48 protein-coding genes and 1 pseudogene (2 of these 49 running past the window's edge) are annotated in these 57,671 nt (G+C 60.1%); 35 read left to right on the forward strand and 14 right to left on the reverse strand.

Going from position 1 to position 57,671, the window contains the following annotated elements:
- The 7 genes from AC1DDS_RS03765 to AC1DDS_RS03795 all read left to right on the forward strand — a co-directional run.
- Nucleotides 1–138 carry the 3' end of a monovalent cation/H+ antiporter subunit D gene (locus tag AC1DDS_RS03765; protein ID WP_477477640.1) on the forward strand. 1,503 nt of this gene lie to the left of the window's left edge, so the window shows 138 of its 1,641 coding nt (coding positions 1,504–1,641); its start codon lies off the left edge, out of view; its stop codon occupies nucleotides 136–138.
- Nucleotides 135–617 carry a Na+/H+ antiporter subunit E gene (locus tag AC1DDS_RS03770; protein ID WP_477477641.1) on the forward strand — a complete coding sequence of 161 codons (483 nt, stop codon included), beginning with the start codon at nucleotides 135–137 and terminating at the stop codon, nucleotides 615–617. The genes AC1DDS_RS03765 and AC1DDS_RS03770 overlap by 4 nt, the downstream gene beginning before the upstream one ends.
- Complete coding sequence (locus AC1DDS_RS03775) at nucleotides 614–895, forward strand: K+/H+ antiporter subunit F (RefSeq protein ID WP_477477642.1); 282 nt, start codon at nucleotides 614–616, stop codon at nucleotides 893–895. The genes AC1DDS_RS03770 and AC1DDS_RS03775 overlap by 4 nt, the downstream gene beginning before the upstream one ends.
- Nucleotides 892–1,278 carry a monovalent cation/H(+) antiporter subunit G gene (gene mnhG / locus AC1DDS_RS03780; RefSeq protein ID WP_477477643.1) on the forward strand — a complete coding sequence of 129 codons (387 nt, stop codon included), beginning with the start codon at nucleotides 892–894 and terminating at the stop codon, nucleotides 1,276–1,278. The genes AC1DDS_RS03775 and mnhG overlap by 4 nt, the downstream gene beginning before the upstream one ends.
- A 258-nt stretch (nucleotides 1,279–1,536) precedes the next feature.
- Nucleotides 1,537–4,098, forward strand: a complete 2,562-nt coding sequence (locus tag AC1DDS_RS03785; protein WP_477477644.1) for a GcvT family protein — start codon at nucleotides 1,537–1,539, stop codon at nucleotides 4,096–4,098.
- Nucleotides 4,099–4,252: 154 nt separating this feature from the next.
- Nucleotides 4,253–4,462, forward strand: coding sequence for a M81 family metallopeptidase (locus AC1DDS_RS03790; RefSeq protein WP_477477758.1), 210 nt, complete (start codon nucleotides 4,253–4,255; stop codon nucleotides 4,460–4,462).
- Between the two features lie 15 nt (nucleotides 4,463–4,477).
- Entirely contained in the window at nucleotides 4,478–5,716 is a 1,239-nt protein-coding gene (locus AC1DDS_RS03795; RefSeq protein ID WP_477477759.1) for an NAD(P)/FAD-dependent oxidoreductase, read from the forward strand.
- 189 nt (nucleotides 5,717–5,905) lie between these two features.
- Here AC1DDS_RS03795 and ggt read toward each other — a convergent pair whose 3' ends face one another.
- On the reverse strand, nucleotides 5,906–7,492 hold the full coding sequence (ggt, locus tag AC1DDS_RS03800; RefSeq protein WP_477477645.1) for a gamma-glutamyltransferase: 1,587 nt from the start codon (nucleotides 7,490–7,492) through the stop codon (nucleotides 5,906–5,908).
- 429 nt (nucleotides 7,493–7,921) lie between these two features.
- Between ggt and AC1DDS_RS03805 the strand changes: the two genes are divergently transcribed.
- Nucleotides 7,922–8,413, forward strand: a complete 492-nt coding sequence (locus AC1DDS_RS03805) for an ion channel (protein WP_477477646.1) — start codon at nucleotides 7,922–7,924, stop codon at nucleotides 8,411–8,413.
- A 209-nt stretch (nucleotides 8,414–8,622) separates the two neighbouring features.
- Here AC1DDS_RS03805 and AC1DDS_RS03810 read toward each other — a convergent pair whose 3' ends face one another.
- The 8 genes and pseudogenes from AC1DDS_RS03810 to AC1DDS_RS03845 form a co-directional block, all read right to left on the reverse strand.
- Nucleotides 8,623–9,504, reverse strand: a complete 882-nt coding sequence (locus AC1DDS_RS03810) for a hypothetical protein (RefSeq protein WP_477477647.1) — start codon at nucleotides 9,502–9,504, stop codon at nucleotides 8,623–8,625.
- 362 nt (nucleotides 9,505–9,866) lie between these two features.
- The gene (locus AC1DDS_RS03815) at nucleotides 9,867–10,682 is read right to left on the reverse strand and encodes a hypothetical protein (protein ID WP_477477648.1); all 816 of its coding nucleotides are present in this window, start codon (nucleotides 10,680–10,682) and stop codon (nucleotides 9,867–9,869) included.
- 591 nt (nucleotides 10,683–11,273) lie between these two features.
- The gene (locus AC1DDS_RS03820; protein WP_477477649.1) at nucleotides 11,274–11,921 is read right to left on the reverse strand and encodes a dihydroxyacetone kinase family protein; all 648 of its coding nucleotides are present in this window, start codon (nucleotides 11,919–11,921) and stop codon (nucleotides 11,274–11,276) included.
- A 4-nt stretch (nucleotides 11,922–11,925) separates the two neighbouring features.
- Nucleotides 11,926–12,927, reverse strand: coding sequence for a dihydroxyacetone kinase subunit DhaK (locus tag AC1DDS_RS03825; RefSeq protein ID WP_477477650.1), 1,002 nt, complete (start codon nucleotides 12,925–12,927; stop codon nucleotides 11,926–11,928).
- A gap of 22 nt (nucleotides 12,928–12,949) precedes the next feature.
- The gene (locus tag AC1DDS_RS03830; protein ID WP_477477651.1) at nucleotides 12,950–13,981 is read right to left on the reverse strand and encodes an ABC transporter permease; all 1,032 of its coding nucleotides are present in this window, start codon (nucleotides 13,979–13,981) and stop codon (nucleotides 12,950–12,952) included.
- Nucleotides 13,978–15,546 carry a sugar ABC transporter ATP-binding protein gene (locus AC1DDS_RS03835; RefSeq protein ID WP_477477652.1) on the reverse strand — a complete coding sequence of 523 codons (1,569 nt, stop codon included), beginning with the start codon at nucleotides 15,544–15,546 and terminating at the stop codon, nucleotides 13,978–13,980. The genes AC1DDS_RS03830 and AC1DDS_RS03835 overlap by 4 nt, the downstream gene beginning before the upstream one ends.
- A gap of 75 nt (nucleotides 15,547–15,621) precedes the next feature.
- Nucleotides 15,622–16,631, reverse strand: a pseudogene (locus AC1DDS_RS03840) (substrate-binding domain-containing protein).
- Between the two features lie 29 nt (nucleotides 16,632–16,660).
- Nucleotides 16,661–17,683, reverse strand: a complete 1,023-nt coding sequence (locus tag AC1DDS_RS03845) for an ABC transporter permease (RefSeq protein ID WP_477477653.1) — start codon at nucleotides 17,681–17,683, stop codon at nucleotides 16,661–16,663.
- Nucleotides 17,684–17,880: 197 nt separating this feature from the next.
- Here AC1DDS_RS03845 and AC1DDS_RS03850 point away from each other — a divergent pair, with 197 nt between their 5' ends.
- The 16 genes from AC1DDS_RS03850 to asnB all read left to right on the forward strand — a co-directional run bounded on the left by AC1DDS_RS03850 (nucleotide 17,881) and on the right by asnB (nucleotide 35,248).
- Nucleotides 17,881–18,963 carry a LacI family DNA-binding transcriptional regulator gene (locus AC1DDS_RS03850; RefSeq protein ID WP_477477654.1) on the forward strand — a complete coding sequence of 361 codons (1,083 nt, stop codon included), beginning with the start codon at nucleotides 17,881–17,883 and terminating at the stop codon, nucleotides 18,961–18,963.
- A 108-nt stretch (nucleotides 18,964–19,071) separates the two neighbouring features.
- Nucleotides 19,072–20,133 (forward strand): aldo/keto reductase, encoded by a 1,062-nt coding sequence (locus AC1DDS_RS03855; RefSeq protein ID WP_477477655.1) that lies wholly within the window; start codon nucleotides 19,072–19,074, stop codon nucleotides 20,131–20,133.
- A 240-nt stretch (nucleotides 20,134–20,373) separates the two neighbouring features.
- Nucleotides 20,374–21,573, forward strand: a complete 1,200-nt coding sequence (locus AC1DDS_RS03860) for an ABC transporter substrate-binding protein (RefSeq protein WP_477477656.1) — start codon at nucleotides 20,374–20,376, stop codon at nucleotides 21,571–21,573.
- Between the two features lie 111 nt (nucleotides 21,574–21,684).
- The gene (locus AC1DDS_RS03865) at nucleotides 21,685–22,551 is read left to right on the forward strand and encodes a branched-chain amino acid ABC transporter permease (protein ID WP_477477657.1); all 867 of its coding nucleotides are present in this window, start codon (nucleotides 21,685–21,687) and stop codon (nucleotides 22,549–22,551) included.
- Nucleotides 22,552–22,555: 4 nt separating this feature from the next.
- Nucleotides 22,556–23,545: a branched-chain amino acid ABC transporter permease gene (locus AC1DDS_RS03870; RefSeq protein ID WP_477477658.1), complete on the forward strand. Its 990-nt coding sequence runs from the start codon at nucleotides 22,556–22,558 to the stop codon at nucleotides 23,543–23,545.
- Nucleotides 23,545–24,324: an ABC transporter ATP-binding protein gene (locus AC1DDS_RS03875; RefSeq protein WP_477477659.1), complete on the forward strand. Its 780-nt coding sequence runs from the start codon at nucleotides 23,545–23,547 to the stop codon at nucleotides 24,322–24,324. Before AC1DDS_RS03870 ends, AC1DDS_RS03875 begins: the two co-directional genes overlap by 1 nt.
- Before the next feature lie 3 nt (nucleotides 24,325–24,327).
- Nucleotides 24,328–25,050, forward strand: a complete 723-nt coding sequence (locus AC1DDS_RS03880) for an ABC transporter ATP-binding protein (protein ID WP_477477660.1) — start codon at nucleotides 24,328–24,330, stop codon at nucleotides 25,048–25,050.
- A 10-nt stretch (nucleotides 25,051–25,060) separates the two neighbouring features.
- Complete coding sequence (locus AC1DDS_RS03885) at nucleotides 25,061–25,795, forward strand: aspartate/glutamate racemase family protein (protein WP_477477661.1); 735 nt, start codon at nucleotides 25,061–25,063, stop codon at nucleotides 25,793–25,795.
- 147 nt (nucleotides 25,796–25,942) lie between these two features.
- The gene (locus AC1DDS_RS03890; protein ID WP_477477760.1) at nucleotides 25,943–26,647 is read left to right on the forward strand and encodes a GntR family transcriptional regulator; all 705 of its coding nucleotides are present in this window, start codon (nucleotides 25,943–25,945) and stop codon (nucleotides 26,645–26,647) included.
- Nucleotides 26,648–27,270: 623 nt separating this feature from the next.
- Nucleotides 27,271–27,990 carry a nucleotidyltransferase family protein gene (locus AC1DDS_RS03895; RefSeq protein WP_477477662.1) on the forward strand — a complete coding sequence of 240 codons (720 nt, stop codon included), beginning with the start codon at nucleotides 27,271–27,273 and terminating at the stop codon, nucleotides 27,988–27,990.
- Between the two features lie 72 nt (nucleotides 27,991–28,062).
- Nucleotides 28,063–29,199, forward strand: coding sequence for a DegT/DnrJ/EryC1/StrS family aminotransferase (locus tag AC1DDS_RS03900; RefSeq protein WP_477477663.1), 1,137 nt, complete (start codon nucleotides 28,063–28,065; stop codon nucleotides 29,197–29,199).
- Nucleotides 29,196–29,885 (forward strand): sugar transferase, encoded by a 690-nt coding sequence (locus AC1DDS_RS03905; protein ID WP_477477664.1) that lies wholly within the window; start codon nucleotides 29,196–29,198, stop codon nucleotides 29,883–29,885. The genes AC1DDS_RS03900 and AC1DDS_RS03905 overlap by 4 nt, the downstream gene beginning before the upstream one ends.
- 51 nt (nucleotides 29,886–29,936) lie before the next feature.
- The gene (locus AC1DDS_RS03910; protein ID WP_477477665.1) at nucleotides 29,937–30,944 is read left to right on the forward strand and encodes an SDR family NAD(P)-dependent oxidoreductase; all 1,008 of its coding nucleotides are present in this window, start codon (nucleotides 29,937–29,939) and stop codon (nucleotides 30,942–30,944) included.
- Between the two features lie 221 nt (nucleotides 30,945–31,165).
- The gene (locus tag AC1DDS_RS03915) at nucleotides 31,166–32,362 is read left to right on the forward strand and encodes a carboxylate--amine ligase (RefSeq protein WP_477477666.1); all 1,197 of its coding nucleotides are present in this window, start codon (nucleotides 31,166–31,168) and stop codon (nucleotides 32,360–32,362) included.
- A gap of 2 nt (nucleotides 32,363–32,364) precedes the next feature.
- The gene (locus AC1DDS_RS03920; protein ID WP_477477667.1) at nucleotides 32,365–33,180 is read left to right on the forward strand and encodes a metallophosphoesterase family protein; all 816 of its coding nucleotides are present in this window, start codon (nucleotides 32,365–32,367) and stop codon (nucleotides 33,178–33,180) included.
- Between the two features lie 139 nt (nucleotides 33,181–33,319).
- Nucleotides 33,320–35,248, forward strand: a complete 1,929-nt coding sequence (gene asnB / locus AC1DDS_RS03925) for an asparagine synthase (glutamine-hydrolyzing) (protein WP_477477668.1) — start codon at nucleotides 33,320–33,322, stop codon at nucleotides 35,246–35,248.
- Nucleotides 35,249–35,364: 116 nt separating this feature from the next.
- On the opposite strand, the gene AC1DDS_RS03930 is transcribed toward asnB, so the two are convergent.
- Nucleotides 35,365–36,750: a phenylacetate--CoA ligase family protein gene (locus AC1DDS_RS03930; protein WP_477477669.1), complete on the reverse strand. Its 1,386-nt coding sequence runs from the start codon at nucleotides 36,748–36,750 to the stop codon at nucleotides 35,365–35,367.
- Nucleotides 36,743–38,299 (reverse strand): lipopolysaccharide biosynthesis protein, encoded by a 1,557-nt coding sequence (locus AC1DDS_RS03935; protein WP_477477670.1) that lies wholly within the window; start codon nucleotides 38,297–38,299, stop codon nucleotides 36,743–36,745. The genes AC1DDS_RS03930 and AC1DDS_RS03935 overlap by 8 nt, the downstream gene beginning before the upstream one ends.
- A 273-nt stretch (nucleotides 38,300–38,572) precedes the next feature.
- Here AC1DDS_RS03935 and AC1DDS_RS03940 point away from each other — a divergent pair, with 273 nt between their 5' ends.
- The 3 genes from AC1DDS_RS03940 (at nucleotide 38,573) to AC1DDS_RS03950 (ending at nucleotide 43,333) form a co-directional block, all read left to right on the forward strand.
- Nucleotides 38,573–40,717, forward strand: a complete 2,145-nt coding sequence (locus AC1DDS_RS03940; RefSeq protein WP_477477671.1) for a GumC family protein — start codon at nucleotides 38,573–38,575, stop codon at nucleotides 40,715–40,717.
- Between the two features lie 76 nt (nucleotides 40,718–40,793).
- A complete protein-coding gene (locus AC1DDS_RS03945) occupies nucleotides 40,794–41,936 on the forward strand; it encodes a glycosyltransferase family 4 protein (protein ID WP_477477672.1) in 1,143 nt (380 codons plus the stop codon).
- A 29-nt stretch (nucleotides 41,937–41,965) separates the two neighbouring features.
- Entirely contained in the window at nucleotides 41,966–43,333 is a 1,368-nt protein-coding gene (locus AC1DDS_RS03950; protein WP_477477673.1) for an O-antigen ligase family protein, read from the forward strand.
- 160 nt (nucleotides 43,334–43,493) lie between these two features.
- Here the strand turns inward: AC1DDS_RS03950 and AC1DDS_RS03955 are convergent, their stop codons facing one another.
- Together AC1DDS_RS03955 and AC1DDS_RS03960 are read right to left on the reverse strand one after the other, a co-directional pair.
- Nucleotides 43,494–44,510, reverse strand: a complete 1,017-nt coding sequence (locus tag AC1DDS_RS03955; RefSeq protein WP_477477765.1) for a hypothetical protein — start codon at nucleotides 44,508–44,510, stop codon at nucleotides 43,494–43,496.
- Complete coding sequence (locus AC1DDS_RS03960; RefSeq protein ID WP_477477674.1) at nucleotides 44,485–45,960, reverse strand: MBOAT family O-acyltransferase; 1,476 nt, start codon at nucleotides 45,958–45,960, stop codon at nucleotides 44,485–44,487. Before AC1DDS_RS03960 ends, AC1DDS_RS03955 begins: the two co-directional genes overlap by 26 nt.
- Before the next feature lie 661 nt (nucleotides 45,961–46,621).
- On the opposite strand from AC1DDS_RS03960, the gene AC1DDS_RS03965 reads away from it, so the two are divergent.
- The 8 genes from AC1DDS_RS03965 (at nucleotide 46,622) to AC1DDS_RS04000 (ending at nucleotide 57,296) form a co-directional block, all read left to right on the forward strand.
- Nucleotides 46,622–47,251: a helix-turn-helix transcriptional regulator gene (locus tag AC1DDS_RS03965; RefSeq protein WP_477477675.1), complete on the forward strand. Its 630-nt coding sequence runs from the start codon at nucleotides 46,622–46,624 to the stop codon at nucleotides 47,249–47,251.
- Nucleotides 47,252–47,414: 163 nt separating this feature from the next.
- Nucleotides 47,415–48,434, forward strand: a complete 1,020-nt coding sequence (locus AC1DDS_RS03970) for a GNAT family N-acetyltransferase (protein WP_477477676.1) — start codon at nucleotides 47,415–47,417, stop codon at nucleotides 48,432–48,434.
- Nucleotides 48,435–48,516: 82 nt separating this feature from the next.
- Complete coding sequence (locus tag AC1DDS_RS03975) at nucleotides 48,517–49,446, forward strand: hypothetical protein (protein WP_477477677.1); 930 nt, start codon at nucleotides 48,517–48,519, stop codon at nucleotides 49,444–49,446.
- A gap of 722 nt (nucleotides 49,447–50,168) precedes the next feature.
- Nucleotides 50,169–51,395, forward strand: a complete 1,227-nt coding sequence (locus tag AC1DDS_RS03980) for a polysaccharide biosynthesis/export family protein (protein ID WP_477477678.1) — start codon at nucleotides 50,169–50,171, stop codon at nucleotides 51,393–51,395.
- A gap of 126 nt (nucleotides 51,396–51,521) precedes the next feature.
- Nucleotides 51,522–52,679, forward strand: a complete 1,158-nt coding sequence (locus AC1DDS_RS03985; RefSeq protein ID WP_477477679.1) for a glycosyltransferase family 4 protein — start codon at nucleotides 51,522–51,524, stop codon at nucleotides 52,677–52,679.
- Nucleotides 52,657–53,832: a glycosyltransferase gene (locus tag AC1DDS_RS03990; RefSeq protein ID WP_477477680.1), complete on the forward strand. Its 1,176-nt coding sequence runs from the start codon at nucleotides 52,657–52,659 to the stop codon at nucleotides 53,830–53,832. Before AC1DDS_RS03985 ends, AC1DDS_RS03990 begins: the two co-directional genes overlap by 23 nt.
- The gene (locus AC1DDS_RS03995; protein ID WP_477477681.1) at nucleotides 53,804–56,536 is read left to right on the forward strand and encodes a glycosyltransferase; all 2,733 of its coding nucleotides are present in this window, start codon (nucleotides 53,804–53,806) and stop codon (nucleotides 56,534–56,536) included. The genes AC1DDS_RS03990 and AC1DDS_RS03995 overlap by 29 nt, the downstream gene beginning before the upstream one ends.
- A gap of 37 nt (nucleotides 56,537–56,573) precedes the next feature.
- A complete protein-coding gene (locus AC1DDS_RS04000; RefSeq protein ID WP_477477682.1) occupies nucleotides 56,574–57,296 on the forward strand; it encodes a class I SAM-dependent methyltransferase in 723 nt (240 codons plus the stop codon).
- 140 nt (nucleotides 57,297–57,436) lie between these two features.
- On the opposite strand, the gene AC1DDS_RS04005 is transcribed toward AC1DDS_RS04000, so the two are convergent.
- Nucleotides 57,437–57,671 carry the final stretch of a right-handed parallel beta-helix repeat-containing protein gene (locus AC1DDS_RS04005; protein ID WP_477477683.1) on the reverse strand. 1,415 nt of this gene lie beyond the right edge of the window, so the window shows 235 of its 1,650 coding nt (coding positions 1,416–1,650); the start codon falls outside the window, past its right edge — the gene reads right to left on this strand; the stop codon is at nucleotides 57,437–57,439.

The raw sequence follows: 57,671 nt of genomic DNA on the forward strand, positions 1-57,671 counted from the left end.
CTCCTTACCGTCCAGGCCGGGCCGGCCATGCGCTACATGGACGCGACCGCGCGCGCACTGAGCGCACCGCACCAGTACATCGACGCCGTGACCAATGCCCGCCAGGCTGGGCCCGCCAGCGCAGAGGTGCAGCAATGAGCGTTCTGCCCTACCCGCTGCTGGCCCTGTCGCTGCTGTTGATGTGGCTCATCCTCAACAGCTTCTCGGTCGGCCATCTCCTCCTCGGCAGCGCCATTGCGATCTTTGCCTCCTGGTCGATGGCGGCGCTGCGGCCGAACAAGCCACGCATCCGCCGATGGGACCTTCTCGCACGGCTGCTTGCAATCGTGCTCTACGACATCATCCTATCGAACATTGCCGTTGTCTGGCTCATTCTCACCGGCCGGAGGCCCGGGCACCACTCCGCCTTCCTGGCGGTCCCCCTCGATCTGAAGGACCCGACCGGGCTGGCGCTGCTTTCGGTGATCGTGACGAGCACGCCGGGCACCGCCTGGATCGAATACAACTCGGCCGAGGGAACGCTGCTGATGCACATTCTCGACGTCATGGACGAAACGGAATGGATCGATATCGTCAAGAACCGTTATGAAAGGTTGCTGAGGGAGATTTTCGAATGAGCGCAACGATCCTCTACTGGTCGCTGACGGCCGCTCAGGTGATGCTCTCGATCGCCATGGCGCTGGCCCTGCTGCGGATGGTTTTCGGGCCGCGGGCGCAAGATCGGGTGCTCGGCCTCGACGCGCTCTATCTCAATTCGATGCTCCTGCTGCTGGTCTTCGGGATCGGCAGCGGGCGGACGATCTACTTCGAAGCGGCGCTGATCATCGGCCTGCTCGGCTTCGTCTCGACGGTCGCACTGGCGAAGTTCCTGATGCGCGGTGAGGTGATCGAATGAGCCATGCCGCCGACTTGCCGCTGTGGGCGGCCATCGTCGTTTCGGCCTTTCTGCTGCTCGGCGCGGGGCTGGCGCTGATCGGCATGATCGGCTTCACCCGGCTGCCCACCTTCTACCAGCGCCTGCATGCGCCGACGCTCGGCACGAGTTGGGGAACGGGTGGGGTGGTGATGGCCTCGATGATCTACTTCTCCGTCATCGACGGCCGGCCGGTCTTCCACGAGATCCTGATCGGTATTTTCGTGACGGTCACGACACCGGTCACACTGATGCTGCTCGCCCAGGCCGCACTGCATCGCGACCGCGCGGAGGGCGATCCGGACGTTCCCTCGGTCACCGCCACCGTCTCCGCGCAAGACGACGAGCAGCGGTTGGAACAATAGTGCTTGAGGCGGCCGATTGAGCCGCCACTTGGGCCGCATCTTCGCTGCCGGCCAGGCGACGCGCCATTCTACCTCGGAGTGCTTTTCTCGGGACCGCGGCAGCCGAATGCGCGATGTGCGTGTGCATGCGGGTCTTTGCCCGCCCCGATGCAAATGTCGCACTGGTCGTGCAGCAGGATGATTATGTCGTAGACAGGCTTTAGTGACGCTGATGCACGAATTAATATCCCGGCCGAATTCCAACTAGGGTGGCAATCAATGGCAGGGTTTCCGAACAAGGCGAAAGTCGTAATCGTCGGGCTGGGTGGCATCGTCGGCGCGTCGATCGCCCATCATCTGATCGAGCGGGGCTGGGACGACATCGTCGGCATCGACAAGTCGGGCATTCCGACCGACATCGGCTCGACGGCACATGCCTCCGACTTCTGTTACACGACCAGCCATGACTACCTGTCGGTCTGGACCACGCAGTACTCGGTCGATTTCTTCGAAAAGATGGGCCATTACGCCCGTATCGGCGGCCTGGAAGTGGCCCGCACCGGCGACGATGCCTGGATGGAAGAGATCAAGCGCAAACTGACCTCGGCCAAGGCCTTCGGTACCCGCGCCCACTATGTCTCGCCGGCCGAGATCAAGAAGCTGTTCCCGCTGATCGAGGAAGACCAGGTGCAGGGCGGCTTGTTCGACCCCGACGCCGGCCTTGTCATTCCGCGTTCGCAGACGGTTGCCGGCAAGCTGGTCGACGCTGCCGAAAAGACCGGCAAGCTGCAGGGCTTCGCCAACACGCCCGCCCAATCGCTCATCGTCGAGAATGGCCGCATCAAGGGCGTCGTCACGCACCGCGGCACGATCATGGCCGACCACGTCGTCGTCTGCGCCGGCATCTGGGGCCGACTGATCGCCGAAATGGTCGGCGAAGACCTGCCGGTCATGCCGGTCGACCACCCGCTGACCTTCTTCGGCCCGTACAACGAATTCGAGGGCACCGGCAAGGAGATCGGCTATCCACTGCTGCGCGACCAGGGCAACTCCGCCTATATGCGCGACACTGGCGACCCGAAGACGACCGAAGGCGGCCAGATCGAGTGGGGCTACTACGAGACCAGCAATCCGCGCCTCTGCCACCCGCGCGACATTCTCGAAAAGCACGAGGCACGTCTTTCGCCCTCGCAGCGCGACCTGGACATGGAACAGATCCTCGAGCCGCTCGAAAAGGCCATCGAACTGACGCCGATCCTCGGCGAGCTCGGCTACAATGAAGGCCACTCGTTCAACGGCCTCTTGCAGGTCTCCGCCGCCGGCGGCGCGTCCTGCGGCGAGAGCCAGAAGGTGCGCGGCCTCTGGTACTGCATTGCCATCTGGGTCAAGGACGGTCCCGGCTACGGCAAGCTGATCGCTGACTGGATGACGGACGGCCGCACCGAGATCGACCACAACGGCATCGATTACGCCCGTTTTTACCCGCACCAGTTGGAAGAGAAATACATCGAGGGCCGCTGCACCGAGTCCGCCCAGAAGATCTACTTTCCCGCCGTGCACCCGCGCGAACCCTTCGCCAACGGCCGCAACGTTAAGCGCTCGCCCTTCTATGAGCGTGAGGTCGAGCTTGGCGGCTACTTCATGGAACTCGGCGGCTGGGAGCGTGCGCACGGCTACAAAGCCAACGAGCATCTCCTGGAAAAGTACGGCGACCGCGTTCCAGTACGCGAGAACGAGTGGGACAACCGCCACTTCTGGCGCGTCTCCAACGCCGAGCACCTGGCGATGAGCGAGGATTGCGGCATCGTCAACCTCTCGCATTTCCACATGGTCGACATCGAAGGTCCGGACCATGTCGAGCTTCTCGAATGGCTTTGCGCAGCCAAGGTCGGCGGCGACAGCAACATCGGCAAGGGCATCTACACCCACTTCCTCGACGACGAGGGGATGGTGCGCGCCGACTTCACGGTCTTCCGCATGGCCGACCGTGGCCGCCTCGTGAACGGCGCCGATGCCGGCCCGCGCGACCTCCACTACATGCGCCGCATCGCGCAGGATCGCGGCCTCGACGTCACCATCACCGACACCTCGGAAAAATTCATCACCATCGGCATCTGGGGCCCGAACGCCCGGGAAAACCTGAAGAAGGTGGTTGCGGACCCTGATGGACTCGACATCGAGAACTTCGCCTTCGCCGCGATCAAGCCGATCGAGATCGCCGGCAAGTCCGTCACCGCCTTCCGCATCTCCTATGTCGGCGAGCAGGGCTGGGAACTGCACATGAAGTACGAGGACGGCCTTGCCGTCTGGGACGCGCTGCGCTCCACAGGCGTCATGGCGGTCGGCGTCGAGACCTATGCCAACTCGCGCCGCATGGAAAAGAGCCTGCGTCTCCAGAACGCCGACCTTCTCACCCAGTACAACCTCATCGAGGCCGACCTTGCCCGTCCGAAGGTCAAGGAGGCCGACTTCCGCGGCAAGGCCAAGCATCTGGAGTACAAGGCGCGCGAACACCAGCCCGCCATGCTCTGCACGCTGGTCATGACGGAGAACACCGACAAGAACGGCGTCAAGCGCTACCCGCTCGGCAAYCTGCCGGTCATGGACCCGGAAACCGGCGAGGTGCTGATCGACGAGCTCGGCCGCCGCTCCTACACGACCTCCATCGCCTTCGGCCCGACCATCGGAAAGAACATCGCGCTTGCCTACCTGCCGCACGCCTATTGCCAGGAAGGCCGCAAGCTCAACATCCAGTACTTCACCGAGACCTACCCGGTCGAGGTCGTCGGCATCGGCTACAAGCCGCTGTACGATCCCGAGAACCTGAAGCCGCGTACCTGATCCCAGGTTCTTTGAACGTGTACCGTCAAAGGCGGGCCTGCTTGAATCCAAGCAGGCCCGCCTTTGCTTTTTCCGGGAACCACGCTGCGCGAGCGCCTGGATGAAACGGAAGGAATGTGAAATTTCGGGAATTCTGCTCGGCCTGCACGGCGCGATGGTGACCGAATTCTGCGAAGACAGCGAGGGCGAACTGCTTGCTAGGTTGCGCGACGCCGCCGGTTATGAGACCCCCATTGCGATAACTCTCGATCTATCATCGTGTCGTACAAAACCTATCCGCATATGCATATGCGCGAGCGCGGCGGGCAAGCTGGAGATATCCTGCAGCTGTCTCGGCGCATCCGGCTTTTCGGCTAATTGTTAGGAATCGATTTTGACCATTGATAATGACGTCGCAGTTCTCGGCGCTGGCATCGTCGGCGTGTCCACGGCCCTGCATCTGCAGGCCAAGGGGCGGTCCGTGCTTCTGGTCGACCGCCGCGACCCCGGCGAGGAAACCAGCTACGGCAATGCAGGGCTTATCGAGCGCGCCAGCGTCGTGCCATATGCTTTCCCACGCAATCTCCTGACCGTTCTACGTTTCGCCCTGAACCAGTCGGCGGATGTCCGCTACCACTGGCGGCATCTGCCTCGCATCGCCCCGTGGCTGTTCCAATATTGGCGCCACTCTTCGCCCGGACGTCTGGCCGAAGCAGCCCGCGACATGCTCCCGCTCATCGAGCTTTGCGTCAGCGAGCACATGCGCATGCTGCAGGATGCGGACGCCACTCACCTTGCCCGTCAAAATGGATGGCTGGAAATCTGCCGCACTCCGAAGGATCTGGCGAATTCGATAAAGACGGCCGAAAGCCTGCTGAAATATGGGTTAAGCTATGACGTGCTGGAAACCCAGCAGCTGCTCGAACTGGAGCCCTCGGTCAACGCGTCCACTTTCGGGGCGATCCATTGGCGCGATCCCGTCACTGTGTCCAGCCCGGGCGCGGTGACCAAGGCTTACGCCGAGTTGTTCCTGCGGCGGGGCGGAAAATTTGTCCATGCTGATGCACGAGATTTGAAGCACGTCGACGGGCACTGGAACCTGCCATCGGTGGCCGGCAACATCCGGGTGAAAGAAGTCGTTGTCGCACTTGGGGCGTGGTCGACGGATGTGATCCAGCCGCTGGGCTATCGCATTCCTCTTGCCGTGAAGCGCGGATACCACATGCATTTCTCCCCAGCCGATGGGGTTTCCCTAAGACGACCGGTCTTGAGCGAATATGGAGGTTTCGTCCTGTCGCCAATGCTCGATGGCGTTCGTCTGACAACGGGTATCGAACTGGCCCCACGTGATTCCGCGCCAACACCAATTCAGCTGGACAGGGCGGAGACGATCGCCCGGGAACTGTTTCCACTCGGCAAGCGCGTGGAGCAAGAGGCCTGGATGGGGGTACGTCCGTGCCTGCCGGATATGAAACCGGTGATTGGGCGTGCCGGGAGGCACCCCGGACTTTGGTTCAATTTTGGTCACGCACACCACGGATTTACCCTTGGCCCGGTGAGTGGTCGTTTGTTAGCGGAGCAGATGACCGGAGAAAAACCCATTGCGGACCCCTCACCCTATCGCGCAGATCGCTTTTGATTCAAATCGCGCTTGACTGCACGGCATCTCTTTCCGGCCTGTGGCTTGACCTCGAGATTTTCTGACTCATCGAGGAGCGCGGCGAGAGTAGATCGCCTTCTCCCAGGCGGTAGGCTCGAGTTCGGTGAACTGGACGTCGAAGCCCAGCTCGGCCATCATCGCGTGATGAGCTCGCCATAGTCCTCGAACCTAAAATCCCAGCGCACACCCGTCCTTGCGCGGATCGGACGCGCCGGTAAGCGTGCCGCTTTCCCAATCGATGACGACCACCTGCCCGCCACCCAGCGGTTCGGGCGCTCCGGTGACGGAATGCCCAAGAGCCTCAAGCCCTGAGAGAACCTCCGCCGCAACGCCGCTCTCGGCTTCAATCACCCCGTCGCGATAGAACACCCGAGGCGCGTCCAATGCCTCCTGGGGATCCATGCCGAAATCCAGCATGTTGGTGAGGACGTGCGCATGACCGAATGGCTGGTATGCGCCGCCCATGACGCCGAAGGGCATGACCGCGCGACCATCTTTCACCGCCATTCCCGGCATGATCGTGTGCATCGGTCTTTTCCGGGGCGCAATGACGTTTGGATGACCCTGATCGAGCCTGAAGCTGCTGCCGCGGTTCTGGAGAACGACCCCGGAGCGCGGGCCTACGATTCCGCTTCCGAACGAATGAAACGTCGAATTGATGAACGAGACGGCGTTTCGCTCGCTATCGACAATCGAGATGTAGACCGTGTCGCTGTTCGGCAAGGCGACATCGCGCAGATCGGACATCGGGCGGTCGCGCTTGATCGCGGTCGAGAGCGCACGCGCATAGTCTCGAGACAACAGTCGATCGACGGGCACATCCACCTGCTCCGGATCGCCGATGTACCGGTCTCGATCGCGATAGGCGAGCCTGCCCGCCTCGACCTCCAGATGCAGTCGCTCAACACCGCATGGATCGAGCCCCTTCAGATCAAATTCCGAAAGGATATTGAGCATCAGCAGTGCCGTCAGGCCCTGATTGTTGGGCGGCATCTGGTATATGTCATGGCCGCGGTAGGAAATGCTCACAGGCTGGACATACTCGCCGGCGGTAGCGGCAAAATCATCGCGTGTGTGGAGACCGCCGAGCGCTTGGAGGCGGCCGACAAGATCCTCGGCGACAGCGCCTTCGTAAAAGCCCGCCCTGCCCCGCGCTGCAATCGTTCGCAGCGTCGCCGCCAATTCGGGCTGAAAGTGCACGGCACCCGCCTGCAAAGGAGCGCCATCCTTCAAAAACAGACGGGCGGCGTACTCATCCCCGGTCAATGTGCCGAGCGCATCATTCCAGTCGAGTGCGACCCGATCGTGGATCACATAGCCGCGCTCCGCATAGCGGATGGCAGGCTGCAGGACTTCATCCAGACTTTTGCGACCGTGGTCCTCGATCAGGCGGCACCACGCATCGATCGCGCCCGGAATGGTCACCGAATGCGGCCCATGGGTGGGTATCTCCGCAAAGCCCCTTTCGAGATACCACTCCAAGGTGGCAGCCGCCGGCGAACGGCCGGAGCCGTTGAAGGCAAGCACGTTGCCCTCGCCCTTCGGCGCATAGAGGACAAAGCAATCGCCGCCGATGCCTGTCGATTGCGGCTCGACCACCGCCTGGACAGCGGCGGCGCAAACGGCGGCATCCATCGCGTTGCCACCGGCACGAAGCATTTCGACGGCCGCGAGCGTTGACAGCGGATGCGAGGTCGCCGCCATTGCTTCCATTGTGCGAACGGGAGAACGACCAGGGAGCTGGAAATTGCGCATGGCTTCAAGGACTCGTTGGAAGGAGAGAGCGCGATCCCGTCACGGGCCACCGACTGGCAGACCCGCGGGAGCGACATGTTTGCATCGGTTACCTGATTGGTTCGATACGCGGCGGACGTTCAGGGTCGTTGGATGGTCGCCACGCGAAAACCCACCTTGGCTTGTCTCTCATGTCCTTGCCTCCCCCTCGTGACATGGCGAACTCGGCTGCGACGCTATCAAAGGGGCACACGACTGACAACGATGCCCCTCATGGCTCCGTTGCTTTACTTTCTTGAGTTCGCTGCGCTGTTGGTGGAGCGTCGCTGGCCAAGGCCTATGTGCACGTTAGGCGGCCACATGAGACGCAGGCAACATACCCATCGATCTGGAGACAGGCTCCGGCACATGCGATATCGTTTCCGCACTGTGGCCGAAGGGATTCAGACGATGGACGAACTCTCAGCTCCCCATCCGCTTTTGGAAATCATCCTGGGCACGCTAACGATGATCGTCGTAATCTTCGTCCATGGCGCAGGCATCCGAACGATAAATAGACGCTTCAACAGAGCCTGGATCCACGTAACTGGGACAACTCCATTATGGCGACTGGACATGTTGCTCGCTGCCAACATAGGATTACTCGCAGCTCTGCATTTCGCGGAAACATTGCTCTGGGCAACGCCGCTGGTGTTTCTGGGAATAGTTCCATCTCTCCGTGACGCCTACTATTTCGTACTTGAGAGCTACACCACCCTTGGCGACGACGCGGTCACATTACCCGATGAATGGAGACTAATTGGACCGATCATCGCCATGTCGGGACTCTTTACGTTTGGTTGGACGGTGAGCGTCCTGGTGAGCATCATGACCGCCTTCGGCAAAGCAGACAGAGAGAGGGCCGAGCAACAAAAAGGTTTGGTCTCTGCCGATAACGAATAAGCAGGATTAATGTCCGAGTTAGCGGGATAAGGGCAAAAGAAGAGTGCCGCCCACCGTCTCCTGTTTTCTACTGATCTGTCGGAACCGCTATCGATTCGATTGACCAAGCGGCGATAACCAACCATGCGCCCGTTCTTCGGGCGTGGCCGCAACTGCGTCCAAGGCATGGCGCAACTGCGGTCGCCAGCGGCCGACTTGTGCCCTGCCGCTCAACGCTCCGGAAACAGGAATGTCCACTGCGCGCGGATTTGCCACTTCGCGCCATCGAGGTCGGGCGTTACGGCATTATAATAGGCGGATATTTGCGCGTTGACCGGTTGATCGCCGATCTTGAAGACGCGCCCGATGCCGCCCCCGACAGGAACGGTCCAGCGATTGTCGCCATCGGCTTCCCAGTCGGCGGTTATGACGGGGGCCGTCGTCAGGTACCAACCCTTGTCAAGGTTGTAGTTGAGAAACGGCTCGAAGGTCATGGCATTGACATCGGAACGGTCGTCGTCGCCAGCAAAGGACCAGAGGTTCAGCGCCAAGAAGCCAGTCGTTATATTCAGCGGCTTGACTGACAAGAAGGTGACAAATGCCGGGCCAGCAGACCACTTCCCCGTGCCGAGAACATCGCTTGTGGCGGTTGGGATTTGAAAGACTGGGCCTGCGCCCCAGACTAGGCCGACATCCGGGGCCAATTCTATTGGCTTGCTAGGTGAGAAGAAGATTTCCGGGGTAAGGTCCCCCAAGCCGAACACATCACGCCCGAAATCACGGCCGGAAGTCTGAACGAGTTCTTCTAACTCAGGCCCAGATAGGAAGGGCTCTTGATAGACGACTGGAAGGATTGGACGGATAATCAGGTTCCAATCGTCATTTAGGTGAACCGGGAACACAGGCTGAATGTTGAGGACGTTCTGCGTGTTGCCGGTGTCGCCAATGTCGAGGTTCGTGTTGTTTTGAAAGGGTACACTAATGAGGGATGCGATCGGGTTTTGCGCGGCCTCCCGCAAGGCGTCGCCTTCCTGGGCATGCGCTTCCGGTATCAAAATCAAGAATGCTGAAAGTAGACTTGGAAGATGGAAGAACGGCACCTGGCATTTCATCGGCCTTGCCCTCATTCTGAGTCTCTAAAATTCAAGCTATTCGCCGAGCGCCATCCCCACAACGATCGCGCGATTGCCGCGACGCATTATTCTGTGGTGTTGCGGATGGGCAACTACGGACTCATTGCCATCGACTACGCGAATTGGAAGCGTTCTGCGCGCGCCATTCCGCGGTTCCGGGAAGGAAACCGACACGCCAAAATGGGCGGCGCGGCATGGCGCGAATGACCGGCGTCGACATAACTGACAACACATGTCCGAAGACCAAGGGACTATTTTGCCATCGCAAATCACTTCATCCGGAAGTGAATCGCGAAACCCTACTCAACGGAATCCCGTCGGTTCAATCAAAACGCCCGACGTTAGTAGCATGGTGGATAGGGGTAGTATCCACACGGCCCGTAGCCGGTATAGTAGGAGTCATCGTAGCGGTTGCCGTAGCGATAAGGCGCCGTGGCTGCTGCCCCGATAGCGACTCCGGTCGCGACGCCCGCGCCGGCATACCAGGCGCCATGATAGTTCGGAGCATGCCAGTAATTGACATGGACGTCATTAACGTGGACGTCGCCCATGCGATCGCCTCCGGCAAACTCGCCGCGTCCGCCGCCAAAGCCGCCGCCACCAAAGTCCCGTCCACCTCCGCCGAAGCCGCCCCCGCCGAAGCCACCAAAACCACCACGGTCAATGAACAGAGCCGCCGGCCCACTCCCACCGGACAGACTTCCTTCAAGGACGGCCACCTCAAACGTCAGGTTGCCGCCTTCAAGCTTGGGATTCATGATCGTCACCACAGCATCTTCGACCTTCGACCCATCGCCACCAAGGATGGAAATGGTGGCATTGGGCGGATCGACGGCGAAACTGCCCTTGCCTTTGTCCCATTGCATGATGAACTGCTCAGTCGTGACGTGACCGGCCGCACGAACTGGACGATCGGCAAAGACGATCGAGTTCATTGAAACACCGGTCATGGTGAGCGTGGTTCCCTCCAGCTTTGCGCCTGCGGAATTAAGGACGAAAAGGGATGGAACCGGCCCGGTCGGCGTTACCTGGCCAATCGTTTTCGCAAGTGGAACGTGCGGCTTGATAGTGGCGTCCTGCGCTAATGTCGCGTCGGCGACCAGATATGGGCTCGCGGCAAGGAACGAGGAAAGAAAGACGGCAGTTCTGGGAATCATGGCTACCTCCTGCGTTCTGGGTCATTGGAAGTCCGAACGTGCGGGCGAAACTGCTCGCTTGGTCGGCGAATGGACGCCACCAGCGCTTTTCATGCTGAACGACGACCATCTGTCCTTGTTGGCTTCGTCGTAAAGTTCCAGTGTGAAGGGTGCCGGCCGAGGCCTCGGACAATCCGGTGGGCCTGTTCTCGGTCTGCATCGGCGTTGAACACGAACGCGGTGCGTCAGGGATGATCGCCCGCGCCGACACATTCTAGCATTTGAGTATCAACAACAGAATTGCCGAAGGCGATGATCGGTTTTTTTCAATCATCGGTAATTGGCAGGCCTCAGCCGCCGCAGGCAATTGTGAGAGTGACGAGCCCACTCCCGAGCAAGACCATGCACAAGGCCGTCAGCCAGGGCCGAAAGTCTGCCTGCCTTCCGAAGGCGTAGCCAAGGACCGGCTTTGCCGATGTCGTTGGTTGCGGGGGCCTGATGCCGCGGAGACTATTAAATTCCACTTGGTTCTCCATGCATCTTTTGGATGCAATCGGTTCTGTGGAGTTTGTCTATAGACCCCGCGGACAGAGCGATCCGTATAGATTATTTCTATCGGCTTGCCACGAATTCCGCCATGCGACGGATCAGGAAGTAGCCGACTGTTGCACCCGCATCCTGCAGGCCAACGGTCTTCTCCTGGAACGCAGCCGCCTTGCCGTGCTGCGCAAGCATCGACTTGGTGGCTTCCAGCGCCTGTTCCGCAGCATCCGCCGTAGCGTTCAACGCGTCAGAGAGCAATGCGCCGGCCGCAGCCTGCGCTTCCAGCGTCGTTGCGATCGGGTCGAGCACGTCGAGCAGGGTCTTGTCACCGACCTTGGCCTTGCCACGCTCGGCTACACCATCGCGATAGGCACGCCAGAAGGCGGCCATGTCGGCGGTATCCAGCGCTTCCTTGCCCTCGACGACCTTGCTCGCCCGCAGGAAGCCGGTCGCCGTCAGGGTGCCCATGGTGGAGGGCGCGGTGCGTGCCATCGTTGCCCCGGCGGTGCGCAGCAGCTTGGCGATGCCAGCCCCCTCGCCTTCCGCTTCGAGCGCCTCGGCGGCAGCGGCGAAGGACTTGTTCATGGTGATGCCGAGATCGCTGTCGCCCACCTTGCCGTCGAGCGCGATTAGGAACTCGCGCTGTTCGGTAAAAAGGTCCTTCCAACTCTTGAAAAGGTCGATCAGGCCGGCGGCGTTCAATGTCTGCATGGTCATGCCATCACCCTGCGACGTGCTGGAAGAACGGCGTGTTGGCCGGGGCGGCGATGAGGCGATCCAGCTCCTCGTCGAGGTGGAGGATCGAGATCGAGGCGCCGGCCATTTCCATCGAGGTGGCGAACTCGCCGACCCAGACATGCTTGGCGGTGACGCCGCGCGTTTCGAGGAGCTGCGAAACGCGGCGGAAGAGGATGTAGAGTTCTTCCAGCGGCGTGCCGCCGAGGCCGTTCATCAGAACGGCGACATTGTCGCCCTGCTTGTAGTCCGTTTCCGCAAAGATGCGCTCCATCATCTCGTCGACGACGGCATCGGCCGGCGCCAGCTTCTTGCGGCTGATGCCGGGCTCGCCGTGGATGCCCATGCCGATCTCCATCTCGTCCTCGCCGATCGAGAAGGTGGCGTGGCCGATTTCCGGAACGACGCAGCTCGAAAGGGCCACGCCCATGGTGCGGGTGCGCAGACGCGCCTTGTCAGCGAGACGCGTGACCTCTTCGAGCGAAAGGCCTTCGGCAGCGGCAGCGCCGGCGGCCTTGTAGATGAAGAAGATGCCGGCAACGCCGCGGCGTTTGTGCTCCTCGCCGACGACCGACGAGGCGACATCGTCATTGCCGACGACCTGCTTGACCGCGATGCCGTCGAGATCGGCAAGTTCCGCTGCCATGTCGAAGTTGATGATATCGCCGCTATAGTTGCCGTAGATGTAGAGGACGCCGGCGCCCTGATCGATGTGCTTGGTCACCTGGTACATCTGTTCGGCACTGGGCGACTGGAAGACGCCGCCGACCGCGGCACCGTCGAGCATGCCGTCACCGACGAAGCCGAGGAAGGTCGGCAGGTGGCCCGAGCCGCCGCCGGTGGCGATGCCGACTTTGCCGGGCTTGGTCTTGGCGGTGACGAGGCAGCGCAGGTCGCCTGCCGCATAGGTGACGGCGGGATGCGCCTTGTAGATGCCTTCCAGCATCTCGTCGACGAAGTTGACGGGATCGTTCAGGAACTTCTTCATGGGTTTCCTCCGGGAATGGGGGTTATTTCTTACGCTGGCGCGTGACGAAGAAAGCGGCGGCCAGCAGGATGAAGCTGCCGACGACGAGCCGCTGCCAGGTGCTGGGAATGCCGACCATGACGAGCACGCTGTTGAGGACGACGATCAGGAGCACGCCGAGAAGGGTGCCGAGAACCGTGCCCGTGCCGCCGGTGATGCGTGCGCCGCCGAGCACGACGGCGGCGATCACGTTGATCTCGGTGCCGACGAGATCGAAGGGGTTAGCCTGGCGGTTGGCGCAGACATGGATGATGCCGGCAAGGCCCGCGAGCGCGCCCGCATAGCCGAACAGGAAGACGTGCACGGTGCGCAGGCTGTAGCCGAGGCGGCTTGCGATATCGGCATTACCGCCGACCGCGAAGATGGCACGCCCCATCAGGGTGCGGTTGAGGATCCACCACGTCACGCCCGCAGCAATCGGCAGGACGAGGAAATAGAACGGCAGGGTGATGAGCGCGCCGTTTGCGGACTCGAGCTGGACGAGCGGCATCCGGCCGAAGGCACCCATTTGCGGCGGCAGTGACATGATCCAGACCGTGCCGATGAACGAGAGCAGGAAGCCACGGAACAAATACTGCGTGCCGATCGTCACGATCAGCGACGGCACCTTGAGGTGATGGACGAGCAGACCGTTGATGATGCCGAGCCCCGCACCGCCGAGCGTCGCCATCAGGATGACGACGGCGATCGGCAGCCCGGGCAGGTAGTTCTGCACCAGCACGGTCATCGAATACATGGTGAACGCCGCGATCGCCGTGAAGGACACGTCGATGCCGCCTGCCGCCAGGATGATGAAGACGCCAAGCGCGAAAAGGCCCATGACCACGCTCGCACGGCCGATGTCGATGAGGGTCGATGGCTGCAGGAAGGCGGGGTTGACGATCGCAACGATTACGCAGATCGCAACCAGCAACGCGAAGGTGATGGTCTCCGGACGACGCCGCACAAGTTCGCCGAAGCTGAAGGAGCGCGACGGAGCGGCGCCATGAAGTTCATCGATCCCAGAAGCACTCATTGCACAGTCTCCGTCGTGGCCGTCAGCATCGCCTTATAAAGCTGGTCTTCGGTTGCCTGCTCCGCATCCATTTCGGCGACCACGCGGCCGTTGTTCATGACGAGGATCCGGTCCGCGTTCTGCAGCAGTTCGGGCAGGTCGTCGCTGACGATGACGAGACCCATGCCCGCTTCGGCAAGCGCCTGGATGACGCGGTAGATCGTGTCCTTGGACCCGACGTCGACGCCGACGGTCGGGCCGTGCAGCACGAGCAGTTTCGGCGCGATGCTCAGCCAGCGGCCGATCAGCACACGCTGCTGGTTGCCACCGGAGAGTGCGCCGACCGGCAGGTCGAGGTCCTTGGTGTTAAGACGCATCTCCTCGGAGAGGCGGGCAGCGATCTTGCGCCCCTCCTCCCGGTCGACGACGCCAAACGAGTTGGCGAGGCGCGATACAACTAGCGCGATCTCGTTTTCGAAGATCGACTTGTCGAGGAAGAGACCCTCGGCGAGCCGGTCCTCCGGCACGTAGCCGATGCCTTGGGCGATCGCCTCGGCGGGCGAGCGCACGGAAACGGTCTTGCCGTCGAGCGTCACCACGCCACTGGTCGCGGGGGCGACGCCGGTCAATGCCATGGCGAGTTCGTTGCGGCCCGAGTCTGCAAGCCCGGTGATGCCGAGAATTTCGCCCTTCTTCACCGAAAAGCTCATCTCCCGCACGCCATCGGCGACGAGGCGGTCGACCTTGAGAAGTTCGGCGTCGGACGGCTTGCCCGTGCGATAGCGCTGCGCGTCGATGGACCGGCCGGTCATCAATTCGGCCAGCTCTTTCTTGCTGTAGTTCTCGATCGGTCCCTGGGCGACGCACTGGCCGTCGCGGAAGACGACCGCATGGCCGCCGATGCGGTAGCATTCGTCCAGCTTGTGCGTGACGAAGAGAACGGCGACGTTTTCGGAGCGCAGGCGCTCGACGACGCGAATGAGATTGTCCACCTCGCGACGCGTCAGCGACGTGGTCGGCTCGTCCATGATGACGAGCTTGGCGCGGGTCGCGATCGCCCGCGCGATGGCGACGAGCTGGCGGGAGGCGAGCGGCAGGTCGGAAACGATCGTGTTGAGGAAGGCGCGGTCGGTCGGCAGGCCTGCAGCGGCAAGCGCCCTTTCAGCCGTTTCCTTCAGCCGCTTGCGATCGAAGAGACGCGCAAGGCGGCCATTGGCGTTCACCAACTGCTCGTTCAGGGCGACATTCTCGGCAACCGTGAGATTGGGAAGCAGCGACAGGTCCTGGTAGACGGTCTCGATGCCGGCGGCCAGCGACTGGATCGGCGTCAGCGACGAAAAAGTCTTGCCGCCGAGAACGATTTCTCCGGACGACGGCGCGTGCGCGCCCGACATGATCTTGATGACCGTGCTCTTGCCGCAGCCGTTCTCACCGAGCAGGTGATAGGCCTCGCCCGGCTGGAGCGTCAGGTCGATGCCCCGGAGAGCGTGAACGCCGCCGAACCATTTCTGGATGTTTCTGAGTTCAAGGAGCGCCGCCGAATGCTGCGCGCGATCTGCTTGTGCCGCCACGGAAATTGTCCTCATGCTGACCGGCGCGTCGACACGCCGGACGGTTCCGGCCGGAAGGCAAGCCTCCCGGCCGGCTGACGGTTCGTCGAATTAGAACATGTGTTCCTTGTAGGTCGCCTTGTCGGCGAGAACCATGCCATTGCCGAGGATCAGCAGGCCCTTGCCGGGGCCTGCTTGACCGAGACCTTGCTGTAGCCTTCGACGCCGAGGTCCATGCCGTCGGTGACTTCTTTCTTCTCCAGCAGCAGCTTGGCGACGGCGTTCATCGCCATGCCGGCCTTCTGCGGATCCCAGAAGCCGATCGCCGTGATGGCGCCGGATTCGAGAAGATCGGCGGACGGGTTCGGAAGGCCGGTGCCGACCAGGCATACCTTGCCGCTCAGGCCCGCTTCGTCGATCGCGCGACCAACGCCGAGAACGTCGTTGCCGGCGGAGGTCTGGAAGCCCTTCAGATCAGGGTGCTTGCGCAGGATTTCCTTGGCCTTTTCGTAGGTGCCGTTGGCATCGTCGAAGGATTCGTTGTTCGGATCGACGAGTTCCATGCCGGCATACTTCTTGGCGTTCTCCTCGCCTGCACCAACCCACTGCATGTGCGTACGGCTGCCGAGCGAGCCGACGAAGGTCGTCCACTTGCCTTCCTTGCCCATGCACTCGGCCAGGCGCTCGTTCAGCGCCGAACCGTAATCGGCGTTATCGAAGGCCTCGACGTCGGCGTGCGTGTTCGCCTGGTTGTCGGCTTCATGGGTTACGACGACGATGCCGCGATCCATGGCGCGCTGGAACGTGCCTTCGAGAACGGCCGGATCCATCGGCACGACGGCGAGCGCGTTAACGCCCTTGGCGACGAGGTCGTTGACAATCTGCAGCTGCTGGGCCGAATCCGCGGTCGCCGGGCCGCTCTGGCTGGCAACGACGTCCGGATTGGCTTCCTGGTAGGCGACGACGCCGGTGTTCATGCGGTCGAACCACGGAATGCCGCTGATCTTCACCACGGTGGCGATGACCGGCTTTTCCTGGGCAACCAGCGTGCCGATGGAACCGACGAGCGCGACGGCCGCAACCGTGGTTCCCGCCAGCAACTTCTTCGAAAACGACTTCATGTTTACCTCCACGAATCTTCCCTCTTATTTCACTTCGGCGTTTGAGGGACAGGCGCCGAAGGGGTTTGCGAGCGGCGACCCGGATTCAGGAAGCCAGCGATGTCGTAGCGGCCGACGGCCAGGAAGGTGAGCAACAGCAGCCCCCAGGCAAAGTCGCGTACGAAATTGGAAAGCCCGCCGAAATTGAGCAGGCTCGACATGAGCTGCAGCGCGATCGCGCTGAGCACGACGCAGATGACGCGCCCGTAGCCGCCCTCCGGCTTCACGCCGGCCATCACGGCGATGAGGATGGCGATAAGCAGGTAGGAGCTGCCATAGTCGAACTTCACGTTGACGTTGCGCGCCGCGATGATGACGCCGGCAAGCCCCGACAGCATGCCAGAAATCGCATAGGTGGCGACGATCACGCCGTTCTTCGGAAAGCCAGCATAGACCGCCGCCTTGGGATTGGTGCCCATCAGCATCAGCCACAGGCCGTAAGGCGTGAACTTCAAGAGGGCGGCGATCACGCCGGCGACGATCACGAAGAGCAGAAAGCTGATCGGCACCTCGGCTAGCATGTCGTTGCCGATGCTGGAGAGCAGCGCCGGGCTGCCGACCATCACCGCCTTGCCGCCGGAAACCACGACCGCAAGCCCCATGAAGGCCATCTGCGTGCCGAGCGTGCAGAGGATCGGCGTGATATTGAGCCGCGAAATTAGCAAGCCATTGATCACCCCGCCGGCAAGTCCGATCAGGAGCGCGCCGGCGATGAAAGCGAGGCTGAAGGCTGTTCCGCTATCCGTCGCCGACAGGAAGGATGACACGATGACGGCGGACAGAACGCCGGAGAGATTGGCAAGGGCAATGCCCGACAGATCGATGCCGCCATTGCCGGCGCACATGGCGAGCATGACGCCGATCGCCAGAAGGCCGATTTCCGGCACCTGGCTCGCCATGGACTGGAGATTGAAGATGGAAAGGAAGGAGCCGCCGGAAATCATCGCACCCGCGACCAGCAAAAGGCCGTTTATGACAGCCAGCATCGCCAGCTGCCCCCCGGTTTTTCGCATGATCTCCTCCCGACTGTTTACTAAATAAAGCTTCACTTCACTAAAACGCTAGCAAAGGAAATTTCCTCTGGCAAGCCTCGTTTTCGCACTGGACCGGTTGCGCAGAGCGACAAATTCGCCTAGGTCTCGCAAAAATTCATAAAATCGTTTAGTAAACTTATTCGCACCTGCAGCAAAAGTGGGACTGTCGCCTCCACATGAAAAAACCGGAAAAACTGACCATCAGGGACATCGCGTTCGCCGCCGGCGTGTCGCCGGCCACGGTTTCGCTCGTGTTGAATGGCAAGGGAGAAATTTCCGGCGTGACCCGGGCGCGGGTGCTGGAAGCGGTGGCAAGCCTGAACTATGTCCCGCGGACGACGCGGAGCACGCCCCCCGGCGAGACGCTGCGCTTCCTCAAGATTGCCAAGCACGGCCACACCGTCAATCGCGACCACAGCGTCTTTGTCTCCGACTACATCGACGGCATGTCCGCGGAGGCGACGCGGCGCAATTACACGCTCGAAGTGGTAAGCTTCGAGGGGCAGCCGATCAGCGCTGTCGCAGAATCGCTTGCCGGCGCCCCGATTTCCGGAGTGATCGCGCTCGGCACCGAGCTGACGGAAGCCGATATCCGGTTGATCCAGGGCCTCGGCCTGCCGACCGTGTTCATCGATACGTTCTACGACGTCCTCGACGCCAATTTCGTCGACATGAACAACGAGGATGCCGTCTACAAGGTGTTGTCGCGCTTTCAGAAGCAGGGCTTCCAGCGCATCGGTTTCGTGGCCTCCCATGTCGACACGACCAACTTCCGCCTGCGCCGCGACGCTTTCTTCAAGAACATGGAGCGCTTGGGCCTGCAGGTGAATGCGGCCGATGTGCTGTCGGTGGAATCGACCTATGATGGCGCCTATCTCGACACGCGCGCTCTGCTGTCCACCGGTCTCGACCTCGCGGAATGCTATTTCTGCACGAATGACGTCATCGCCTACGGCTTCATCCGGGCGCTTCGGGAGCACGGCGTCTCGATTCCGGACGACGTCTCGATCATCGGCTTCGACAACTTGCCGCAGAGCGCCACCATGGAGCCGGGCCTGACGACGATCGACGTGTCCAAGCGCAAGATCGGTTATCTCGCCGTAACGGTTCTCGACGACCTGATTACCGCCAGCGAACCGCAGCCGCCCGTCAAGATCCTGGTCGGCGCCGACCTGATCCTGCGGACGAGCCACGAACGCGTCGCCGCTGGCCCGACACGGGAAAGGTCCGCGAAGAGCTTGCCGCATCCCGCGGAATAGCAACGGGCGGCAAGCGTTGCCGTTGCCCCCGCCGAAGATTGGGGCTCGCCGGATGTGAGCCAACTGATGATCGCCGACTCGGTCGGCGTTTCCCGGAGGAGCATGCATATGGAATACAGGACACTCGGCCGCTCGGGCCTCAAGGTTTCGGCCATCGCCATGGGTACGTTCTCGTTCGGTGGTGTCGGCGCCTTCGGGCGGGTGGCGAACCAGGGCGTCGAGGACGCACGTCGCCTGATCGATTGCTGCCTCGATGGCGGCGTCAACCTCTTCGACACCGCGAACATGTACTCGCTCGGCCGCTCGGAGGAGATCCTCGGCGAGGCGCTCGGCGACAAGCGCAACCAGGTGCTCATCTCTTCGAAGGCGCGCATGCGCATCGGCGACGGCCCGAACGACGAGGGCGTGTCGCGCTATCACCTCATTCGCGAATGCGAGCTCAGCCTGAAACGGCTGCGCAGGGATCACATCGACATTTACTTCATGCACGAATGGGACGGTGTAACGCCGGTCGAGGAAATGCTGGCGGCTCTCGACACGCTGCGGCAGCAAGGAAAAATCCGCTATTTCGGCTGCTCGAACTATTCCGGCTGGCACATCATGAAGGCGCTGGGGGTAGCCGAGGCAAAGAACCTTCCCCGCTTCGTCACGCAGCAGATCCACTACACGCTGGAGGCACGCGAGGCCGAGTACGAACTCCTGCCGATCTCCGTCGATCAGGGCCTCGGCGTGATGGTGTGGAGTCCGCTGTCGGCTGGCCTACTTTCCGGCGCATTCGGTCGCGGCAAGACGCCGGCCGACTCGCGTCAGGCAGCCGGCTGGAGCGAGCCGCCGATCCGCGACGAGGAACGGCTGTGGACGATCGTCGATGCCCTCGAGGCCATAGCCAGGGTGCGCGACGTCAGCGTCGCGCAGGTGTCGCTCGCCTGGACGCTTTCCCGCCCGGCCGTCGCAAGCCTGGTCGTCGGCGGCCTCAGCGAAAGACAGTTCCGCGACAACATCGCCGCCGTCGACTTGAAACTGACCGAAGATGAACTGGACACGCTGAACAAGGTCAGCCGCCCAGCCTATATCTATCCCTATTGGCACCAGCACAATTTCGCCAAAGACCGCTTCAGCGATGCCGACTGGGCTCTGCACGACAGCTATACGGATCTTGGAATGATCTGAGAACGTCTTTTCGAGACCAGACGTTATCCTCGGCTTTCACAGAACATTCCTGCACCTGAGTCCGCGGATGTCGCCGCGGACGACAGGAATTTCTTCGCACCGACTGCTGTTCGTTTCGCTAATGCAGAATCGATTTTGTATACACAGCGAAACGCAAATGTTGACAACTGTGTATTTTAGTATCTCCTTAATCTATCCGCATCGCCAGAAGCGCGCCGGATGGAACAGATGGAGAGTGACATGTTCAACAGACGCTCGACATTGAAATCACTGGCGCTCGGCGCCGTCTCATTACTTGCAATCGCAGTCGCAGGCACCTTCTCCGCCCAGGCCGAGAACAAGGAACTCAAGATCGGTTTCGTCGGCGTGACCAGTGGTCCAGCCGCCGCCTGGGGCACGTCCAACGTCCGGTCGATGCAGACCCGTGCCGACTGGCTCAACGAGACGGGCGGCGTAAAGATCGGCGATGACACCTACAACATCACCATCGTCACCTTCGACGACCAGCGGGACCCCAAGCGCGCCATCGCCGGCATGGAGAAGATGGCCCAGGAAGGCATCCACTATGTCGTCGGGCCCAATGTCGATGACGGCGCGGCCGCCGTGCGCCCGGTCGCCGAATCCAAGGGGATCATCTATTTCCCCTACGCCTTCCCAAAAGCGCTGTATACGGCCCCGGCCTCCAACGCCGTGCTCGGCATGATCGCCAACTATCAGTCGGGACCGGCCATCTATAAATACCTCAAGGACAACAAGGGCGTGAAGAAGGTGGCCTTCATCGCGGCCAACGAGTCCGACCCGCTGAGCCAGCGCGACAGCGGCGTGGCCGCTGCAAAGGAACTCGGCCTCGAGGTCGTCGCCGAGAAGGATGTCTACCAGAGCGACACCCGCGACTTTACGCCGGTGCTGACGCCCATCGTCCAGTTGAAGCCGGACCTGCTGGTGCTGTCGGGCGTCGCCCCTGCCAATGCGCCGCTCCTGATCCGCGCCGCGCGCGAACTCGGCTATGAGGGCCTGATTTCGGCGGAGACCGCGCAGGATGCGACCGTCTTGCAGGAGGGGGCCGGCGAGCTTGCCAACGGCTTCATTTCGGTCGGTGGTGCCTCGACACCGGAGATCCGCACACCGTTGATGGAGGAATTCATCGACCGCTACACCAAGAAGTTCGGAGAATACAACGACGAGTCCAACACCAAGGTCTATGCGCTCGAGTACATCATCGAAACGCTCAAGGCGAACCCCAAGGCGATCGACAATGTGGACGAGTTCCGGAAGACCATGGACAGCTTCACGGCGCCCAACCCCTACGCCAAGGACAGCACGCTGAAATATGTCGGCACGACCTCGTTTGGCCAAAAACGACAGCTTTTCGTGCCGATGGTGGTGACCGAGTTCAAGGACGGCGCTTTCCAGACGCTGTTCGTCGGCGAAGTGGACTGACTTTCTCCGCCTGACGGGAATGGGGCGCGGGCAATGCGGTGGCACGCTTTGGCCGCGCCCTGAAGTCAACCGAGGTTCGGGCAGCCGGACCTCCACCGACTGGATGCGCCCATGGAGCAGGTGATTGCCAATGGACTTTACCTCGGCGCCCAGTACGCGCTGATTGCACTCGGACTGACGCTGATCTTCGCGCTGATGAACGTGCTCAACTTCGCGCACGGCCAGATGTATGTGCTGGGCGGCTTCGTCACCTATACGGTCTACGGCCAGCTCAAGCTGCCGTTCGTCGTCGCCCTGATCTGCTCGGGTCTGACGCTCGCCATTATCGGCGCCTTGATGGAAAAATTTCTCTTCCGGCCGGTTGTCCGCCGCAGCAAGCGCGAGGAAAGCACCATGCTGCTCGCGGCCGCGACGGCATTCTTCCTCGATGCGGTGATGCTGCTTCTGTTCGGCGAGAAGCAGCGCGGCGTTCCGAAGATCGTCAGCGGCGTGTTTGTCTCCGAAAGAGTGATCCTGCCCTATGACCGCATCGTCGTCGGCGTGGTCGCCATCCTGATGATCGCCGCCTTCATGCTCTTCATGCAGTACAGCAAGCCGGGCCGCGCGATGCGGGCCCTGGCGCAGGATCGCGTTGCCGCCCAACTGATGGGCGTCAAGGTCGAGCGCTACTCGATGATCGGCTTCGCGCTCGGCGCCATGCTTGCCGGCGTCGTCGGCGGATTGCTGGTCAGCATCACCGGCGTCAATTCCGGCATCGGCGGCCCGATTTCCATCAAGGCCTTCCTGATGGTGATGATCGGCGGCGCCGGCGTGGTCGGCGGTGCGATCGCCGGCGGCTTCATCCTGGGCATGATGGAGTCGATCGGGCTGGCGACCCTGCGCGAATATGGCGACGTCACCTACCTCGTCATCTTCGCGCTTCTGATGATCTTCCTGAGCATCCGCCCCAACGGGCTGATGGGCAAACCGTGGGGCTGATGCGATGAAAACGTCACGGTCCGGCACGCTCAGGATCATCGCCAGCGTTCTTTTCCTGCTCGTCCTGCTGATCGCAGTGCCGTTGCTGATCGAGGCCACCGGGCGAAGCGACCTCTACTACACGCTGACCTCGGTGGCGCTGCTCAGCATCATCAGCGCCGGCGTATGGATCACCTTCTACATCGGCCGGATCAACATCGGTCAGGGCGCCTATGCACTGATGGGCGGCTATGTCTCGGCCATACTGGTCATGAACCATGGCATGTCCTTCTGGCTGACCCTGCCGTTGGCCGGCCTCTTCTGTGCCGCCGCAAGCGTGCTCATCGGGCTGCCGATCCTGCGCCTGCGCGGCGTCTATTTCGCCATGGTCACCTTGGTCCTGACCGAAGTCGCCCGGCTGCTCGCCCTCGCGCTGCCGATCACCAACGGCGCCAGCGGCATCGTCAGCATTCCGCTGCCGTCCGGCATCCGCCTGTTCGGCGTGACGCTCGTGCCGGATTTCGCCACGCTGGCGAACCCGCGCCTCGCCTTCTACATCGCCGCCGTCCTGCTCATGGCGCTGTGCTTCCTCGGCCTCTATCGGCTGACCCATTCCCGGATCGGCCAGCTTTGCCAGTCGCTGCAACAGAACGAGGAACTCGCCTCATCGATCGGCGTCAACATCGCCTACCTCCGCGTCATTGCCTATGCGATCTCGTCCTTCCTCGGCGGCGTCGGCGGCGCGATGTTCGCCGCGATATCGCAGTCGATCTACCCCTCGAGCTTCACCGTCGCCGATTCCGTCAATTTCATGCTCAACTGCTTCCTCGGCGGCCTTGGTTACGTGCTCGGCCCGATGCTCGGCACCTTTGTCCTCTACTTCGGCTGGGACATGCTGTTCCAGACGGGCGAATTCCAGCTTCTGATCTTTTCGACCGTGCTGATCGCGCTCATGCTGGTGCTGCCCAACGGCCTCCTGAGCCTCGCCCTGCCCCGCAAGAGGAGCGTCCAGTGATGCCAGTCATTCTGGAAATCGTCGGGCTCACCAAACGCTTCGGAGGCCTCATCGCCGTCAACGACGTGTCCTTTGCCGTGCGCGATCGTGAGATTCTGTCCGTGATCGGCCCGAACGGCGCCGGCAAGTCGACATTGTTCAAGCTGATCTCCTCCTTCCTTTGGCCGACCAGCGGCGAAGTACGCCTCGAAGGCGAGCGCATCTCCGGCCTCGCGCCGCACATCGCCGCCCGCAGAGGCGTGGTGCGGACCTTCCAGGAAACGACGATCTTCAAGGACATGACCGTTCGCGACAATGTCGTGACGGCCCACCATTTGCGCTCTCGCGCCAGCCTGGCCGGCTTTTACTTCGGCAGCGCGGCGGCCCGGAGCGATCTCGAGGCGTTCGGAGCCTCGGCGGACGAGATCCTGGCCTTTCTCGGCCTGGCGGCGATGAGCGGCGAGATCGCCAGCACCCTGCCGCACGGTCATCTGCGCGCGCTCGGCATTGCGATCGCGCTTGCTACAGATCCCTCCGTCATCCTCCTCGACGAGCCCTTCGCCGGCATGAACCACGACGAAACCCGGCGCGCCGTCGAGATCGTCCGCAAACTGCGCGAACGCGGCATCACGGTGCTGCTGGTCGAACACGACATGCCGGCGGTCATGAACATTTCCGACCGGATCGTCGTGCTCAATTTCGGTCAGATGATCGCCGAGGGCACGCCGGCGCAGATCCAGCAAGATCCGAAGGTCATCGAGGCCTATCTCGGTGCCGAAGACGAATCGATCGGATTGTAGGCCATGGAACCATTGCTGAAATTCGATGATGTCGAGCTCTACTACGATCACGTCTACGCCCTCAAAGGCGTATCGCTTGAGGTGCGCGAGGGCGAAACCGTCGCCCTCATCGGCGCCAATGGCGCCGGCAAAACGTCGATCCTGCGCGCCGTCACCGGCCTCAGGAAGATCCGCTCCGGCCAGATCCATTATCGGGGGGACCGCATCGATGGCGTCGCTCCGGACGAAATCGTCCGCATGGGCATCTCGATGGTGCCGGAGGGGCGTCGCGTCTTCCCCTTCATGACCGTGCGCGACAACCTGCTGATGGGCGCCTTCAGCCGCACGGACAGGAGCGAAATCCGGCAGAGCGTCGAGATGGTGCTGACGCGCTTTCCGCGTCTCAAGGAGCGCTATTCACAGCAGGCGGGAACCATGAGCGGCGGCGAACAGCAGATGCTCGTCATCGGCCGGGCATTGATGGCGCGGCCGCGCCTTCTGCTACTCGATGAACCATCGCTCGGGATCGCGCCGAAGCTGGTGCAGGACATCGCGCGCTCCATCGTCGCGATCAGTCGGGACGAAAAGGTGAGCGTCCTCCTTGTCGAGCAGAATTCACGCATGGCGCTTAGAATCTCCCAACGCGCCTATGCGTTGACGACCGGCAAGGTCGCGCTCAGCGGCAATTCCTCTGAACTTTTGACCGACGAACGCGTCAGGCATCTTTATCTCGGTGGTGAATATTAGGCGGATCAACGTGCGTATACTCGTCATCAACCCGAACACGACAACTTCGATGACCGACAAGATCGGCAGGGCGGCACAGGCGGCAGCATCGCCGGCGACGCAGATCGTTGCCGTCAATCCCAAGGATGGCCCTCCCAGCATCGAAGGCTATTTCGACGAGGCCTTCGTCGTTCCTGGCATCATCGCCGAGATGGCGAAGGCCGGCGCGGTGGACGCCTATGTCATCGCCTGTTTCGACGACACCGGCCTCGACGCGGCCCGTTGCGCCGCCGAGGCTCCGGTGATCGGCATCGGAGAGGCGGCCTTTCACCTCGCCACGCTGATCGCCGGCAAATTCAGCGTCGTCACGACGCTGGCGCGATCGGTTCCGGCCATCGAGCACAATCTGTCGAGATACGGCCTCGCCACCCGTTGCGCCCGGGTCCGCGCTTCCGATGTCGCAGTTCTCGACCTCGAACAGCCGGGCTCCGACGCACGCCAGAAGGTCTCCGCCGAGATCGCTCGCGCGGTCCGCGAAGACGGGGCCGAGGCGATCGTGCTCGGTTGCGCCGGCATGGCCGATCTTGCGCACGAATTCTCGCTCGAGCATGGGGTGCCGGTGCTCGACGGCGTTGCCTGCGCGGTAAAACTCGCGGAAGCGACCGCGGCGCTGGGACTCAGGACCTCAAAGGTGGGCGGCTATGCCGCCCCACGGGCAAAGCGGTTTGCCGGCCATTATGCGCCCTGGTCCCCAGGAGCAGGTTGAAGAAGAGCGAGAACGCCCGCACCGGACGTCGGCACGGTGACGCCTGGGACACGATCGAGGCGCGTGGCGGAGCCAATCGTCCGCTTGGCTCCATGAGGATGGCGCAGACAAGGCATGGACAGCGGCAGCTCGCCGGAAGCGACAAAAATGGTGACGACACTCAGGCCTGACAACGATCGCGAGAACCCGGGGGCGCGCTGGTCACCGATCTATCACGGCCTGCGCGATGCCATTGTCAGCCACCGCCTCGCTCCGGGCACGAAGCTGCCCGAGGACGAACTCGCCGCGATCTATTCGGTCAGTCGAACGGTTATCCGTAGCGCTCTGCAGGCGCTCTCGCACGATTGGCTTGTCCGGCTGGAGCCGAACCGCGGCGCCTTCGTCGCCCAGCCGTCGCCCAAGGAGGCGCGCGAGGTCTTTGACGCCCGCGCACTGATAGAACCGAAGGTGGCCGCGCTGGCTGCCGGCGTCGCCAGACACGAGGATGTGCGTCTGTTGCGCAGCCACCTGGAAAAGGAAGAAGAGGCGCTGCATGCCGGACGGGACAGCGACGCCATCATGCTGTCCGCCAAGTTCCACGTGGCGATCGCCGAGATCGCCGATCAGGCGGTCCTGACCGGCTTCGTCCGGGACCTGGTCTCCCACTCCTCACTGATCATCGCGCTTTACTGGCGGCGGCGCGACACCACCTGCGAAAGCCACGCCCATCATGCGCTCGTCGACGCCATCGAGGCCGGCGAAGCGGAGACGGCGGCGCGGTTGATGGAGGAGCACCTGCTCGACCTGCTCTCCGGCCTCGACCTCGACCGCGTCGATCGGAAGCCGGGAAAGCTCGCCGAAATCCTGCGCTGACCTCGTCGGCATCAGCCGGCGGGGTGTTCCCCACGGTCCGCCGAATGGCCTCTGGTGATAATCGCTCTCATGATCTGACACCAGTCGGAGGCATGCTCGTTGATCTCCTTCGCTCTTAGCCTCGGCCAGCCACCGAGGCTTCTCTTTGCGAGCTTGCGGTGGACTTGTAACGGTGCAAATCGGCTGGTCGGATGTTTGTCGGTCATGCTCCTGCACCGCTGGCTGGGCAGCGCTTCGGATGCGCCGCCCGCAGAACCTGGCTCCCAGCTCAGAATTCTGGGCGCCGTACAGCTTCATCCGATCGTCGCGAGACAGAACCGCGCGCATCGTTCGAACACACGAAGACAGCACTCGCTCAGTTCCATATCCTTCGAGATATAATGCTTGGAAAGTGAAGCTACTGCATGTTTCCTCAAATCGTAGCCGATTTGAGGAAACATGCAGCAATTCAAAGCGCTACAGCGACCTTTGCGCGTCTTGTAAGACGCGCAGCGCTGTAGAGGTCCAACTGGAAAAGAGTCATGGAAACTGAAGCCGCATAAGTAAAGCTGCCGCTGTGTTTTCAAAGTGCCGGCACCACCCTGGCGCTAATTGGTACGGCTCTTGGGAACAGGGAGGATGAGATGAAGGCTGTCATTCAATGCGGGGGGAAAGGTACGAGATTGCGGCCCTTCACGTCGGTCCTTCCAAAGCCTCTTATGCCGATCGGGTCGAGACCGGTCCTGGAACTTCTTTTGAAGTGGCTCAGGCGGAACGGGGTGCAGGATGTCTACATTACCACCGGCTACCTCGGACATCTCCTCCGCAGCTTCTGCGGTGACGGCACCCAATGGAACATGAGGATCCTGTACACGCAGGAAATTGAGCCGCTGGGAACGATTGGCCCGCTTTCCCTTCTCCGGGACGATCTCACCGAGCCATTTCTAGTGCTGAACGGCGACATATTGACCGACTTGAGCCTGAACCAGTTCGTTGGCTTTCATCACAAGCACTGCGGACCACTGACCATCGCGACCACCGTTCGTTCACACAAGATGGATTTCGGCGTTATCGATGAGCAGGAGGGATCCGTGAAGAGATTCCGCGAAAAGCCGACGCTGGCGCACCTCGTCAGCATGGGCCTCTATTGCATGAATCCTACCGTTTTCGAGTTCATCCCGACCGGCGTTCCATTCGGTTTTGATGATTTAATCCTACAGATGCTTGAGAGCGGCGAGGACGTGCATGTCTTTCGGCACGAGGGCCTCTGGCTGGATATCGGGCGCGTCGAGGATTTCCAGAACGCTCAGGACATCGCCTGGGATGAACAGTCGGCCTCGATCGAAGCGGTATCCGCGGCCTGACCGCGTACCGGCGTGCCAGCCGGATCTGCGGGAATACCCTCCCGTCTTCACAGAGCCAAAGGAAGTGTCTCCATGCTGCTGGTCTCTGCGCCCATTGTAGGAGCTGAGGAAAAGGCTGTCCTTTCCGAGGTCATTGACAGCGAATGGCTGACGATGGGAGATCGCGTGCGCGCCTTTGAGGAGGCGTTTGCCACGATGCATGGAGCTGAGGACGCCGTCGCCGTTAGCTCCTGCACGGCGGCACTGCACCTGATCTTGCAGGCACTTGGGGTGACGTGCGGGGATGAGGTACTCGTGCCGAGCCTCACCTTCGTCGCCACTGCCAATGCCGTTCGCTATGTTGGTGCCGACCCCGTCTTTGTCGATATCGAGTCGATGGATGTGCCACTCATCTCCTTGGCCGAGGCAGAGGCGCGGTGCACCCCGCGGACGAAAGCCGTCATCCTGGTGCATTTCGCCGGATATCTACCCGACCGCGAGGCATGGCGTGCATTCGCTCGGCGCAGAGGGCTGTTGCTCATCGAGGACGCAGCGCATGCGCCCGGGCTGAAGGAAGCCGGCACGTTCGGCGATGCAGCTGCATTCAGCTTCTATGGCAACAAGAACATGACGACGGCCGAAGGCGGTGCCGTCCTGGCCCGGGATGGTGCTGTGCGCGAGGCAATCCGGCAGGCGCGCGCTCATGGAATGACCAGCACCACCCATCAGCGGCTGAATAGCCGGACGCCGCATTACGACGTCACCATGCTGGGCTTCAACTATCGCATGGATGAGTTACGCGCCGCCATCGGCCTGGTGCAACTGAAGCGACTCCAGAACTGGAACGGCATCAGGCTGGGATTGACCTTGATCTATCGCCGCCTGATGGCGCTGGACTGCCCTTCGGTCCAAATCCCGTTCTCCGGAAGCAGTCTGTCCGCGTGTCATATCATGCCGGTTCTGCTGCCGTCCTTCGTGAACCGGCAGGACGTGATCGATCACCTTCGCGCCGCTGGGATTCAGACCACCATCCATTACCCCCCAGTGCACCTCCTGTCGCTCTACCGGCAGCTCTACCCGAACCTTCACCTGCCGCGAACCGAAGCCTTCGCCGAACGCGAGTTGACGCTCCCTCTGCATCCTCGGATCAGCACATCCATGCTGGAGATGATCGTCGCACGTCTCGCAGAGGTGGTTCACAGCAGGGCCAATACGGGAGCCGTGGCATGATAATGCAGCCAGTCGCGTTGCAGAGGCCGCAAGCACCAGCCGCCAGCCTGCTCGTACAGCGGACGCTCGACATCCTCATCGCGGGAGTCGCCATGGTGCTCCTGGCACCTCTGTTGGTTCTGGTCGCGGCCGCGCTCCTGCTGGAAGGCGGGCCACCGATCCTCTTCGCCCAGATACGAGTCGGCGTCGGGGGGCAACCATTCCGGATGTACAAGTTCCGCAAGTTCCGCCCAGACTGCGGTACGGATGGCTGCCCGCTCACGTTGGACGGTGACTGTCGCCTCACGAGAATTGGACAGTTCCTCGCCAGGACAAAAATCGACGAACTGCCGCAATTGTGGAACGTGCTACGCGGCGAGATGTCCATCGTTGGGCCGCGCCCGGAGAGCTTGGACTTCGTTAATTGCTTTTGCGAAGAGTTCGAGGAAGTCCTGCGGTACAGGCCGGGGCTGATCGGCCCGAGCCAGGTAGCATTCCGCAACGAACGGCAGTTCTATCCGCGAGACAAGGATCCGACGCAGTTTTATCGCGACGTCCTGTTTCCGGCCAAGGCAAGGCTCGACCTTGCCTATTTCTCACACCGCACCGTCGCTTCCGACATTGCTTGGATGATCCGGGGGGCGTTGGCCGTCCTCGGCTGGGTCCCGCCGATTGGCACCGCTCTGGCAGAGCGCGAGCATCGCTAGCCCGATTGGGACCGTCGCACGTGATGCGAAACGCCGCAGGGGAGTAGTTGAATGCGATATGACAAGACCAGAGTGCTCGTAACCGGAGCGGATGGGTTCATTGGGTCGCATCTGACCGAAGAGCTCGTCCGGCACGGGAGCGAGGTTACGGCCCTTGCCCTTTACAACTCCTTCGACAGTTATGGCTGGCTCGACGACCTGCCCGAAACCATAAAGGAGAAGGTCAATCTCGTTCGCGGCGACGTGCGCGATACCAACTTCATTAGCAGCATCGTGCGGGATCATCAGTTGGTATTTCATCTCGCTGCTCTCATCGCAGTTCCATATTCCTATGCAGCTGCCCAATCTTATGTAGAGACAAATATCCTCGGCACGCTCAACATCCTTGAGGCCGCCCGGCAGTCGGGAACGGAGCGCGTGGTCGTGACCTCTACCAGCGAGGTCTATGGAACGGCGATCACGATGCCGATCGGTGAATCGCATCCTCTGAAGGCACAATCTCCCTATTCGGCATCGAAAATCGGTGCGGATGCGATGGCGGAAGCATTCGCCCGTTCGTTCGGGCTTCCCGTTGTTATCCTGCGACCGTTCAATACGTTCGGGCCTCGTCAGAGCGAGCGGGCCATCATTCCAACAATTGTCCGGCAGGCGCTCGACCCATCCTGCTCGGCCATATTCGTGGGCGATACGACACCGATCCGCGACCTCACCTTTGTAGGAGATACGGTTGCTGCGTTTCTTGCGGCAGGAAGCGCAGTCGGGATCGAATTCGGCAGCCCCTACAATGCCGGCAGCCAGCGGGCGACAAACGTAGCCGACATTATCGAACTGGTCCTCGATATGACGAAGTACAACAAGCCCATCCGTAGGGATGAAAGCCGCCTACGGCCGGTAAATTCCGAAGTTCGAGCTTTGCTGGCCGACTCCTCTCGTTTCGAGCGCGAAACTGGATGGCAACCCGTCACCTCTCTTCGAGAAGGTCTCGATCAGACCATCTCATGGTGGCGCCACCGCCTTGAGCAAGGTCGGGTGCGGCAGGAGAAGGGATATATCACGTGACCGCGCCGCGGCAGGTTCACGACGACCCTGTTCCCGGCGGCCACGCTTGTCCGGTCGGCCGATGCTCGGCCTGCAAGCGGCGGCCGCCGTGCCGCTGCGGGAAGCTCTCGCGTCGTTGGCACTTGACGGCACGTCGCGTCGCCTGAGCCTCCTCGGCGCTCCGCGGAATAGGATTTCGAATGTATCGCACTCGCCATCCACAGCAGACACGGGAAGCGCCCGTGAAGCGCAAGGCGGTCGTAGGCCCCATGGCTTGCGTCATGGGCGATATGAATGTGGTTCGGCCCCTTGGACTGGCCGGCATTTCCTGCGCGGTTGTCGCGCCGCCCGGCAATCCGACCACCTATTCGCGGTTCGTCCGATCGGTCCTACCCTGGCAGAGCTTTTCAAAGAATCTCGACGCGTTGGCGGACATGTTGCTGCGCTTCGGTGCGGCACAGCAGGAGCCCCCCGTCCTTTTCTTCGAAGAGGATTCCCACCTCCTGTTCATGTCACGATACCGCGAGAGACTGGGCCAGGCCTTCCGCTTCATCCTGCCCGAAGTGGCGTTGGTGGAGGATCTCGTCGACAAGGCCCGTTTTCAATCTCTGGCGGAACGGCTGAGCCTTCCCGTTCCGGCATCGCGAAGAATCCGGCCATGTGCGGACTCACCACCGGTTAACATTGATCTGCGCTTTCCGGTCGTCATCAAGCCACTCAGGCGCCGGTCACCTTGGGAACTAATTGCGAACGGTGGCAAGGCAATCGAGGTCGCCACAGAAGAGGCATTCCGAGAATTGTGGCCCCGCTTGGCCAGCAACGAAATGGATCTCCTGGTCCAGGAGATGGTTCCGGGGCCGGAAAGCTGCATCGAAAGTTATCATGTCTATGTTGATCATCGGGGCGAAATTGCCGGCGAGTTTACTGGCCGAAAAATACGAACTTACCCACCGTCATGTGGTCACAGCACCGCCCTGGAGACTACGGATGCGGCGGATGTGGCATCGCTCGGCCACGCACTGGTTGAGAAGCTGAACCTGCGCGGCGTCGCTAAGTTCGATTTCAAACGAGACCCGGATGGTGCACTTCACCTCCTGGAGGTCAACCCGCGCTTTAATCTTTGGCATGTCCTAGGCGCACGTGCAGGCGTCAACATACCAGCGCTGGTCTACGCAGATCTAACCGGTCAATCCCGGCCGCCCCCGGCGAAAGCGCGTCCGGGCATCCGATGGTGCACTCTCCCTTCCGATTGGTTTGCTGCTCGCGCCATCGGGTTGCCCCTGCGGTCGTGGTTGCCCTGGGTGATCCGCTGCGAGGTGACTTCGCATCTGAGTTGGGATGATCCGGTACTGCTGCAAACGGTATGGCATTGGGGCATGTCTGGCGTTAGCGAAAGGCTTTCCCGACTCATGCAGCCCGCACACCGGGGGGAAGCATGAGATTGGCGATCATCTCCGATGTTCACTCCAATCTCGAGGCACTCCGGGCGACTCTCGACGATATCTCTACGCAAGGAGCGGACCGTATCGTATGCCTTGGCGATATCGTCGGCTACAACACGGATCCGGCAGAGTGCATAGCACTGCTACAGGAATGCGGAGCCATATGCGTAGCCGGAAATCACGACAGGGCTGTCTGTGGACAGCTCGTCACCGACGATTTCGGTTTTGTCGGCGCCCGCGCGATCTTCTGGACACGCCGGCGGCTCGGCCGGGAAGCACTATCATTTCTGGCCGGGCTGCCCCTCAAGGCTGAGATTGACGACGCGGTGATCGCAGTTCATGGCGCGCTGCACCCAGAGAAAGACTGCGATACCGTTCGGCTAGACAATGACGAACAGCGCCGAGCGAGCTTCGAGGCACTCATGAACCACCCCTCGGGCATCCGGATCTGCGCCTTCGGACACACGCACCACCTTGGCGTCTTCGAATGGCAGGGGTCCTCGCCGCGACAACTTCTTGGCGACGAGATCAAGGTCAAGGAGGATGCCTATTACCATATCAACCCGGGTTCAGTCGGAGAATCGCGGACCTCCGATCCACGCGCCACCTACCTCGTTCTCGATACCGCACGCCAGGCCATCAAGGTGAGGCGCGTGGAATATGACTGGTCCGTTTCAATGGCAAAGAAACGGCGGGCGGGCCTGCTACCCCCGTTAGCCACCCTCCCCAAGCCGCTCAAGGCAGTACTGAGACGATATCTCGTCGCTCTCGGCCTCTATGACGCCGTAAAGCGAAAGTGGGAGGTAAGCGGGTGATGACAGGTTACGCGACGATGAAGCTGTTGGCTGGTGGGGCTGCTCGTGTTTCCGGCGAGAAGACATGACGAGCGGACACGGCGGAACCACATGCCGCTTTCATCGGAGGCAATCGGTGGCAGAGTAAGCGAGAACGCACATGTGTGGACTATTTGGCTGGTTCGGCGAGAGACCTCGCGGCGGTGACGAACAGGTCGAGGTTCTATCCAGGCTGCTTCAGCATCGCGGGCCGGATGACGCGGGCTACGAGAGCGGGGCGGGTTGGGGGCTAGGCTTCCGCCGCCTGAGCATCCTTGACCTGAGCCTGCTTGGCCGCCAGCCAATGGCGTCGCCTGATGGTCGCTATTGGCTGATCTTCAACGGCGAAATTTACAATTACATCGAACTGCGGCAGACGTTGGAGCGCGAGGGAGAACAGTTCCAGAGCGGTTCGGATACTGAAGTGCTGGTTCGTCTACTTGCGCTTAAGGGTGCGCGGGCACTGTACCGCCTGAATGGCATGTTTGCATTCGCCTTCGTGGATACCCACGAGCGGACCTTCATCATTGCAAGAGACCGTCTGGGCGTGAAGCCGCTGTACTACCATCTGCGGCAAGGAAGTTTGCGCTTCGCCTCGGAGTTGAAGGCGCTGCTCGCATGGTCTGACGCCCCGCGCGAGGTGGACCCTGCCGCAGTTGCCGAGTACCTGGCCCTAAACTATCTCTCCACCGACCGATGCATCTTCAAGGGCTATCAGAAGCTTCCGCCCGCACACTATCTGGCAGGACCCCTGGACGAGCCGCACCGCGCCCGATTGGGCCAATATTGGCAGGTGTCTGATGAGGCTGACACAGAAACAGATACGCTTTTGTCGGCGCAACTGGACGACCTGTTGGCCCTGCTGACCGACGCCACGCGCATTCGCATGCGAAGTGACGTTCCCGTTGGCATCTTTCTGTCCGGCGGCATCGATAGCGGGCTGGTGGCCGCGCTGGCGGGCGAGGCCGCAGAGGGAAGACGCCCGCTCGCGCTCACCGTCGGCTTTTCCGAGCGTGATCACGACGAGAGCGACCTTGCCCGCGCCACTGCCGAGCGCGCCGGGTTGGAGCACCGCCTCATCGTGCAACGGCCGGCCAGCCTCTCCGATATAGACCGCCTCGCCTGGTTCTACGATGAGCCGTTCGGCGATGCATCTGCGCTGCCTACCTTTGCACTGTGCGAGGCGGCGGCAGAGCACGCGACGGTCTTTCTGTCGGGGGATGGCGGCGACGAGGCGTTTGGCGGCTACCGCCGTTACGTGGAGGCGCAGCGGTATCGTTGGCTTGCAACGTTACCCGCCCCGATAGGTTGGGCGATGCGCGGGCTGTCGCAAGCGTTGCCGACACTTTCATCGCACCGTTACCGCTTGCTGAAATGTGGGCTGCGGGATGGGGGCTACGCTGCCGCCTTTGATGGTGTGCCAACCGATCCGGCACTGCAATTCGCCTTCGGCCCCACTGTGCGCGACCATTTCGCGGGGGCAGGCGCACCGCTCTGGGAGCGGTGGAGCGCCACGCGCGGGCAAGCGATTCAGGCGCGCCAACAGGCACTGGATTACGCGCTGTACCTGCCGGACGACATCCTTGTAAAGATGGACCGGGCCTCGATGGCGCACTCTATCGAGGTGCGTTCGCCTTTCCTGGACTACCGCGTCGTCGAGTGGGCCGCGAGGTTGCCCCGTGCGGCACTCCTCAACACCCGTGAGGGCAAGCTCCCCCTGCGAAAGCTGGCGGAGCGGCTGTTGCCGACGCAGGTGCGACGCGGCAGCAAGCGCGGCTTTGGTGTTCCGCTTCGCGCCTGGTTCCAGCAGCCGAGTGGGCAAACGTTCCTCCGCGAACGGCTGCTTTCCCCGGAGGCGAAGGCGCGCGGCTTCTGGGATGTGACGTGCGTGGAACGCATCATCGCGGCCCACATCTCGGCGGGTGGGCGAGACTTCGGGCCGCTGTTGTGGCGGCTCCTCTTTCTGGATGCGTGGTCGCGCACCTATCTGGACAGCGATGCATTCCTACAAGCCGCCCTCCGCAAGGGAAGCCACGCCACGGCTGCATGAAACAAACGGATCAATGAAGGAGGAGAGTCATCCCTGACGGTGGTGCCCAGCAGTTCGGAAGCTTCAGCGAAAGGAGGGGTTTCCGCTCCGGGGGCCGTCAGCGCGAACTCAGACACTTATTGAATAGCAGGTGTGCCGTGTGGCGGCCGAGGAACGAGCGATACCGTATAACGGTACTTGCCTGAGGCCAGCTTCGGAATGGCATCGACGAACTCGAAGGTCACCTGGCATGCTGATCCCATAACACGCTGCAGCGAACTACGGATCTCGTCCAGAGCACCCTCCGGCGGCGGCGCTGCCGTGACCATCTTAACCAGGATCACATCATAGTCTTGCTGGATGATCTGAGTCTTTTTCAGCCAATTGGATTTATGCACGACACCAAGGAAATGGACGAAAAAGTATCCGGGGATGGTCGAGCCGTCTTCGCGCACGAAGGCATCCATCATGCGTCCGGTAACTGTCGCCAACTTTTCAACGGAGGGTGTTGGGGTCGAAACCGCGGCTGCGACCACCGCGCGGTCGCCGATCCGGTAGCGGATGATCGGCATGGCGTAGTTGGTCAGGCACGTGACCAGCACGTCGCCTTCTTCGTTCGGCCCGCATGGCTCGCCTGCCTCATCCACGACCTCGACGAAATGGGTATAGGTGAAGACCTCCAGCCCTGCTCCGGCCTCGTGCTCGCCGGCGAAGCTGCCGACCTCGCGCGAGCCGTAACGATTTAGTATCGGGCAGTTGAAGGCGCGCATGACCTCTTCACGAATGAAGGGATAGAGAGTACCGGCGCTCGTGACAATGCTCCTGACGGGGGGAAGCCTGATACGCTCGGCATTGATGTAGCGCGCAAGCTCATAGATGCTTTCCGCATAAGCTTCGATAATGACCGGACGCACACGCTGAATTACTTTTACGTAGTTCTGCATGTGTTGTCTGCTTAGATAGAAGGAGTTGAGAAACGTTCGGTTCCGCATGAAGTTGCTGAGTTTGTTGCGCCACCCTTCGGTACCGAACAGTACGTCGCGGTCCGACCCCCAAAGCTTGACGAACGGCTCCCCGGCGAGCTTTCCCGCCCAGGAATAGTGCATCTCGATCGTTGCCTGCCCGATGTCATCGTAGTGGCGGTCCTGCAGCAGCGTCACCGGCTCCCCGCTGCTTCCGCCCGAACTGTTCTTATACCAGGCCCTCGAGGGGAGATCATCGCTCTTCAGCAACTCGAATTTCGCGCGCAACATGTCCCTGGTAAGCTCCGGCACGTGCCGGAAGCGGTCGAGGTCCACGTGGTCGCCGTGCACCACGCCAGTCGCTGTCAGCACATCGCGGTAATGCGGCACGTTGCGGGCAGCGTGCAACAACAGCTGTGAAAGCCGCTCCAGCTGCGCCTCTCGCTGCCCTGCGACCGGCCAGCTATGGAATTCGCCTAGGAATGAGCCATGGCGGGGGATCGGATTATGGGAGATCCGTGAGTCGTAGACCGTCAGGATCGGTGCACGCCAGTTAAGCATGTGATCTCCGATCCAGGACGCTCCACAGCAGATCACGATCCGAACGGCTCAAGCTCAAGGCATAGGCAGCTAGACTGTACACGACAGCAACTGCGGCCGCCATTGCGCCGAGGGTCAGCCAATCCGCCGGCCACCAAAGCTGTGAAATGACCCTGCCGGCGCAGCCGATAGCCAACGTGCCGAGCGCCCCGGCTGTCAAGGGCGCGTAGAACGACCACCAGGGGAGACGCAACAGGACCGCGCAGTAGCTGGACAAGAACAGGCAATTCTTGACCGTCCACACGATGGCCGCGGCCGCCGCGATCCCGGCTACTCCCCATCCGCTCCAGCGTGCAAGCACTATCGCCAAGCCGATGTTCGCGAAGCCGAGCGCGAGCGTGAGCAATCCTTGCACTTTGACCTTGTTGTACGCCGTCACTACGTACAAAAGCGGCCTGATGGCCAGGTTGACTGCCAAATGGCCAACGAGAAGGATCAGCAGCACGTCCAGTTGAGCAAACTCGGGACCCAGCCACAGATGCAGCAAAGGCCCGGCAAATCCGCACAGCAGGCCAACCGGCAGGGCTAGTGCAACCCCAAGAAGCTTGACGGAATGACAAGCAATCCGTCGCATTCCCTCAATGTCGTCTACGGCGTAGCGCGCCATTATTGCCGGACTTAACACAGCGGCGACGGCCTCGGTGAGCGTATGTATCATCGCAGGGAAGAGCAGCACGGCGCCGTATCGTCCGGTCATCTCGGCACCGAACATGGCGTTCACGATCAGGAGGTCCACCTGCATCAGCAGGAGCGCGCCGGTCTGGTTGACTGCCGACCAGCCGCCCAAATTCGCAAGTGCCCCAAAGCGATGACGGTCGATGCTGCGGTAATCGAGATGCAACTCCGGCGTCAAGCGTCTCCAGACGACGACGTCACCCGCAAGTCCGATCATGGCGGAGACGATGAAAGCCGCTGCGACTTGCCAGAGGGTTGCCGGCCAGACCATGAAACAAAGCGCTATGATGCCCACCCGGGTCAGCATCGTCAGCGCGTTCACGATATTTCGCAGGTCGAAGCGATGTCGGATCACGCTTGCAACACCGAAATTGCTGCTCAGAATTGTCACGATGAACGCAGCGCAGACGCTTGCAAACAGAAACTGGGTCGCCGGCTCCAGCCCGGGGGGAACATTGAACAGCGCCGGAAGGAAAAAGGTCAGAATGCCTACCGGGACCAACAGGGCGCTACAAGCAATTATCGAAAGCGCCAGGGCGGTGTTGAAAGTTCGGATGCCGCTGGCGCTGTCGTCTTGATTGAGGTCTATCGCCAGAAAACGGGTAATCGAAACGTTCAGGCTGGTTCCGACCAACGCTCCATACATGACGAGGGAGTTTGCTAGCGCAATCATCCCGTACGCCGCCACGCCGAGATGACTTACCAGAAACGGAACATACCACAGCATGAGAGCTGTGTTCATAACGACATAGCCTGCATTGGAAGCCACATTGCTGACGAAGCGAACTTTCGCGACGTCAGTCATAGACTTACCGGTGATGCCTGCATTCAACATGGCATTCCCATCCTGCTGCCTCGTTGAGACCAGCGCAGTGGGTCAACGGAAGCAGTCCACCGGTGGCAGATCAACGCTCCTCAATGTCGCATTACTTTCCGTCTGCGGGCCTCATGCAAACGAATGAAGACGCCCGACACCGGGCTCCTTAGGCTTTAATTCTCGGCTTGCTGCAACTGACGAGGCAGGATCTGAATTATGCATCCCAAGCAGGGATCATGCCATCAACATCGCCGAAGTTGTCTCGCACTGTCGAAATAGAGGTCGCCAACTATGGAACGTGTTAGGCCACCAAGCGGGAGATATTCTCGATTAGACGGTCCGGCGCCTTCGGATTCGCGACGTGCATCTGGAGCTCAGTTCTCCGAGCTCGTCGACATTATTAGACGGCACAAGGTCTTAATCGGCGCCATGGCAGGGCTCGGTACTTTTGTGACCGTCATTGCCGCGTTGGCAGTCCCGCCCTCGTACACAGCGACGGCTCAGATCGTTATCGACCCGGGTCCGCCGGACGCGAACTCAACACATTCGACCGTTTTCGAGACCGTCGATCCGACCGTGATTGATACGGCGATCGCTATTCTAACTTCCGAAGATCATTTCCGTTCGGTGCGCGCCAGCCTGTACGATTACCCCGGCTTTCAGTCGAAAACGCGAGAAGAGACGTCGGCATTAAGGAAGTCCATCGAGGAACTACGAGCCTGGTTCGTTGGTTCTATCAAAAGCATTCTTCCTATGTCGGATGATCCGGCAGCTAAAAGTGGTGACGCACGGCCAGGTATTCCCAGTGTGGGGGAACTCAGAGCGGGCTTAACGGTCAACCAAGAGCGCCGCTCCCGCATCATCTCCGTGAGCTACACCGGCAAAAGTCCCGAAAAAGCCGCCGTCATCGCAAACCAGTTCGTAGACCTCCACATCGAAGAACTGCGCGACCAGAACCGGCAGGAGTCCGAACGTTTGGTGGCTCGGCTGGACCAGCGCCTTGCGGAGGTCAAGGCCGAGGCTCGGGAAGCGGAAGAGAGGGTGCAATCTTTCCGCATCGTCCATGGAACGACCAATGTCGAGTCTGATGCGGAACTTATCGCCCAAACGAGGCGGCAGCTTGCACGCGCGAGATCCGAAATAGCGGCAAGAGAAGCTGCCATCGATACGCCTCGTAGTGCCGAAGCCATAAAGGAAGAGAGGGCCAAGGTTCGCGATGCGTTGACTCCAGACCCAGGTGCTACGGGCGACTTAAAAAATGAGCGTCTGCAGGCGCCGCTCAACAACGAGACTGAAATTATTCGCTCACAAGCGTCGATGCTGGAGCAATATCTGAAATCACTGCAGAGCGGCGCCGCCGACCGTCTCGATTCTGAAACCGAGCTTCGCTTTCTCGAGCGCCAAGCCGCTTCCGCTGCGGAACATTACAGCGGTCTCCTCCGGAATAAGCAGGAGATAACCGAGGCGCAGGACAATGCGGCGGTTGCGGCGCATATCCTCGCTACGGCGCGAGCGCCGGCCCGCCCCAGCTCAATCAACCCGATCCTCTTCATACCAGCCGGACTGATCGCCTTCTCGGCATTTGGGGTGGCCATCGCATTCTTTCTTGAGAGCATGGATCGCACTCTACGGAGTGAACGTGACATCATTGACGTCCTCGGCGTCTCCTGCATCGGCCTTCTCCCGAATATTCCGTCTACTTACTGGTCACACCGAAAAGCCCGTTACTTGTTCGATGGAGGTTCATCAGCTTACGGCCAGGCAATCTACTCGATCGCAGCCGCAGCGCTCCAGCCTGCTGGTCCGAGTGTTGAGCCGATGATCATCCTCGTGACATCCAGTGTGCCCGGCGAAGGCAAGACCACGCTGGCCACGGGCCTCGCTGCCTGCGCCGTGCGTCTTGGACGTCGCGTTCTTCTAGTCGACCGCGACCTCAAAGATCCCGGGAGCACAGCGGAATTGGAAATGGTAGCGGGCGAGAATGCATGCCCGCTCGCTCAGAGCCTGACGAGCGTTGGGTCGATTGGCCGGAGCTCAGATCTGGAATGCGACTATCTTCCGGTGCGCCGGACAGCTGCCGAGGAGCCTTCGCTTGTTGCGGCTCAGAAAGTCTCGGAAATCTGTCAACGGCTGCGCGGGAGCTACGATTGCGTCATCATTGATGGCCCGCCGGCCTTCGCAACGGAAGCCCGCCTCCTTTCCACGGTAGCCGACAAAGTGATCTTTGCGGTGCGCTGGGGCAGCACACGGCGCGAGGTCGCCGGCAATGCCCTCCAGCAGTTGCAGCACTCCAATCGGTTCGAGAGCCTGGCCAATGTTCATGCTGTGTTGACGCGCGTCCATCTGAGAAAGCATGCACGGTATCGGCTCGGGGATGTGGGTGAGTTCCTCCACAAGCACCGAAGACATTATTCGCGTTCCGGCCTGTGGAGTTAATCCTAACTCATGGGGCACTGGTCGGAGCGGATGATCAGCACCGGATTCGTTGCAACCTAGAGCAGGAGCCTAAACGTTGCGGTGGTGCTTTGTTTCTCCTGGATATAGATCGGCCCAGGTCCTCGCCGGCGATTCCCGCTCATCAGGTGGCGCTGAAGCACAGATAGCTTATCTTGCAGCGGCGCTTGCGGGTCTTGGTCACGAGGTGGCCCTCCTGTACGGTAACGGACAGACGCAGTCTTTCAGCAAGATTTCGGGGGTCACCTGCATCGAAGCTGCACCGGCGTGGCGATCTCCTGGGAGTCTCCCGGCATTCTGGCGTGCCATGGACATGTTGCGCCCGAATGTTCTCTACGCGCGCCTTCCAATGGATTTTCTTTGGCTAATGGGCCTTTTTGCCCGGCGCCGCCTGGATACATGCTTCATATATGCATTGGCCCATGACCTTCATTGCACGCCCTGGACCGCCTACGGCCACAAGAAATGGTTCCACGCGCCGCTATTCAGCCTTGGTTTGCGAAGCACCGACCTGATCGCGGTTCAGCACGCGCAGCAAGTGGCGCTCCTCAATCCGCGGCTGCGAGAGCGCTCGGTACACGTGCCGAATCTGGTGCGCTCGGTCTGCGAACTTCCCCGCGCCTACGACACGACCACCATAGATGCGATCTGGATCGCGAAGATCCGCAACAGCAAACAACTCCATCTCTACTTGGATTTGGCGTCAGCGCTGCCCAGCCTGCGCTTCGCATTGATCGGCGGATTCGATCCCACAGTGAGCAGCACGCGACAAGCAGCGCTCGAGCAGCGGATGTCGAAACTAGAAAACTTGACTTTTTACGGCCCGCAGCGCGACGACAAGGTCATGGCTCTGCTTGCGGAAAGCAAAGTTCTGGTAAATACCTCCCGCGCCGAAGGATTTCCTAACACTATGCTTGAGGCCTGGAGCGTAGGGGTTCCGGTTGTGTCGCTATCGGTGGATCCGGGAGGAGTGATCGAGCAGGAGGGCTTGGGCTTCGTCAGCCGAACCGTGCCTCAACTGGTCCATGATGTCGATGCGCTCGCGCGAACGAAGGCGCTCAATCAGCGGTGCGGAGAAGTCGCGCTTTCCTATGTTCGTCGGCGGCATAGCCTCGAGGCGGTATGCCGGGCTCTAGACGAGGCTCTTCCCGGAGTACGAATGGGCGTGGCGCCCACAATACCGTCCATGGATCGCGGCTGATCCAGGTTCAAAGGCAGGGGTGAACGGCGGTGCTGAATCTTTTTCGTGTTGTATCACCGCCGATGAGCCTGCTGTACGTTGCCTCGGCTGTCCTGCTAGCAATCTTGATGTCTTCCTTGCTGATCCTGTGGGGCGATCCCCGCGCCCCTGTTCTGGCCGTCGGTGGCGCGGGCGGCGCCGCGATCGCTCTCTATTTGGTGCAACGGCCGCGGGGCGCCCTGCATGTCGCGATCTTCCTTTCGCTAATGCCAACGGGGCTTCGGCTCGAACCTGTCTTTACTCTCGCGGTCAATTCGGCCCTTGCGCTTGCGTTCGGTGCGTGGCTGCTCAACGTCATCGTTCAGCGGCAGCCTATCCAGTGGAACGCCGTATGCATCGTATTGGCCCTTTATCTTGTCTGGGCGATCGTCACGCTGCTTTGGGCTCCCGATCTCATCCTGGCCCGCAAGGAACTTGTCACCTATGCCATTGGATTCATTCTGCTGCTACTCATTTCCGAGCAGGTCAGATCAATAGAAGCTTTAGACGAATTGATGCGCGTCCTGAGGTTGATGGGCTGGATCCTCCTCCTGGGGGGATTGTATGCGGTTTTCTTAGGCGATTTCCAGCCTGGCGAGAGACTGCAAGTCCTGGGTATGAACGAGAACCTCTTCGGCGTGGAGCTAGTCCTGACACTTCCCGGCTCGATCTGGCCGGTGTTGCGCTCAACCGGCGCAAAACGCACGTTCCATCTGGGGCTCAGCATTTTCTTCATCCTGTGCACCTTGGGTCTTGTGGCCCTAAGCGGCTCCCGTGGAAGTTCTGTCTCCCTCGTGATCGTGCTGCTCGCGTTCTTCTTCTACAAGCCGATGCGACCGTTCGGTATCGTCGGAATAATACTGGTGGTGGTCCTGCTTGCCGCTGTACCATTCGCGACGGATGTCCTCGTGCAACGCTTCCAAGACCATGAAGGAGGAGATCTGGGCGGACGCGCTGTGCTGTGGCATGCGAGCTTGCTGCTTATACAGGACAACCTGTGGACCGGTGTGGGAGTCGGCAACGGCCCGACTGAGCTCCATCGATATGTCGCTTCCTTGACGAGCATCTACGCACATCGCCCTCAATTGCCGAGTCATAGTCCGCTGCTCGAGGTGGCAGTAGAGACCGGCGTGCTCGGCGTCTTCCTCTATGCCGGCGCGGTTGTTCTCGCTGTGTGGCAGTTCTTTCGGCAACGACACAAGCTATATGCTCACGATGCGCTGGTCGCGAGCTATTTTCCGCTGATGCTCGGTGTGTCCATGGGCTACTTCGCCTCCTGGCTGAAGGGCGGAGGAGTGGACGCTCACCCGACTTTCTTCGTACTCCTGGGGCTGCTCGTATTTCCGGCCCGATTGCTGCGACCTGGGCAAGCCGCGTAAGCGCCTGTCCGACACCCGTGAAGACGAGAACCTCTGCGGTCATTTGGCCGTTAATGGTCGTCGGATGGTCAACGCTTTGCGCAGCGCCTCCGCGCAAGCTCCTAATGCAGGCGATCACTCACGGCCCGGCCGACGCGACGCCGAGCGAAGAGATCGACGATCACCGCGCCATGATACCAGATCCGACGGTAGATGACCCACTGGGTTCAGGCCTGTAGTCTTGGAGGCGGGTGCCCCAAAGAGCAGTGTGGGCGTAGTCATTACCGACCAAGGCGATGCCGAGAGCTTTGGAGAACCGCTCAGCCGCGGCGGGTGCGAGATGAAGACTATCAAGGAAATCGCCGGGCCCGGTGCGCTCGAAGCCGCGCAGATCGATGATCTCTGCGCCACCGCGGCGGATGGTTTTGTAGAGCTCATCGGGGAGAGGATAGGGTTGACGAACAGGTGTGGCGACAAAGACGACCTTGGTGCCATCGCTTGTGACGATATTAAGAAATCTGGCAAGCTGATTAAAGGTGGGAGCCTTAGCGTGAGCTGCAGTCTGCCCATCACTACGAACAACATCATTGATGATTGGAGCGAATTCCTGGTAGCCAGGGATCAGTGCGAGAACCCGTTTCTGTATGCGCTCTCTGTTTGCCCAGAGCCGAGAAGTGGCGCCAAGCAAATATCGGACACGATCGCTGAGTGAGAGAACGTCGTGGGAGAAAGCCTCGGCGGCAAGAGACAACCCGGCAAACTGGCTGCCGAGACGCTCAGAATTGCGGACTGGGCCATCATCGAGGTGGTCATTAGCAAAGCAGATGATGACCAAGCGAAGCTGAGTGTTGGCCGGCTGAACGAAACGACGGTATACATAGAGCCAATCAGTAAGCACCGTGTCGTCAGGATAAATAAGACCGATCGTTGCATCTGGGAGATTTACACCCGCCCATGTTCCCTTGACGATATCCGGGCGTATCCCCGCACGCGTCAATGAGTTGCCCAGGAAAAGGACGTGTGGAGAATTCCCTTGTTTAATGTCGTTGACGGTAGCCGGTATCTGCCCAATGTGCTGCACATCGTAAGACAGCCGGTTCTCGGTGAAGTAAAGGCTGATTTCTCCTATGAGCAGTACGGCCAGCACGCTCGCAATCACTTTCCATTCGGACCTAGAATTGGAAGTAGATGAATTCATGGCTTTCCGGTGCTTGGAAGACGATGAGCATTAGCACTGCGTAGGCGTATACGGATGCACGCGCGAACCAAGGACTTTGTGTGAGGCCAAGAAGATTGTTCGCGTGAGAGGTGGTCCAATACTCAAAAATAAACAGCGGAAGAGCATAGAAGGCGATCAAACCGAGCATGGCAATAGCGGTGGGCGTGACGCGCCAGTCCGTGGCCATGAGATAGAGGAACTCACCTACCTGCTGCATGTTCTCGGCACGGAACAAAAGCCAGCCCAAGCAGATCAGATGAAACATCAGCACGATCCGCCAACTACGATCAATGATAGACGGCGGGCGCACGTTTTCCCAGCCCATGAGCCGGTAGAGCGACAGCAGTGCCCCATGATAGAGGCCCCAGAAAACGAAGGTCCAGTTGGCGCCATGCCAGATGCCGCCGAGGACCATTGTGATCATAAGGTTGCGGAGAACCATGTTCCCCCCGCCACGATTGCCACCGAGTGCGATGTAAAGGTAGTCGCGCAACCACGTGGAGAGGCTAATGTGCCAGCGGCGCCAGAAATCACTGGGGGATATAGCCAGATAGGGGACTTTGAAGTTATCCATCAGATCAATGCCCATCCATCTGGCGACGCCTTGGGCTATAGAGCTATAGCCTGAGAAATCAGCATAAATCTGCCAAGCGAACGCATAGATGCCGACAAGGCATTCGATGCCAGTGAGTTGGGATGCATCGCGATTGAAGATGGTATTGACCAGCGCGGCCATGTTGTCGCCGATAACAACCTTTTTAAAAAGACCTAGTAGAATATAGTAAAGCCCGACTGCGAAGTCGTCAGAGCGATGGACCCGCGGCGTTTCGATCTGCTTCAATAGTCCCCGTCCAAGGGCATCCTGCCCTTTGGCGCCAGAACGCATGATGGGCCCGGCGATCAGATGCGGGAAGAATGAGACATAGAGGGCGAAGTTCCAGAAATTCGTAGCGGGCTTTGTCACCCCGCGGGCGATGTCGAAGATATAGCTCATGCTTTGGAAGGTGTAGAACGAAATTCCCACTGGAAGAAGCACTTGGACAACCGGTAGCGATGCTTGGATGCCAATTGAGTTAAGCGCTGTGACGAACTCGTTGGAAAAGAAATTATAGTATTTAAAGAGGCCGAGCAGGAGCAGATTTACGGTCACGGACAGCCAGACGTATCGCCGTTTGCTAACTTCGGAGGAAGTGGAGGCAATCATCACGCCCAGATAAAAATCCATAAATGTAGAAAAGGTAATGATGGGCAAAAATCGCCAGTCCCACCAGCCATAAAAGAAATAGCTAGCCGCCAATAAAAAGAATGTTTGAAGGCGAAATGGGAGAAACCAGTATACTGAGATGACAACGGCAAAGAAGACCCAAAACGCCCAACTGTTGAACAACATGACGCCCTCTTCCAAAAGTGCCAGATCGATTATCGGCATGCGTCATCATCGGCTTACGTGCGCTCAAGACATTGCTCTGGATTTGACATGGGCACTATCCCCGTCGTCGGCGCCCGTCATCAGGCCTTCGACCTCGTCCTCTTTGAACGCCATCACTTGTCCGGCGCAAATAGATGGCGACAAGAATCTGCTTCCGTTTTGCCGCGTCAGGTGGGCGCCGGATTTCGGAGAAGGTGGAACCGCTCGACTACAACCTTACCGAGAGATGGACCCTATGACCGACGACAGTTTACAGCTTGCCGAGCCGGCCGCAAAGTGCGGCGATCCGGATTTTCTTCGCATTATTGCCGCAGTTTAGGTTCTTTTTAGAAACCCTCAAACAATACCTGGGTCAATTCGTTCAAGCAGCCTAAAGAGCCGCTGACATCCGATAATTGTGCTAGGAGCTAATCGACATCTTGCCACGAGGTAATACTTTAGAGGTATTTGACTGCCGTCACGAAAGTTAGTATACCCCCGCTTTCGGCAAACGTGTTCGCTGCAAATTCGGAAAGGAGTTAGCTCCGCCGGATCACGATGCTGATCGGCGTCTTAGGCGACGCAAAACGACGGGCCGACAAAGTGCCCAGGCAGCCTCCTCCTCGCATGCCGTAAAGTGGAGCGATACGACAATCAAAGGTTGCAGCCAGAGGTTGAAAAAATGGAGGAATTCTCCAGTCGTGATAACGACGCTTGGGCTCTAAGGCCGGGTCCGGCTTTCGGTCAACATGATGGTGCTTTGGACGCCATTCCGCACCCGGTTCAGCGGATGATGAACCGTATCGGTTGTGGCTATGTCGCCCTGAACAGAAACAAGAAAGTAGTAGGGTGGAATGCAAGCACACGAGCTGTTCTGGCCAACGCGGACGCCATCGCCGACACACCGGATCAGATTTCCGCCAGTCTCCGGCGGTTGATTGGCGGTTGGGAGAACGTTCTGCCCGGCTCGATCTTGTGGGTAGTCATGTCCTTCCGTGAAGGGCGTCCCGTGATGTTCAGCGAACGAGCAGAGGGCGTCTCGGACGGCGTGAGTATTATCGCGCTGCTCGATCGGACCGTTCGGCCGGAACCCAATCCGCAGACGCTGCAGGAAATCTTTGGATTGACAAGCGCCGAGACCCGTCTTGCGATCGAGATCGCGCGAGGAGGGTCTCCCTTGGAGATTGCTCGATTCCGTCACCTCAGCCGGACGACGATCCGCTCCCAACTGGCTTCGCTCTTCGCGAAAACGGAGACAAACCGCCAGGCCGAACTCGTCGCGTTGCTGGATCGCATCGCTGTGTTGCCCTGAAACCATGGAGGCACGCCGGACGTATTCGCTGACTACATCGCCTCCCCTGGCTGCGGTCATCCTCGATGTCTGGCACGCATCCTCGGCGATTGCGCCATATGACCGTAATTCCGATTTTCAGGAGCCTGGTCCGAGCTTGTCGTGAATTCGGAGGGCATTGTGAATGAGCCGGATGAGACTGGAAAGAGAAGTCTATGCCGACGTAAATTGGCCGCTTCTTGATTCTTTCGCCGACCGAACTTTCTCGCAGCGAAAGGCGTGGATCGATTTCGTTTGCGAGACCCAAGCCGGGGAACCGGTTGTGGCTCGAATGGACAACGCTGGCGTGACCGTCGGTTTTTTTGTAGGCGTCATCATCCGGCGGATGGGTATCCGAATACTAGGAAGTCCATTCCCAGGCTGGACAACCCCATATATGGGATTCAATCTGCGGCATGATGTGTCCAGAACCGATGCAGTCGACGCGCTGATCCCGTTCGTTTTTTCTGTGCTTGGCTGCCATCATCTGGAAATCTCAGATCCCTATCTGGCCAGCGAGCACTTCAAAGACGGTAGAGTCAAAGCGCAGCTCGTCCGGACCTTTCGATCAAACCTTCTGATGTCAGAGGACGAGCTTTTCGCCAGGATGGACGGAGGAGCGTGCAGGAACTGTATCAGGAAAGCTGCGAGGTCCGGAGTCGTCATCGAGGAAGCCGTGCCGGATGGATTTGCGGCGGAGTACTTCAGGCAGCTGGAAGACGTCTTCGCCAAGCAGAACATGCGACCAACATATGGCATGGATCGCGTAGAGGCGCTTATCAGACACGTCTATCCGACCGGAGACCTCCTTCTCTTGCGCGCGCGTGATTCAGATGGGCAGAGCATCGCCACGGGTATATTTCCTGGATTTAACGATATTTCCTATTTCTGGGGAAACGCTAGCCTTCGTGACCATCAGATCGTGCGACCGAATGAGCCCATGCTTTGGCATGCGATGAAGTACTGGAAGCGCCGTGGCATGCATTGGTACTACTGGGGCGGCGACGGATCATACAAGAAAAAATATGGTGGCGACCCGATAAGCTACCCACAGTTTAGAGCATCATCGAGCGTTGTTATATCGATGCTTCGAGATGCTGGGAGAACACTGTACTATGCACCACGTGATTGGAATCTCCGAATCTTTAAATCGAGATCGGCTTAACCCTACGTCTCCTTGTGTCGCGTTGCCGATGGCAGGAGTGATCTTAGTCGTGGGCAATGATTGAGGACATGAGGAAACCTGAATGGACAAGCTATGCTGGCCAGACGGAAAGTCCTTCGCGTTCACGGTGTTTGACGACACTGACCGTGCAACTCCCGGGAACTTTGAGAAGGTTTATGAATGCCTGCGCGATAACGGCCTTCGCACGACCAAGTCTGTTTGGCCAATTCGCGGCTCCCAAACTTCCAGGCTAGGCGGTGCTACCTGTGAGGACCCGGATTATTTGGCGTATATCCGTGAACTGCACCGTGACGGATTTGAGATAGGCTTCCACGGCGCAACCTACCACAGTTCAGAGCGGGCCACTATCGTGCGTAGCCTTGAACGCTTCCACGAGTTGTTCGGCAGCTACCCTCGAACCATGGCTAACCATGCGGGATCCGCGGACAACATTTATTGGGGAGATGCTCGGCTGAGTGGGATCAGGAGGCAAGCATATAGACTTCTCCAATTCCAAAGGCCCCGTTTCTATGGCCATTGCGAAGAAAGCCCTTATTTTTGGGGGGACCTCTGCCGCGATCGTATCGATTATGTGCGCAATTTCACGGCCGGGGATATAAATACACTGAAGACCTTTCCTTGTATGCCATATTACGATCCGAAGCGGCCGTTTGTGAAGCAATGGTTCTCATCATCTGAGGGACCGGAGGTCCATTCGTTTCTTCGCGTCATATCGGAAGCAAACCAAGATCGCCTGGAGGCTGAGGGCGGTGCCTGCATCATGTACACGCATTTCGCAGCGGGTTTCCAGGATGCGAACGGAAATCTCAATCAGCGGTTCAGGGAACTTATGAGGCGCCTTGCATCGAAAAATGGCTGGTTCGCACCAGTCGCGACGTTCCTCGATTATGTTCGGCAACAGCGTGGCGAGCACGTCATTGACACAACGGAGCGTGTCAGGATGGAGCGCGATTGGATCAAGCACAAGATCTGGACCTGCGGAGCGTCGTAGGAGTGCCCATTTTGCCGGACATGTCAGCTGGCGTCCGGTCGAGCAGCAATTGAAATTTTGCCCGATGCCCTGAGGTTACGTCGCTAATTCAGTACTGCGACGTAGCCAAGGGTGAACCATGGGGCGGATTGCGATTCTGACGGGCGTCGAGTGCCGCCGCGTCTGGACGGACGAGGACAAGCTTCGGTTTCTGGAGGAGGTCGAGACGAGCGGTTCCGGCGCCGAGATTGCCCAAGGGCACGATGTTCTCTCCCAGCACTTACACTTGGCGCAAGAAGCTTGCTCGGGAAATGAGGTCGCCGAGTGGATCAGGCGTGACAATGCTGCCGATGGCGCTGATCGAGCCGGATACGGCGGCGAAGCGGTTCGAGTTGCGACGGCAGAGAAGCTCACAGCGAAACGGCCGGCCCGGAACTGTTGAGACAATCGAGCCACCTCTCCATCCTGCAAACGAATGAAGACACTTCGAACCCTGCTGCTACTGTTCGCCATGATCGATCGAGCGCTTCGATCGAGCAGTGTTCGAATGAATGCTATGACTCTGGCTGCCTTGCTAGAACACACCCTTGATCCGGTACATCGTTTCTGCCTCGATGAAAGATGGTTGCAGATCATTTTGGGGGAGAGCGCACCGGTCCACGAGGTAACACGTCGGTGATGACATGAGGATAGCAAGGATAGGCGCATGGCGCCGAGCGCTAAGTGTTGGCTGGATCCCGCTCGTGTTCACGCTCGTGTGCAATGCTGCAGCAACGGAGTACAAGCTTGCGCCAGGAGACGTGGTGGAGATCACCATCGCCGGATTGCCGGAGTGGCACTACCGTGTTGCCATCCAGTTCGATGGAACGATATCTCTGCCGACGCTTGGGACTCTCGAAATCGCAGGTCTGACCGCGGCGGAAATGCGGAATCAGATCGCTGCCGTCCTGCCGACGCGACTCTTCCGGGAGCAGACACCGGAGGGACGCGAATATACCGTTGTCGTTCTCCCGACCGATGTCGCCGCAACCGTGGTCGAATACCGACCTATCTACGTTGATGGCGACGTCTTGACGCCAGGCCAATATGCCTTCCGGCCCCTTATGACGGTCCGCCAGGCCGTGGCCCTCTCTGGGGGCTATAGCACTATGCGAGCGAACCCTACCATGTCCAATCCGGATCAAATGGTGGACATGCGCGAGGACTACAATCTACACGGGTTGGAATATGCGAGAGATACCGTGCACCTGCTACGCCTGCAGGCCGAACTGAACGATGCGGATACGTTCGAAGAGAAAATCCCGGCAGACCTACCGGTTCCAGCTGCCACGCTCGCCAATCTCGTTCGGTCCGAACGGGAATCGCTGAAATTCGCACAGGAAAACCACAACCAGGAGATCACCTCCATTCGAGCCGCAATGAAGCAAGCGGATGAGCAGATCGCAGTTCTCGCTCAACAGGCAAAGCAGGAAGACAGCGGAGCACAGGCTGATGCGGAAGAGCTTGAAAAGCTTATCAAGGCGTTCGAGGCCGGCAGCGTGCCCAGTACGCGTGTGTCGGAGGCACGCCGCGCAATGCTTCTGTCTTCCACGCGCCAGCTTCAGACCACTGTGAACATGATGGAGATCCAGCGAGGTCGGGGGGACTTGGCGAGAAGTCTCGACAGGACGATAAACTTGCGTCGGATCGAACTTCTCAAGGACTTCAGAGAGACGAGTGAGAGATTAGCCGAATCGCAATTGCGATTGAGGAGTGCCGGCGAGAAGCTTCAGCCCGGCAGAACCACCTTACCCGATCAAATGCTCGGAACGGCTGCGCAGCCCCAAATTGCGATCATGCGCAAAGTCGAGCAGGATTGGCGCCGCTTCCCGGCAGACGTGCATACCGAGCTGTTACCGGGCGATGTAATCGAAGTCTTGCTCGGTTCCGGTCAGATGCCAGGGAGTATGGCGGCGATCGGGGAGAAATAGAGGGGATATCGGGAAGCTCCCAGCCGGCGAAACGGTCATCTGCAATCCACGGGGGGGCCAGAAACGGAGCCCATGCTCGACATGGAGGACGCTGTATGGCTCACCAGCAAGAGGGGAAGTTGACTAATGCGAGAGGCGCGCGGGGAACCGGAATCCATCGCCGTGGTCGTCGGGCAGCTTGGGCAAGGCGGAACCGAGCGGCAACTTTATCATTTTCTCGCGCATTGTGATTTCGTTCGATGGGCCCCCACCGTCTACGTGTCCGGCGAGCTCGGGTTCTGGGAAGCTCCGATCCGCGAACTCGGTATTCCTGTCGTGCTGCTGAAGGGCCGCCCTCTGGATAAGATGCGGCAATTTCGTGCGGCATGCGTCGCTCAGAAAACTCGATGCGTCTTCTCGTGGTCGTCCTATACCAATGTCTTCGCGCTCGCCTTGACGGGGCTGGGCCTCCGAAGCATCGGATCGTTCCGTAACGCATTGTTTGCAGACCTGCCGACAGGCCTACGCGGCTTGTGGTCGTGGATGAGCGTGGCCGGCATCTCGACCGCCGTCTGCAATTCGCGTGAAACCCAGAGGCAACTCGCGCACCGCCTCGGCTCAAAAAAGCACGTTGTCTATGTGCCGAACGCGGTCGAGATCTTCCCGTCTGACCAGATGGCACGGTGGCGTGCCGATTGGCGTCAGCGGCTTGATCTGCGCGATGACGCGGTGTTGGTACTTGGGGTAGGCCGACTTGTGCCCCAGAAGCGCTTCGACCGCTTCATCGATACGATCGAAAGCGTAGGTCGGCACTGCACTGTGCAGGCCGTGATCGCCGGACAAGAGCTCGGCTGTCTCGACGCATTGAAGAGCCAGGTGGCGCGCCTCGGGCTCGACGACAGGGTCCGCTTTCTCGGCAGTGTGCCGGATGCCCGAGAGCTCATATGCGCCTCAGACATTTTCCTTCTGTCTTCCGACTACGAGGGCATGCCCAATGTTGTCTTGGAGGCCATGGCGGCGGGCGTGCCCTGCGTCGCCACGCGAGTGAACGGCGTCGCCGACCTGATCCAAAACGGTGTGACCGGGGTCATAGCCGGATCCAAACAGGATGACCTGTCGCGCGAAGTTCTTCGTCTTGCGACGGATGCCGACATACGGCGCCAGATCGGTACCCGCGCACGTGCATGGATCGAGCAGAAGTTCCAGCCGAAATTGGTCACCGGCCAACTCTGGACGTTATGCGCTGCGGGAAACGACGTCGATACAAAGAAGTGGATTGGCCATGCGACTCGCCATCTTCGTTGATCAGGTTTTTTGGCGCGACGGCGACACTCTTTCGACGGATGAGTCCTATATCCTCTTTCCGGCCAGTTTAATCGAGTTCGTCGACGAGATCATCTTCATCGGGCGCGAGGCAATGCAACCGGGACGCGGGCCCTATTTGCTTGACCATCCGGCGATCACACTTTGCCCTCTCCCATATTATCCGAACCTGTATCAACTTTGGCGCGTCGGGCCTCGTGCATTCCTGGAGATCCGTCGCCGGATCTCGGAGCAAGCGCGGAATTGGGACGCGATCCTGATAGTCGGCCCGCATCCGATTGGGCAGATGATCGCGACGGAGTGCATTGCCCTCGATGTGCCGGTCGGCCTGGTGGTTCGCCAGAACCTGGTCCAACAGGTGGGTACGCATCGGGGTCTGAAGCGTCATGTTGCCGTGTCGGCCGCCAGGGCACTTGATTGGCACTTCAAGCGGCTTGCGCGTGATCGAACAGTGTTCACTGTAGGACAAGACCTTGCTCGGGAGTACCGCAGATTCAGCAACCGGGTCCACGACCATATGCCCTGTCTTATCAGAGACGCGCAGCTCAGAGCCTTTGCAGAAATGTCTTCCGGTCCCGATCCAACGCGCTTGATCTGCGTTGGTCGGTTGGCTTCGGAAAAGGGGCATCACGTGCTTCTCGAAGCTCTCGTGCACCTTAAGCGGCGTGGTGTGTCGTGCCACCTCGATATCGTTGGCACAGGTCCGCTGGAGGCGGAGCTCAAGGCGCGATCCATGGTCCTCGGCATTGACGACACTGTCACATTCCACGGTTTTGTGTCCTATGGACCGGCTTTGTTCGAACTTTACCGGCGAGCCGGAGCGCTTGTGCTCCCATCCTTCTCGGAGGGCTTTCCGCAAGTCATCAATGAGTCGCTTTGCATTGGCCTACCCACGATCGCCACTGCCGTGGGTGGCATCCCTCACCTGCTGAAGGACAATGAAACGGCCATGCTTGTTCCGCCAGGCGACGTCTGTGCGCTGGCAGGTGCGATCGAGCAAGTTGTCTGCAGTCCGGAACTACAGGAGCGTTTGCGTCGCAATGGGCGCGCGCTGATGGCTGACAACACGTTGGAAGTCAATCGTGCACGGATGATTGGAGTACTTCATGCTGAAGTCTTCTCAAAAGCCGCATGAATACCGGTCTGCGCTCGCCGATTACCCGGCCCCCCCGGTTCCGGAGCAGCCGACCGTCGGCATCGTCATCCCGATTTGCAATGAGATCGCACATCTTAGGACACTCGCTTCCGACATTTTCAGTCAGGATTACCCTTCGATTGCCGAAATCTGGTTCGCTGACGCCGGGTCAACCGATGGAACGTTCGAGATGCTGCAAGAAATGCAGCGGATCAACCCACGGGTGCGGGTCATCGAGAATTCGCATGGTTGCCCCGCCGCCGCGCTCAATCTAGCGTTTCCTCGCATCCGGACCGACATCGTGCTGCGTCTTGATGCCCATGCCCGCTACCAACCCGACGTCGTCCGGCAAAGCGTCTCGACACTGCTCGCGACAGGTGCCGGGGGGGTGGGAGCAATCGCGCGTCCTTTGCCTGCACAATCGATAATCGGTCGTGCGATCGTTGCGGCACATAGAAGCCCTTTCGGCATCGGGGTTGCCAAGTTCCGCAGAGAAGGAGCCGTAGGGTGGGCCGATACCGTATGGAACGGCTGCTATTGGAAGTATATCGTCGACCAAGTAGGTCCACTACGGGAAGATCTTTGGCGTGCCGAGGATAACGACTTTAACGAGAGAATACGGCGGCTCGGCTACGGCCTCTATCTTTCGCCGGAAATCCGGGCTTTCTACCAACCCCGACAATCCCTGCCTGCGCTCTGCAAACAGTATTTTTCCAATGGACTCGGCGGTACCCTCGCGTTGGTCGAGAACTGGCGCGCATTGCGGCTGCGTCATCTCGCTCCGCTCGCCTTAGTCGCAAGCCTGTCAATCTCATTAGCCGTATCTCTGTTTTGGCCTGCCGCGTTGCTCACAACATCAGGTATACTGTTAGTTTATTCGTTTGCATTGCTGTCCGCGACCTTACTGGCCGCTTGCACATCGCCCGGCATGCATCTGCTCTTCTTTCCCGTGGTGCTGGTTTCGCTGCACTTGAGCTATGGATGCGGTTCACTTTACGGTCTTGCTTTGCGATCCCGCTCCCTCGTCACGCGCCTTTCAGGTTCGATTGCTCGTTCCATCAGCACCCGCCGAAGACCTGGTCCCTGGCGTTGGCCGCACCCTGGGCTGACCCTCTGGCTCGTGCCAGGCATCTTCTATTTCTTGCTGCCTTCCGGCACAGCGCGGACAGAACCGGCCATCTGGCTCGTGCCTAGCTTGGAACGCATCGAGCGTGACGCTGTGCCCGGCGACCGGGTGGCGATCGAACTTTATGCCGCCCGCGGTGAAACCGAGTCGTTTCAGCTCGGGATCAGTGCGCCGGACACCGGCCTCACCAACGTAACGATCCAGGTGGAAGATTTGGTCAACGGCGACCGAGCCCATATCGCAGCGACGAATGTGACACGCTATCGCGAGCACTACGTCCATGTGACGCGATCCAGTCCCGACCTGCACGGATCGAACCGACCGCTCGGCCCGGGATGGTACGCCGATGCACTGATACCGCTCGGCGCCGAAGCAATCGCTTCCGCGGGAGACGGCCACTCCCCACCTGCAACTGCCTTTTCCGTTCCTTCGCGCCAAAACCAGCCGATCTGGATCGACGTCTTCGTTCCACGCGATACGTTGCCCGGCCGCTATAGCGGCGCCGTGACAGTGTCAAGCGATCAGGGTAATGCCGTCGGCGAGGTTGTGCTTCATGTGTGGAATTTCACACTCCCGCTCACCCCCTCGTTAAACTCGGCTTTCCTTATCTGGAAAGCGAATACTCCGCAGGCTCAGGCCGAATTGCTGAAGCATAGGCTAATGCCGCGTGACGTGCGAGTTCAGGATCAGGCCCTGTTTATCGACAGGTTCGGACTGAAATCCGTCAATCTCGGCCTGTGGAGCAATGCCAGCATGGCTCAATGCACGATGACGCCGGCCCCATCGCTCGAAGAGGTGCAAGAGGCGGCAGCTGAGCACAATCCCGCGCTCCGTCTCTTCAATTATACGGCCGATGAAATCGACCGCTGCGGCGGTATCTATGAAACCATGAAAGCCTGGGCACGCGTGCTGCATGAGGCGGGTGTCGACAATCTCGTGACGATGAAGCCTGCCCCCGAACTCTATGACGATGGCACCGGAAACGGGCGTTCTGCGGTCGATATCTGGGTGCTTCTTCCCACAATGTACGAGAGCGCATCAGAGCGGGTCTCCGAGGTCTTGGCCAAGGGCGATGAGGTTTGGTCATACAATGCCCTCGTTCAGGACGAATATTCTCCAAAGTGGGAGATCGATTTTGCCCCGATCAACTATCGTATTCAGCCCGGCTTCATCAATCAGAGCCTCGGGTTGACAGGGTTGTTGTACTGGCGCGTCGATCTCTGGACCGACAACCCTTGGAAGAACGTGCAGACGTACCGGACGGGAGGCAACGAGTACCCGGGAGAGGGGCTGCTTCTTTACCCGGGGCAACCCGTCGGAGTGGAGGGCGTGGTGCCCTCCATGCGGCTCAAATGGCTTCGCGATGGAGTCGAAGATTACGAATTCGTCGAGATCCTCAAGCGCAAGGGTTGCGGCGAGATCGGCGGGGAGATCGCCCGAACCATAGGCGCCTCCTGGAGGCACTGGACTCAAGACCCGGAATTTTTGGAATCTCAAAGGCGTCGACTTGGAAACATTCTGTCGGGGCTTCGCCCGGGCGATGATTGCCATGCGCGTTCGGCAGTGTCGGACCAGTAACCGGCTGCCAACGACCTGATCGAAGAGGGCCGAGAGGATGTTAGGAGAGTCCCCAGAGAGCGGCGACGAGGTTAAGCGACTTCGAAAAATCTATACCGAATACCTGCGGGAAGGACGATGGAACCACGACAGCCTCGGTCGTCAGCAACTGTGCAAGGAACGGAGCGATGCAATCGAAACTTTGATCGACGAATGGTTCGGGCGACCTCTCTGCGAATGCCGGATTCTGGACGTCGGATGCGGCTATGGAAGCCAGCTCCGCTGGTTTAATGAGCGCGGAGTGCCGCCGGAGAATCTTTTCGGGGTGGATCTCTTGTCTGCTCACATAGAGAGTGCACGCAGACGCTACCCGGCCTTCAATCTGATGCAAGCAAATGCCGAACGCCTGAGCTTCCCAAATGACTCTTTTGACATAATAGTCGCTTTCACCATTTTCTCATCAGTGTTTGAGCAGGAAATGGCGGGAAACATCGCGTCCGAAATGCTCCGAGTGCTCAAGAAATCGGGAGCGATCTTGTGGTATGATCTCCGCTATCCCAGCCCGACGAATCGCTCGGTTCGAGCAATGACAAGAAGGCGGATCCGCCGCCTGTTTCCGTCGACTGTCATACGGCTTAGGTCGATTTCGCTGCTTCCTCCTTTGGCCGATAGCCTGGGATCCACGGCAGCCATCACCTATCCGCTCCTGGCCGGTATTCCGTTTCTGCGATCTCATTATCTTGGATTGTTGACCGCAGCCCCAGACGCGTCCGGTTCCTGAACGCTGTCGGGGGATCCCTGCACAGTTATCAGACCGCAAATATCGCCATCAGTGTCGCCTTGCGGCGGCCCGGAGAAGTTGGCATGGCGCAGCGACATGGAAGACCAGCGCGAACGGAGTCCGCGCTGGTCCAAACCCCGTCAGAACAAGAAATCAGAGGCGGTGATCACCGAGGTATTGCTATCGAGCACGCCGATGTTGCCGTGGTCGCTGAGAATGAACACGTCGTCCTTGGCGCCATCGCCATCGACGTCGGCGCGGACGATGCCCAGGTCCTTGAACGTGAGACCGGTTTTGCGAAGGTCGATTTTATCGGAACCGTCCTGCCAGTCCAGGATCACGTCCGTGCCCCAGTTGGCTTCCCGGTAAACAAAG

Source organism: Mycoplana sp. 10N416 (assembly GCF_056394765.1).

Bases quoted from the DNA above. Each gene is read 5' to 3' on its own strand.
- AC1DDS_RS03770 (WP_477477641.1), top strand. From the start codon at position 135: ATGAGCGTTCTGCCCTACCCGCTGCTGGCCCTGTCGCTGCTGTTGATG.
- AC1DDS_RS03775 (WP_477477642.1), top strand. From the start codon at position 614: ATGAGCGCAACGATCCTCTACTGGTCGCTGACGGCCGCTCAGGTGATG.
- mnhG (WP_477477643.1), top strand. From the start codon at position 892: ATGAGCCATGCCGCCGACTTGCCGCTGTGGGCGGCCATCGTCGTTTCG.
- AC1DDS_RS03790 (WP_477477758.1), top strand. From the start codon at position 4,253: ATGGTGACCGAATTCTGCGAAGACAGCGAGGGCGAACTGCTTGCTAGG.
- ggt (WP_477477645.1), bottom strand. From the start codon at position 7,492: ATGCGCAATTTCCAGCTCCCTGGTCGTTCTCCCGTTCGCACAATGGAA.
- AC1DDS_RS03805 (WP_477477646.1), top strand. From the start codon at position 7,922: ATGGACGAACTCTCAGCTCCCCATCCGCTTTTGGAAATCATCCTGGGC.
- AC1DDS_RS03810 (WP_477477647.1), bottom strand. From the start codon at position 9,504: ATGAAATGCCAGGTGCCGTTCTTCCATCTTCCAAGTCTACTTTCAGCA.
- AC1DDS_RS03815 (WP_477477648.1), bottom strand. From the start codon at position 10,682: ATGATTCCCAGAACTGCCGTCTTTCTTTCCTCGTTCCTTGCCGCGAGC.
- AC1DDS_RS03820 (WP_477477649.1), bottom strand. From the start codon at position 11,921: ATGACCATGCAGACATTGAACGCCGCCGGCCTGATCGACCTTTTCAAG.
- AC1DDS_RS03825 (WP_477477650.1), bottom strand. From the start codon at position 12,927: ATGAAGAAGTTCCTGAACGATCCCGTCAACTTCGTCGACGAGATGCTG.
- AC1DDS_RS03830 (WP_477477651.1), bottom strand. From the start codon at position 13,981: ATGAGTGCTTCTGGGATCGATGAACTTCATGGCGCCGCTCCGTCGCGC.
- AC1DDS_RS03835 (WP_477477652.1), bottom strand. From the start codon at position 15,546: ATGAGGACAATTTCCGTGGCGGCACAAGCAGATCGCGCGCAGCATTCG.
- AC1DDS_RS03845 (WP_477477653.1), bottom strand. From the start codon at position 17,683: ATGCGAAAAACCGGGGGGCAGCTGGCGATGCTGGCTGTCATAAACGGC.
- AC1DDS_RS03850 (WP_477477654.1), top strand. From the start codon at position 17,881: ATGAAAAAACCGGAAAAACTGACCATCAGGGACATCGCGTTCGCCGCC.
- AC1DDS_RS03855 (WP_477477655.1), top strand. From the start codon at position 19,072: ATGGAATACAGGACACTCGGCCGCTCGGGCCTCAAGGTTTCGGCCATC.
- AC1DDS_RS03860 (WP_477477656.1), top strand. From the start codon at position 20,374: ATGTTCAACAGACGCTCGACATTGAAATCACTGGCGCTCGGCGCCGTC.
- AC1DDS_RS03865 (WP_477477657.1), top strand. From the start codon at position 21,685: ATGGAGCAGGTGATTGCCAATGGACTTTACCTCGGCGCCCAGTACGCG.
- AC1DDS_RS03870 (WP_477477658.1), top strand. From the start codon at position 22,556: ATGAAAACGTCACGGTCCGGCACGCTCAGGATCATCGCCAGCGTTCTT.
- AC1DDS_RS03875 (WP_477477659.1), top strand. From the start codon at position 23,545: ATGCCAGTCATTCTGGAAATCGTCGGGCTCACCAAACGCTTCGGAGGC.
- AC1DDS_RS03880 (WP_477477660.1), top strand. From the start codon at position 24,328: ATGGAACCATTGCTGAAATTCGATGATGTCGAGCTCTACTACGATCAC.
- AC1DDS_RS03890 (WP_477477760.1), top strand. From the start codon at position 25,943: ATGGTGACGACACTCAGGCCTGACAACGATCGCGAGAACCCGGGGGCG.
- AC1DDS_RS03895 (WP_477477662.1), top strand. From the start codon at position 27,271: ATGAAGGCTGTCATTCAATGCGGGGGGAAAGGTACGAGATTGCGGCCC.
- AC1DDS_RS03900 (WP_477477663.1), top strand. From the start codon at position 28,063: ATGCTGCTGGTCTCTGCGCCCATTGTAGGAGCTGAGGAAAAGGCTGTC.
- AC1DDS_RS03905 (WP_477477664.1), top strand. From the start codon at position 29,196: ATGATAATGCAGCCAGTCGCGTTGCAGAGGCCGCAAGCACCAGCCGCC.
- AC1DDS_RS03910 (WP_477477665.1), top strand. From the start codon at position 29,937: ATGCGATATGACAAGACCAGAGTGCTCGTAACCGGAGCGGATGGGTTC.
- asnB (WP_477477668.1), top strand. From the start codon at position 33,320: ATGTGTGGACTATTTGGCTGGTTCGGCGAGAGACCTCGCGGCGGTGAC.
- AC1DDS_RS03930 (WP_477477669.1), bottom strand. From the start codon at position 36,750: ATGCTTAACTGGCGTGCACCGATCCTGACGGTCTACGACTCACGGATC.
- AC1DDS_RS03935 (WP_477477670.1), bottom strand. From the start codon at position 38,299: ATGTTGAATGCAGGCATCACCGGTAAGTCTATGACTGACGTCGCGAAA.
- AC1DDS_RS03940 (WP_477477671.1), top strand. From the start codon at position 38,573: ATGGAACGTGTTAGGCCACCAAGCGGGAGATATTCTCGATTAGACGGT.
- AC1DDS_RS03955 (WP_477477765.1), bottom strand. From the start codon at position 44,510: ATGAATTCATCTACTTCCAATTCTAGGTCCGAATGGAAAGTGATTGCG.
- AC1DDS_RS03960 (WP_477477674.1), bottom strand. From the start codon at position 45,960: ATGCCGATAATCGATCTGGCACTTTTGGAAGAGGGCGTCATGTTGTTC.
- AC1DDS_RS03965 (WP_477477675.1), top strand. From the start codon at position 46,622: ATGGAGGAATTCTCCAGTCGTGATAACGACGCTTGGGCTCTAAGGCCG.
- AC1DDS_RS03970 (WP_477477676.1), top strand. From the start codon at position 47,415: ATGAGCCGGATGAGACTGGAAAGAGAAGTCTATGCCGACGTAAATTGG.
- AC1DDS_RS03975 (WP_477477677.1), top strand. From the start codon at position 48,517: ATGGACAAGCTATGCTGGCCAGACGGAAAGTCCTTCGCGTTCACGGTG.
- AC1DDS_RS03985 (WP_477477679.1), top strand. From the start codon at position 51,522: ATGCGAGAGGCGCGCGGGGAACCGGAATCCATCGCCGTGGTCGTCGGG.
- AC1DDS_RS03990 (WP_477477680.1), top strand. From the start codon at position 52,657: ATGCGACTCGCCATCTTCGTTGATCAGGTTTTTTGGCGCGACGGCGAC.
- AC1DDS_RS03995 (WP_477477681.1), top strand. From the start codon at position 53,804: ATGCTGAAGTCTTCTCAAAAGCCGCATGAATACCGGTCTGCGCTCGCC.
- AC1DDS_RS04000 (WP_477477682.1), top strand. From the start codon at position 56,574: ATGTTAGGAGAGTCCCCAGAGAGCGGCGACGAGGTTAAGCGACTTCGA.